The sequence below is a fragment of the Paenibacillus oceani genome (genome assembly GCF_014705615.1).
Lineage (GTDB): Bacteria > Bacillota > Bacilli > Paenibacillales > NBRC-103111 > Paenibacillus_AB > Paenibacillus_AB oceani.
Genome location: NZ_JACXJA010000017.1, coordinates 57,057 through 114,727, shown reverse-complemented (window position 1 = coordinate 114,727; position 57,671 = coordinate 57,057). Strand labels below are relative to the sequence as shown.

46 protein-coding genes and 1 riboswitch (2 of these 47 cut by a window edge) are annotated in these 57,671 nt (G+C 55.2%); of the genes, 15 read left to right on the top strand and 31 right to left on the bottom strand.

Annotated elements, in window-relative coordinates; translation table 11 throughout:
* The 5 genes from IDH45_RS14660 to IDH45_RS14640 all read left to right on the top strand — a co-directional run.
* On the top strand, positions 1–372 hold the 3' end of the coding sequence (locus tag IDH45_RS14660; protein WP_190928833.1) for a carbohydrate ABC transporter permease. Its footprint begins 498 nt before the window's first position; the window shows 372 of its 870 coding nt (coding positions 499–870); its start codon lies beyond the left edge, outside the window; its stop codon occupies positions 370–372.
* A gap of 19 nt (positions 373–391) precedes the next feature.
* Entirely contained in the window at positions 392–1,360 is a 969-nt protein-coding gene (locus tag IDH45_RS14655) for a carbohydrate ABC transporter permease (RefSeq protein ID WP_190928831.1), read from the top strand.
* 108 nt (positions 1,361–1,468) lie between these two features.
* Complete coding sequence (locus IDH45_RS14650; protein WP_190928829.1) at positions 1,469–2,179, top strand: response regulator transcription factor; 711 nt, start codon at positions 1,469–1,471, stop codon at positions 2,177–2,179.
* The gene (locus tag IDH45_RS14645; protein ID WP_190928827.1) at positions 2,176–3,558 is read left to right on the top strand and encodes a sensor histidine kinase; all 1,383 of its coding nucleotides are present in this window, start codon (positions 2,176–2,178) and stop codon (positions 3,556–3,558) included. The genes IDH45_RS14650 and IDH45_RS14645 overlap by 4 nt, the downstream gene beginning before the upstream one ends.
* Before the next feature lie 286 nt (positions 3,559–3,844).
* A complete protein-coding gene (locus IDH45_RS14640; RefSeq protein WP_190928825.1) occupies positions 3,845–4,603 on the top strand; it encodes an HAD family hydrolase in 759 nt (252 codons plus the stop codon).
* Between the two features lie 15 nt (positions 4,604–4,618).
* On the opposite strand, the gene IDH45_RS14635 is transcribed toward IDH45_RS14640, so the two are convergent.
* Complete coding sequence (locus IDH45_RS14635; protein ID WP_190928823.1) at positions 4,619–5,458, bottom strand: DUF92 domain-containing protein; 840 nt, start codon at positions 5,456–5,458, stop codon at positions 4,619–4,621.
* 249 nt (positions 5,459–5,707) lie between these two features.
* Between IDH45_RS14635 and IDH45_RS14630 the strand changes: the two genes are divergently transcribed.
* The gene (locus IDH45_RS14630) at positions 5,708–6,877 is read left to right on the top strand and encodes an HD domain-containing phosphohydrolase (protein WP_190928821.1); all 1,170 of its coding nucleotides are present in this window, start codon (positions 5,708–5,710) and stop codon (positions 6,875–6,877) included.
* A gap of 392 nt (positions 6,878–7,269) precedes the next feature.
* Here IDH45_RS14630 and IDH45_RS14625 read toward each other — a convergent pair whose 3' ends face one another.
* The 3 genes from IDH45_RS14625 to IDH45_RS14615 form a co-directional block, all read right to left on the bottom strand.
* Entirely contained in the window at positions 7,270–7,536 is a 267-nt protein-coding gene (locus IDH45_RS14625; protein ID WP_190928819.1) for an MDR/zinc-dependent alcohol dehydrogenase-like family protein, read from the bottom strand.
* Between the two features lie 131 nt (positions 7,537–7,667).
* Positions 7,668–8,975: a carbon-nitrogen hydrolase family protein gene (locus IDH45_RS34050; RefSeq protein WP_223836661.1), complete on the bottom strand. Its 1,308-nt coding sequence runs from the start codon at positions 8,973–8,975 to the stop codon at positions 7,668–7,670.
* Between the two features lie 20 nt (positions 8,976–8,995).
* Complete coding sequence (locus tag IDH45_RS14615) at positions 8,996–10,318, bottom strand: ABC transporter substrate-binding protein (RefSeq protein ID WP_190928818.1); 1,323 nt, start codon at positions 10,316–10,318, stop codon at positions 8,996–8,998.
* Between the two features lie 249 nt (positions 10,319–10,567).
* Here IDH45_RS14615 and IDH45_RS14610 point away from each other — a divergent pair, with 249 nt between their 5' ends.
* Both IDH45_RS14610 and IDH45_RS14605 read left to right on the top strand, forming a co-directional pair.
* Complete coding sequence (locus tag IDH45_RS14610; protein ID WP_190928816.1) at positions 10,568–11,962, top strand: extracellular solute-binding protein; 1,395 nt, start codon at positions 10,568–10,570, stop codon at positions 11,960–11,962.
* A gap of 137 nt (positions 11,963–12,099) precedes the next feature.
* The gene (locus IDH45_RS14605) at positions 12,100–13,842 is read left to right on the top strand and encodes a hypothetical protein (protein ID WP_190928814.1); all 1,743 of its coding nucleotides are present in this window, start codon (positions 12,100–12,102) and stop codon (positions 13,840–13,842) included.
* Positions 13,843–14,045: 203 nt separating this feature from the next.
* Here IDH45_RS14605 and IDH45_RS14600 read toward each other — a convergent pair whose 3' ends face one another.
* From IDH45_RS14600 to IDH45_RS14565, 8 genes are all read right to left on the bottom strand, one after another.
* A complete protein-coding gene (locus IDH45_RS14600) occupies positions 14,046–16,562 on the bottom strand; it encodes a hypothetical protein (protein WP_190928812.1) in 2,517 nt (838 codons plus the stop codon).
* 16 nt (positions 16,563–16,578) lie between these two features.
* Positions 16,579–17,448: a carbohydrate ABC transporter permease gene (locus IDH45_RS14595; protein ID WP_190928810.1), complete on the bottom strand. Its 870-nt coding sequence runs from the start codon at positions 17,446–17,448 to the stop codon at positions 16,579–16,581.
* A 52-nt stretch (positions 17,449–17,500) separates the two neighbouring features.
* Positions 17,501–18,400, bottom strand: coding sequence for an ABC transporter permease (locus IDH45_RS14590; protein ID WP_190928808.1), 900 nt, complete (start codon positions 18,398–18,400; stop codon positions 17,501–17,503).
* Positions 18,401–18,476: 76 nt separating this feature from the next.
* Positions 18,477–20,054, bottom strand: a complete 1,578-nt coding sequence (locus IDH45_RS14585; RefSeq protein WP_190928806.1) for a type 2 periplasmic-binding domain-containing protein — start codon at positions 20,052–20,054, stop codon at positions 18,477–18,479.
* A 324-nt stretch (positions 20,055–20,378) separates the two neighbouring features.
* Positions 20,379–22,679 (bottom strand): helix-turn-helix domain-containing protein, encoded by a 2,301-nt coding sequence (locus IDH45_RS14580; RefSeq protein WP_190928804.1) that lies wholly within the window; start codon positions 22,677–22,679, stop codon positions 20,379–20,381.
* A 323-nt stretch (positions 22,680–23,002) separates the two neighbouring features.
* Positions 23,003–23,638, bottom strand: a complete 636-nt coding sequence (locus tag IDH45_RS14575) for a fumarylacetoacetate hydrolase family protein (protein ID WP_190928802.1) — start codon at positions 23,636–23,638, stop codon at positions 23,003–23,005.
* Between the two features lie 19 nt (positions 23,639–23,657).
* Positions 23,658–24,857 (bottom strand): CapA family protein, encoded by a 1,200-nt coding sequence (locus IDH45_RS14570; protein ID WP_223836660.1) that lies wholly within the window; start codon positions 24,855–24,857, stop codon positions 23,658–23,660.
* Between the two features lie 272 nt (positions 24,858–25,129).
* A complete protein-coding gene (locus IDH45_RS14565) occupies positions 25,130–26,644 on the bottom strand; it encodes a DEAD/DEAH box helicase (RefSeq protein ID WP_190928882.1) in 1,515 nt (504 codons plus the stop codon).
* A gap of 289 nt (positions 26,645–26,933) precedes the next feature.
* On the opposite strand from IDH45_RS14565, the gene IDH45_RS14560 reads away from it, so the two are divergent.
* The 3 genes from IDH45_RS14560 to IDH45_RS14550 all read left to right on the top strand — a co-directional run bounded on the left by IDH45_RS14560 (position 26,934) and on the right by IDH45_RS14550 (position 29,182).
* Entirely contained in the window at positions 26,934–27,581 is a 648-nt protein-coding gene (locus IDH45_RS14560) for a nitroreductase family protein (RefSeq protein ID WP_190928798.1), read from the top strand.
* Between the two features lie 76 nt (positions 27,582–27,657).
* Positions 27,658–28,101, top strand: a complete 444-nt coding sequence (locus tag IDH45_RS14555) for a MarR family winged helix-turn-helix transcriptional regulator (protein ID WP_190928796.1) — start codon at positions 27,658–27,660, stop codon at positions 28,099–28,101.
* A 307-nt stretch (positions 28,102–28,408) separates the two neighbouring features.
* Entirely contained in the window at positions 28,409–29,182 is a 774-nt protein-coding gene (locus IDH45_RS14550) for a pirin family protein (protein ID WP_190928794.1), read from the top strand.
* A gap of 324 nt (positions 29,183–29,506) precedes the next feature.
* Here IDH45_RS14550 and IDH45_RS14545 read toward each other — a convergent pair whose 3' ends face one another.
* The 4 genes from IDH45_RS14545 to IDH45_RS14530 form a co-directional block, all read right to left on the bottom strand.
* Complete coding sequence (locus IDH45_RS14545; RefSeq protein ID WP_190928792.1) at positions 29,507–29,800, bottom strand: hypothetical protein; 294 nt, start codon at positions 29,798–29,800, stop codon at positions 29,507–29,509.
* Between the two features lie 201 nt (positions 29,801–30,001).
* Positions 30,002–30,100, bottom strand: a riboswitch (cyclic di-GMP riboswitch).
* Between the two features lie 319 nt (positions 30,101–30,419).
* The gene (locus IDH45_RS14540) at positions 30,420–30,542 is read right to left on the bottom strand and encodes a sporulation protein YjcZ (RefSeq protein ID WP_190928791.1); all 123 of its coding nucleotides are present in this window, start codon (positions 30,540–30,542) and stop codon (positions 30,420–30,422) included.
* A 184-nt stretch (positions 30,543–30,726) separates the two neighbouring features.
* Positions 30,727–31,173 carry a universal stress protein gene (locus tag IDH45_RS14535; protein WP_190928789.1) on the bottom strand — a complete coding sequence of 149 codons (447 nt, stop codon included), beginning with the start codon at positions 31,171–31,173 and terminating at the stop codon, positions 30,727–30,729.
* 156 nt (positions 31,174–31,329) lie between these two features.
* Positions 31,330–31,572 (bottom strand): DUF3977 family protein, encoded by a 243-nt coding sequence (locus IDH45_RS14530; protein ID WP_190928787.1) that lies wholly within the window; start codon positions 31,570–31,572, stop codon positions 31,330–31,332.
* Between the two features lie 331 nt (positions 31,573–31,903).
* On the opposite strand from IDH45_RS14530, the gene IDH45_RS14525 reads away from it, so the two are divergent.
* On the top strand, positions 31,904–32,569 hold the full coding sequence (locus IDH45_RS14525) for a DNA-binding response regulator (protein WP_190928785.1): 666 nt from the start codon (positions 31,904–31,906) through the stop codon (positions 32,567–32,569).
* Positions 32,570–33,174: 605 nt separating this feature from the next.
* Here the strand turns inward: IDH45_RS14525 and rsgA are convergent.
* From rsgA to IDH45_RS14495, 7 genes are all read right to left on the bottom strand, one after another.
* Positions 33,175–34,251: a ribosome small subunit-dependent GTPase A gene (gene rsgA, locus IDH45_RS14520; RefSeq protein ID WP_223836670.1), complete on the bottom strand. Its 1,077-nt coding sequence runs from the start codon at positions 34,249–34,251 to the stop codon at positions 33,175–33,177.
* A gap of 51 nt (positions 34,252–34,302) precedes the next feature.
* Positions 34,303–34,428, bottom strand: coding sequence for a hypothetical protein (locus tag IDH45_RS34675; protein WP_263364821.1), 126 nt, complete (start codon positions 34,426–34,428; stop codon positions 34,303–34,305).
* 234 nt (positions 34,429–34,662) lie between these two features.
* A complete protein-coding gene (locus tag IDH45_RS14515; protein ID WP_190928783.1) occupies positions 34,663–36,303 on the bottom strand; it encodes a response regulator transcription factor in 1,641 nt (546 codons plus the stop codon).
* A complete protein-coding gene (locus tag IDH45_RS14510) occupies positions 36,278–38,128 on the bottom strand; it encodes a sensor histidine kinase (RefSeq protein ID WP_190928782.1) in 1,851 nt (616 codons plus the stop codon). The genes IDH45_RS14515 and IDH45_RS14510 overlap by 26 nt, the downstream gene beginning before the upstream one ends.
* 124 nt (positions 38,129–38,252) lie before the next feature.
* Complete coding sequence (locus IDH45_RS14505) at positions 38,253–39,608, bottom strand: ABC transporter substrate-binding protein (protein WP_190928780.1); 1,356 nt, start codon at positions 39,606–39,608, stop codon at positions 38,253–38,255.
* A gap of 100 nt (positions 39,609–39,708) precedes the next feature.
* Complete coding sequence (locus tag IDH45_RS14500) at positions 39,709–40,542, bottom strand: carbohydrate ABC transporter permease (RefSeq protein ID WP_190928778.1); 834 nt, start codon at positions 40,540–40,542, stop codon at positions 39,709–39,711.
* A gap of 13 nt (positions 40,543–40,555) precedes the next feature.
* Complete coding sequence (locus IDH45_RS14495) at positions 40,556–41,491, bottom strand: carbohydrate ABC transporter permease (RefSeq protein WP_397327064.1); 936 nt, start codon at positions 41,489–41,491, stop codon at positions 40,556–40,558.
* Positions 41,492–41,675: 184 nt separating this feature from the next.
* Here IDH45_RS14495 and IDH45_RS14490 point away from each other — a divergent pair, with 184 nt between their 5' ends.
* Both IDH45_RS14490 and ilvD read left to right on the top strand, forming a co-directional pair.
* Positions 41,676–42,350: a GntR family transcriptional regulator gene (locus IDH45_RS14490; protein ID WP_190928774.1), complete on the top strand. Its 675-nt coding sequence runs from the start codon at positions 41,676–41,678 to the stop codon at positions 42,348–42,350.
* Between the two features lie 41 nt (positions 42,351–42,391).
* Positions 42,392–44,083: a dihydroxy-acid dehydratase gene (gene ilvD / locus IDH45_RS14485; protein WP_190928773.1), complete on the top strand. Its 1,692-nt coding sequence runs from the start codon at positions 42,392–42,394 to the stop codon at positions 44,081–44,083.
* A 412-nt stretch (positions 44,084–44,495) separates the two neighbouring features.
* On the opposite strand, the gene IDH45_RS14480 is transcribed toward ilvD, so the two are convergent.
* The 8 genes from IDH45_RS14480 to IDH45_RS14445 all read right to left on the bottom strand — a co-directional run bounded on the left by IDH45_RS14480 (position 44,496) and on the right by IDH45_RS14445 (position 55,260).
* Complete coding sequence (locus IDH45_RS14480) at positions 44,496–45,572, bottom strand: Gfo/Idh/MocA family protein (RefSeq protein ID WP_190928771.1); 1,077 nt, start codon at positions 45,570–45,572, stop codon at positions 44,496–44,498.
* A 151-nt stretch (positions 45,573–45,723) separates the two neighbouring features.
* On the bottom strand, positions 45,724–47,259 hold the full coding sequence (locus tag IDH45_RS14475) for an extracellular solute-binding protein (protein WP_190928769.1): 1,536 nt from the start codon (positions 47,257–47,259) through the stop codon (positions 45,724–45,726).
* Between the two features lie 108 nt (positions 47,260–47,367).
* On the bottom strand, positions 47,368–48,249 hold the full coding sequence (locus IDH45_RS14470) for a carbohydrate ABC transporter permease (protein ID WP_223836659.1): 882 nt from the start codon (positions 48,247–48,249) through the stop codon (positions 47,368–47,370).
* A 9-nt stretch (positions 48,250–48,258) separates the two neighbouring features.
* Positions 48,259–49,224 (bottom strand): ABC transporter permease, encoded by a 966-nt coding sequence (locus IDH45_RS14465; RefSeq protein ID WP_397327063.1) that lies wholly within the window; start codon positions 49,222–49,224, stop codon positions 48,259–48,261.
* 178 nt (positions 49,225–49,402) lie between these two features.
* Entirely contained in the window at positions 49,403–51,259 is a 1,857-nt protein-coding gene (locus IDH45_RS14460; RefSeq protein WP_190928767.1) for a cache domain-containing sensor histidine kinase, read from the bottom strand.
* 17 nt (positions 51,260–51,276) lie between these two features.
* Complete coding sequence (locus IDH45_RS14455; RefSeq protein WP_190928765.1) at positions 51,277–52,971, bottom strand: response regulator; 1,695 nt, start codon at positions 52,969–52,971, stop codon at positions 51,277–51,279.
* Between the two features lie 123 nt (positions 52,972–53,094).
* Entirely contained in the window at positions 53,095–54,642 is a 1,548-nt protein-coding gene (locus tag IDH45_RS14450) for an FAD-dependent oxidoreductase (RefSeq protein WP_190928764.1), read from the bottom strand.
* A gap of 423 nt (positions 54,643–55,065) precedes the next feature.
* Positions 55,066–55,260: a hypothetical protein gene (locus IDH45_RS14445; RefSeq protein WP_190928762.1), complete on the bottom strand. Its 195-nt coding sequence runs from the start codon at positions 55,258–55,260 to the stop codon at positions 55,066–55,068.
* Between the two features lie 159 nt (positions 55,261–55,419).
* On the opposite strand from IDH45_RS14445, the gene IDH45_RS14440 reads away from it, so the two are divergent.
* Positions 55,420–57,671, top strand: the 5' portion of a protein-coding gene (locus IDH45_RS14440) for a helix-turn-helix domain-containing protein (RefSeq protein ID WP_190928761.1). 94 nt of this gene lie beyond the right edge of the window; only the first 2,252 of its 2,346 coding nucleotides appear in the window; the start codon lies at positions 55,420–55,422; its stop codon lies beyond the right edge, outside the window.

Sequence of the window (57,671 nt, the reverse complement as noted above, 5' to 3'; positions counted from 1 at the left end):
GTATCCGTTATGGGCTCGTTCGTCCTGATTCTCTGGTACTCCGGCGTACAGATTCTGATCTTCCTCGCCGGACGCCAGACGATCGGCAGCTCGGTTTATGAAGCGGCGCGGATCGACGGCGCATCGCCTTGGGAAGTGTTCTGGAAAATTACACTGCCAGGCATGACACCGTTCATTTTGCTTAATCTGATCTACACAACCGTCGACTTGTTCACGTTCCCGACGAACCCGATCCTGACCCAGATCTCCACTTCCAATTACGGTCAGTCCAGCGCGCTGGCATGGATCTACTTCGTTATCATTCTGGTCTTCCTCGGTATCATACTGGGTATTTTCAATAAAGTGAACAAAGCGGCGGGCATGGCCCGTTGACGGAGAAAGGAGACCTACGATGACCAAACTGCTGGCGGCTTTCAAGGAAAGACGCTACGAGGGACTGAACTGGAGAGCCGGACTTACCAAGACCCGTTATGTGGTGCTTGGTAAAGAGGCGGACAAGGGCCTCATTTTCCGAATATTTCTGTATTTGATCCTGATCGACGTCGCTTACATTTATTTAAACCCGATTTTGTTCATGATCGCCACGATGGTCAAAAACTCGGCCGACCTGCTCGACCCTTCGGTCAGTTGGGTGCCGAGAGCGATCTACACCGGCGTCCTGCAGGACGCCTGGGTGAAGCTGAAGTATCCGACCGCCTTCTCGGTAAGTATGATCATGTCGCTTACCGTATCGATCCTCCAGACGGTATCGTGTGCGGTAGCCGGATACGCCTTCGCCCGGCTCGAGTTTCCGTTTAAAAAGTTTTGGTTTTTCTGCCTCATCTTGACGTTTATCGTACCGACTCAGGTCGTCATTCTGCCGAACCTGATCGCTGCTAGCCAATTGGGACTGATGAAGACGTACTACCCGATTCTTCTGCCCGCTTTGTTCGGGCACGGTCTCAAAGGCGCCTTGTTCGTCATCATCTATCGCCAGTTTTTCTCCACACAGCCTAAAGAGCTCGAGGAAGCAGCGAAAATCGACGGCGCCAACGTCTTTAAAATTTTCTTCAGAGTTATGCTTCCACTGGCAAAACCGGCTATTCTCGTCGTTTTCCTGTTCTCCTTCGTATGGACTTGGAACGACTACTACTTGCCGAGCATGTACTTGAACGGCGTGAAGGAGCTCCCGCTGTCGATGGGCATCTCGCAAATCGCAGCTGTGCTGGATCAGCAAGCGAAAGAGTTCGGCCCGTCGATCTTCGACGAACCGCTCAAGATGGCGACGGCGTTCCTCGTCATCCTGCCTCCGCTGATTCTGTACATGTTCACGCAGCGCTGGTTCGTTGAAGGCGTCGAGCGTACAGGTTTGGTTGAATAGTCAGACCCGGCCGGCACAATCGCTTGGCCAAATCGATTTCCGCGGCAGGATTTTCAACTCCTGCCGTGGAATTCTTTTTTTAAGAGAACATTGAGGAGGGGATGCCCGTTGCATATATTGATTGTCGAAGACGAACCCAAAATCCGCGACGTGCTTATCGCCTACTTGGAGAAAGAAGGCTGGCAAACCGACTACACCTCGAACGGAATCGAAGCGGTTCAGAAGTTCGATTACGTCCAGCACGACCTGATCATTCTCGATCTGATGCTGGAAGGAATGCCCGGCGAGCAGGTATGCTCCCGCATTCGCGAGAAATCGAACGTCCCGATCATTATGCTGACCTCCAAATCTCGTGAAATCGATACGATAAACGGACTGAATCTGGGAGCCGACGATTATATCGTCAAACCGTTCCGGGCGAAGGAGCTGATCGCCCGCATCCACGCTTTGTTCCGCCGCATCGCACCGGTCAAGCGGGCGTCCGACGAGGAGAAGGTCGTCCATTTCAACGGCGGCAAGCTGATCGTCGACACCGATACCCGTGAGGTGATTACGGACGGAAGGCTCGTTCAACTGACAGCTACCGAATTCAAGCTGCTGTCCGTGCTCATCCGCAAGCCGGGCAAAGTATTCAGCCGCTCCGATCTTTCTTATACCGTCCAAGGATATCGCTTTCAAGGAGACGGACGGGCGATCGACGCGCATGTCAAAAATTTGCGCAAAAAAATCGAACGCGACCCTTCGAACCCTCTGTATGTCGTCACCGTCGTAGGCTCGGGATACAAATTTTCGATGCAGCCGGATGATCCCGAGACATGAGAAAACTATTTCCGACCTTCCGCAAAATGAGCTTTATTTTGTTTTGCAGCTTCCTGATTTATTCGATCGGCATCGTATTTCTCATCTCGTTCGTCAACAATACGAATTGGCAAAATTTGTTCATGCGGTTTCAATCGATGCAGATCGACAAAAACAGCTATCTCGTCATGGACGACATGCGGGGATACGGCATTATCAGCGGTCCCCTGACAAACGAGCAGCGGTTATGGCTGCAGCGCCGATCCGCCTTGTACGGCATCCTGCTTCGTTTCGAAAGCGCGGACCGCAAGGAAGTCTGGTTCGATACGTATGTCAAGGCGAATATCCCGGTGTCCAGCAAATCGATCGAATCGCCCTATACCGCTAACGGTAAAGTGCAAGGCTATCTGCGCATGGAGTATATATTAAGCAGCAGCGAGCTGGAGCCCGCTTACGCGGAATTTATGAAATCGATTTCGTTCCGCTCCAAGCTGCTGCTGATCGGCGTCGTTGCGGCTTCCGTCCTGCTCAGCTTTTTTATCGCGCGCGGGTTGACCAAACGGCTGAACGACGTATACCGGATGGCCAATGAGATCGGAAAAGGCAAACGCGACGTCTCCCTGCCGCTCAAAGGCCCGGAGGAAGTCCGGAGACTGGCCGTCACGCTGCACGAGATGACCAAGGAGCTGAAGAAACAGGAAGACTGGCGCCACGCTCTGATGGAAGATTTGACGCACGAGCTGCGGACGCCGCTCACTACCCTGCTTACGCAAATCGAAGCGATCGTGGACGGCGTATACGATCCGGAGCCTCACCGGCTCCAGGACATCTATGACGAGCTGATCCGGCTGTCCCGCCTCGTTAACGATCTGGAGCGGCTCTCCGAAGCGGAAAGCGCCCGCTTCTCGCTGTACGTGCGCCGGACGAACATGGTCGAGCTGGCCCGAACGGTTTACTCCAACTTTTTGCCGCTCGCCCGCAGCAAACGAATTAAGCTGATTTTCGAACCGGCCTATGTTCCCTGCTACGCCGAGGTGGACAAGGACAAGATCGTTCAGGTGTTGTCCAACATCGTGTCCAATGCGATCAAGTATACGTCGGAGGGCGGCAAAGTGCTGATCGCCGTCTCGTGGAGCGTCGACCGTACGTTAATCGTTGTCGAAGACAACGGCATCGGTGTAAGCGAACAGGATCTGCCCTATATATTCAACCGGCTGTACCGGGCGGACAAGTCCCGCTCCCGCTTCAGCGGCGGTGTCGGTCTCGGTCTGAGCATCGCCAAGGCGCTGGCCGAAGCGCATAACGGAACGATCGAAGCGACAAGCGAGCTGGGCGTCGGCTCGCGATTCACGATCATGCTGCCAAGCACGTTTGCGCCTTATATGGGAGAGCAGACATAAGCTCACTCATCCGCCGGTTCAGGCCAGCGAACTCTTCCCTACTCTTGAACAAAGCCGCACTCTCAGGTTCCGCTAACCTGGCCGAGGCGGCTTTTTGGCAGGTTCCTGTTAGAATTGCGAAGATAAAAATCGACAAGAAACACGGTACTCTAGATAAAATGTCATTTTTCATAACATATTGTCGCATGAATTGTTAATATTATCTAATGTCATTGTAGGAATGCTAGATTTGTGTTATATTAAATGACACAATGCGTAGAGGCTTATACAAGGAGGTTGTTGCAGAATGACTTGGAAGATGATTGCACTGGATTTGGACGGCACACTGCTTGATCGGAGCGGAGCGATTTCGGAGGAAAATGCGGAATGGGTCCGGAAGGCACACTCTTCCGGCATTACCGTCGTTCTGGTCAGCGGCCGCCACCGGCTTCGGATGGTTCCGGTAGTCGAACGCTTGAATCTTCGTCTGCCTATGATTACAACGAACGGATGCGAAACGTGGTCGGCCGACGGACGTCTGATCTCCCGCTGCGTGCTTCCCTGGAAAGACGTCGAAGCCGTTCACCTGTTCGCTTTTCAACATAACGTCCAATACCGGGCTTATTGCGCGGAAGGGGTGTTCGACTCCGACCGGAGCCATCATCTCGCCCAGATGGACTACAGCTGGCTGAAAGTGCTGCTGAAATCGGAAGACCGCCGCAGCTTGTACGATGCCCATGAGCGCTTGCTGGCGACCAACCGCGTCGAGCTGATCGTCTACGGCTTGCCGGGCGAACCACAGCACATCGACGTTCAGCCGAAGGGTACCGGCAAGGCAAGCGCGCTCGACAGCTTGTGCACCAGCCTCGGCATCCGCCCGGAAGAGGTGGTCGCATTCGGAGACGACCGCAACGATATTGAGATGCTTCGCTGGGCCGGCATGGGTGTCGCCATGGGCAATGCGCCGGACGAGGTCAAGGAAGCGGCCAATATGATCGCCCCGCACTACCTCGAATCCGGCGTAGGCCGCACAATCGCCCGGATTATGCAGCAGGCTTCGGCTTAACGCCCGGACCCGGAGTCACAGCAAGCCGAGCAGCAGCGCGCCTGCAACGGTAACGAGCCCCCCGGCTGCGGAACCGACAACATTGACAGCATCGTTGTTCCAGCCGAAGAAGCCGCGAATCCGCTCCGTCTGCCGCCCGCAGTGGCGGCGCTGCTCCACTTCGCGGCCGCATACGCCGCAGCGGAACATCAGTTGCACCGTCGCGCCGAGCAGCGAGTCGCAGAGCGAGCCGGCCGTGCCGCCGATCAGCCCGAGAGCCGCCCATGAAGCCAGCCGGACCAGTCCGGATTCGGTGCCGGACGGCTCTATTTGCCCGGGAATCGCCTCCATCAGCAGCCAGGCGGTCAGCCCGATGAACAAACCGCCCGCCACCGATGCAGCGAGACCAAGTGCGGAGACGCCTCCGGACGTCCCGGCCGTGACCCGCTTGCCGGTCAAAATCGATCTTGGCGGCGTCCGGCTTAAGCCCCCAATCTCCGTCGCCCACGTATCGGCATTCACCGAAGCCATCACGCCCAGAAAAGCGAACCACCATACGGGATGCGGCCATACAACCGCTCCGACGCACAGCAGCAATGCGAGGCCTCCGTTCGCCGCCACTTGTCCGGCATCGCGCCTACCCGACTTCTCGTACCCGCTCTCGGCGGCTTCCTTGCGTTTCTTCTTCCATCTGGACAACAAGGTGGAGGAGATGAAAAAAGCGATAAGCGTGCCGAACCAAACCGCGCTGCCGAGTCCGTACATAACCGTTCCCAGCACGACGGCCGCCGCGAACCCCGAACCGGACAGCGAACGCTTCCTGCTGGCGGCTCCCGCGATGACCACACTGCCTGCCAAGCCGACTAACCATTCCATCGAAATCGGTTCTCCTTCCATCCGTTAAACGGGTGAGACCAAGCTTCATTCAGGCTTGTCACTTGGTCGTGTTACGAATCAAGTTATCACACTCCAGCTCTTCTGACAACGTGGCCAATCGGGCCGTCCTCCTTCCCGATCCTAATCCGAATTCGACTTTTCTCGATCCGTTTCGCTTGTCGTTGCAGGAAATCTTCATGCCGCATGGAATATAATGAGTAATTCGTACTATACCAAGAGGTGAGCTAGGTGCATGACAAGACCCGTTCTGATACGCCCGATACGCCTGAACTGAGAAGGGACCTGGAACCGGAGGAACTGCTCGCCGTGATCCTGGACTACACCGGTAAAATCGCCAACGAGCGTAGTCTCGACCGCGTGCTTATGCTGATGGCCGATATGGGCAAACAAATCGTCGTCTCCGACCGGTGCACCGTGTGGCTTCTCGATGAACAGAGAAACGAGCTGTGGTCCAAGGTCGCCCACGGCGTAACGGAGCTGCGCATTCCGCTAGGCGCCGGCCTCGCCGGTCATTCGATCGCAACCGGCGAACCGATCTTCATCGACGACGCTTATACGAACGAACCGTTTCGGGACGCGCTAGAGCAAGGAGCGCTGCTAACCGACAAGCAGACCGGCTACCGCACGAAAGCGCTGCTCGTCATTCCGTTTCGCAATAACGAGGGGGCCGTTATCGGCTGTTACCAGGCAATCAATAAAATGACGCCAAGCGGCACGTTCTCCGAACGGGATCTGCGCAACCTGTCCCTGGCCGCCTCTTACTCCGGAAAATCGATCGAATCCGCCCTGCTCGTCCAGGAGATTGAAGAGACGCAGCGGGAGATCATCTTCACGATGGGCGAAATCGGCGAAAGCCGCTCGAAGGAAACCGCCAACCACGTGAAGCGGGTAGCGGAATATTCGTACATCCTCGCGCTTGGGCTCGGCCTTGATCAGGAGGAAGCGGATCTGCTGAAGATGGCGTCGCCTATGCACGACATCGGCAAGGTCGCGATCCCGGACTCGATTCTGCACAAGCCCGGACCGCTGACCGACGTCGAATTCGAGCTGATGAAAACCCATACGGAAATCGGCTATAACCTGCTCAAAAACTCGAAGCGGCGTATTTTGAAAACAGCGGCCATCGTTGCCGTGCAGCATCACGAGAAATGGAACGGCAAAGGGTATCCGCATGGCCTGAAGGGCGAAGAGATCCATCTGTACGGGCGCATCACGGCCATCGCCGACGTCTTCGACGCGCTTGGCAGCGACCGGGTGTACAAGAAGGCTTGGGAGCTGGAGCGGATTTTGGAGCTGTTCCGCCAAGAACGCGGAGAACATTTTGACCCGAACGTCGTGGATGCATTCTTCGACAATCTTCCGGCAATCCGGAGTGTACGGGAGCATTATCCAGAGTAGCTATAGGTTAATTTTGATTGCGAACATTTCACCGTATCCGTCCATCCGGCGATCATGCTCTCCTTTGCGACCGACCCATCCCACAACAAAAAGAAGTCTATCTCGGTCATCGGATACATACGTATCCATTTTACCAAGAAAAGACTCCTTTGCACTCTGAGAAAGCGTGCATTTCCGCACAAACCTATTTATATTCGATTAGGACACCGAGTGGGCTTTGCGGTTCATTCAGGCATGTATCGTAGGCTTCGGCAATTTGATCGAACGGATAAATATGGCTGATTAATGGCTGCAGCCGCAGACGGCCCGAAGCGAGCAAGCGAATAAACTCCGCCACGTTTCGCCCTTGCGTCCAGTGCACATAACCGATCGGATAGTCGTTTCCAAACTGCTCATACGACGAATCGTACCGTCCGGACCTCCCGCCCGGGATACGAGAATCTCCGCAGTCCGGCGAACGCCGCCTCCCTGCCGCCTGTCTGCTCCGGAACCGGAGCGGCCAGCAGTTTGGGCACACTGTAGTATTCGGCGTGCGCGGGCACGCCATAGCAGGCAACACGCTGGCCTACCTCGAGATGGCGGACTTGCGATCCTTTCGCCGTCACAATGCCTACGCCGCTGTTTCCCAAATAAGCGGTTGCCTTTCCCCACAGCACCATCAGCTCCGTTCCCGTGCTGATCGCCGAATATTGCTTTCACGACAATAGAATGATCGTCACAGACCGGCATCTCATTCCTGATAATCTCGACAGTCCCTGCCTAGCTCTTGGCCGCTCTTATCATCACGCCGTTAATCCCGCTTTCCTGGCGTATAGTAGCGGGAATACAGGTCAGGACGCCGCTCTGCGAAATACAGCACTTTTCCTTCACCGATAGCTAAGCCGACGCTCAAGTGCGGACAAAGCGTGTTCCGTTTTTCCAAATCGATCTCGACCGTCTGATGGACCGATTCTCCGGCAACGGATGCGAGAAATTGCCCGTTCGGCGCAATAATGCTGCTCGGACTCCCCTTATATGCGGCGGAGTAAACCATATACACACCGTTGTCGAACGCGCGTGCGGGCCATACATGCTCGGCATGATGCGGCACGCCGTCCCCGTTAAGCGGAACGCATATGATGTCCGCCCCCTGCATCGCCAAAATGCGCGCCGTTTCGGTAAACCAGGCGTCCCAGCAAATGAGCAGGCCGACTTTGCCGAAATCCAGCTGGAAGACGGGCAGCTCGCGTCCAGGAACAATGCCCATATCGTATTCGCCAGTGGTAAGATGCGTCTTGCGGTATTTCCCGACCATTTCGCCGTCCCGACCGAACAGAACCGCCGTATTGTAAAGTGTTCCATTCTCATTCTCAAAAAAGGAGAAAGTCAAGTAACTGCGTAGTTCCCGCGCTTTATCCGCCAATGCCCTTATCGGGACGGAGTCCATCGCAAGCGCATTGCCCGCCCGCTCCTCATAACTCGGGTAGCAATTGGCGTCAAGCATGCACTCCGTCATGCAGATCAAGTCGGGACGATCGTCCTTCATCTGATCCAGCAGGGCCAGCTTTTTAGCCAAATTTTGTTCCACCGTGGTTGGATACGGATCGCTGCGGACCATGGTCGTCACAATTCTCGCTTTTCTGGAGATGAGCGAATCATCGGCGTGCGGATCGAGCTCAACGGCCTCGATTCCGGACCACACGACGCAGCCGCCCGCGGGCTGCCGCAAGTACAGGTACAGTTCGACGCTCTCCGCCTCGGGAGGTGCCTGGACAATGCGGTGCAATTCCCCTTTGCCGCCCTCCAGCCGCCGTCGATGATGAATGTAGTCGCGAAACGGCGTTTTCCTAACGGTATTGTTCCAGATCGCCTGCACAAGCACCGCCGTCTCTTCGCATGCTATGCCGGAGCAGACGTACTTCGCGGCAATGCGGTAATGCGCGCCCCCCTTTACCGGCATCGTGCCGATCCAGGCCCCGATGTCCTCCGCTTTACCGGAGCCTGCGATCAACAACTCCGTCCCCTTCTCGCCTTCCTTGCGTTCGAATGCCGGCTCCCCGCCGCCGTATTTCGGCTTCCAGGGACGCCACTCCATCTGCGGCGATATTGAATGATTCATGCTGCTGCCTCCTCACTGTTTTACTTCGCGTTTTTCTGCTCGTCGATCAGCTTGTTCGCCGACTCTTCCGCCATCCGTAGAGCGGTGTTCACGTCATGTGTGCCGTTCACGACCCAGCCGTCCGCCCTATTCAACTCGGTAGCGGCGATTTTGTCATACTCGGTAATATAAGGGAGAGACGCGGATTTATGCAGAAACAGCGCCTGGACGTGTTTACCCTTCAATAAAGACACCTCGCTGCCGAATTGCTGCAGCAACGGGTCGTTCGCCGAAGCAAGCTTGACAGGCGGGAGCTTTCCATGCTTCGCCAAATTCATATGATGCTCCGCCGAAGTAGTCAAGTATGAAACGGCGGCGGCCGCCTGCTCCTTGTGCTTGCTCATTTGCGAGACGAGCAAATAGGAAGGCCTTACCGCTCCGGATATGCCTGGATAGTCCTTATGCTGGGGCATTGCCACCATATCCCAGTCAAAGCTGCCGTCCACCGTTTTTAACAGATTAAGCATTACATTGGCCATCTGCGGCATCAACGCCTGGGTTTGATCCTTGTAGAACTTCAACGTACTGCCCTGCAGGTTCCCCGGAATCGTGCGGATATCCTTGACCAAAGTGAGCACTTTCTTCCACGCTTCCGTCTGAAAATCGGCCCTTCCTGTTTTCTCATTCATAACGGGAATACCCCAGAACGTGCCGGTTGTTTGCACGTTGTGACTTGCCATCCCCGTGTATTGCACACCGTCCTCCACACGCGTCACCCTCCTGATCGTATTCAGAAGGTCATCATACGACATCTGATCGGTAGGGTAGGGCACACCGAATTTGTCAAATAGATTCTTGTTGTAAAACATGACGAACTTTTCGCTGTAAAAGGGCAGCCCGTATAGTTCGCCGCTCCGGCCGATCGATTGAATGCCCTTCAATATTTCCGGATCGAACCTGGTCAAGTCGACTTTATTTGCCTTCACATGCGGACTCAGATCGAGCGGCAGCTTGTAGTTCATAACCGGTATGCTGTTTACAAAATCAGTGAATACGATGTCCGGCGCATTACCCGTCTGCACAAGCATTTCCAGCGGAACGCCTTTCACTTGGGGCATGTATTCGACTGTAATAAACGGATACTTCTTCTTGATCGGCTCCGCCACAAACTGCTGCACCTCTTCCGGGGAAATTAAAAATCCGAAATATTGCAGTCTCAATGTGACCGGCTCGGTGCTCATCTCCTCCTGTTTCGCCGGCTCGCCCTCCTGATTCTGCGGATTGTCCGCAGCCCCGCAGCCCGCAAGTAGCCCGATTGCCGCCGCCAACAAAATCAGCCATACTACCCGCCTTCTTTGCTTCATCGTCCAACCTCCCTTGTTATTCGGCAATTCATCAAGTAAAAAGATTACCATCTAATGCATTAAACTTCATAATAATAATATTCTAATGCATTATTATTCCTTTTCTACTTGATAATCCAAATAGTAATTCACGAATAAAGCGCTGTCAATCTCTTTTTTTAATTCACGTATTGTACAAAAAGATGAATTAAACTATAATAGTCCTCAATATCGTGAATTAGAATACATCAGCAACAAGGAGATTCCGGCATGAGCGAAACAACAGACCGTAAACCGTTCCGCATTCGGCTGCAAACGATGATCAATGAAGTACGCGAGAAGATTCGAGACGACACCTATCCGAAAGACAGCTATCTACCGTCGGAGAGTGCGCTTGCCAAGCAATTCCAACTCAGCAACAACTCGGTACGCAAGGGCTTGGCTCAACTGGTCGAGGAAGGCTTGATCGTAAAGGTTGACAAAGTGGGCAGCAAAGTATCCGGAGCGAAGCACTTCAGAAAAACGACGCTGAACATCGTCGGCTATCCGATGAACAACCGAGACCTCGACTTTACCGGCATCATCAAAGATTTTCAGGCGCTTTATCCTTCGATACAGGTTACGTGGAACGACCATTTGCCGCGGGGCTCTTTCGTCCTCGGCCAGTATGTCCCCAATGTCGTGGAGTACATTTGCCGGGCGACGGCAGATCTCATCCTGCTGGACCACCTGCAATTCAGACAGTTGATCGAAAGCGGCCACTCCGACTTGCTCGATGAGGTCGAACCGGCCGAGGAGACGTTTTCCTTTTTGAACGAAGCCTTTACGGTTGAAGGCCGCATGTATGTGCAGCCCGTCATCTTCTCTCCGGTCGTGCTCGGCTACAACCGGGAGCATTTCAGACAGGCTGGCTTGCAGGAACCGGATTCCAGTTGGAGATGGGACGATCTGGTCCAAGCGGCGGTCCGCTTAACCGTACCGAATGAGCGAAACGGCTTTTATTTTTACCGCATCTCGGAAAACCGTTGGCCGCTGCTTCTGCTTCAAAGCGGCATTCCTTTTACGGCAGCGAATGACGCCGAAGACAAACGCGATTATCTGGGCACCCAGCTATTGGACAGCATCCGTCTGTACGGCAAGCTTACCGGAAACAACTCCTTTTTTCCGAACTACATGTCGGAATCGCCTCACGATACCAGTCGCTTGTTTCTGGAGGGAAAAATTTCGATGACTCTGCTTACTTATTCCTCTATGAACGATCTAAAGCATTCGAATCTCGATTACGACATTTCTCCGGTTCCCTTTATGCATACGCCTATCTCTTTGCTGACCATCATGGGGATGATCGTCAACAAGAACAGTCAAAACAAGGAAGCTGCCCAACTGTTCGCCGATTTCATCCGGTCTCGGGAAACACAGGAGGCGATCCGTAAGCGCACGTTGTCGCTTCCCGCGATGAAGCCTGCGGCGATTATGCCCGTCCGGGACAATTTCAACCGTCCGATCCATGATTCGCTCTTCCGCGAAATCATTCCGAGCTATCGGACAACCTCCGACTTGAACATGCCGATGAGCAAGTTCCAACCGCTTCTGCAGGTGTTGAAATTGTACTGGTCCAATCTGATCGACGAGCCCGCTTTATGCGAACAGCTCAAGCAGCTTTAGAACGAGAACGACCGCTTGGCTTGCCCACCGGGCCGTTCATATTCACGCAAGAGAACTCATGTCGGATGAAATTGTTTTCCACCATAAATCGACAGGCTCTTCAAATCCATTCAGAACCATTAACGAGGAGGATTTCGATGGAGGAACAAGCGAAGCAAAATCAGGAATGGCGTCAAACCCGGGAACAGGAAAGCAAGCCGGCGCCGCCCCAAGCGGCTTCCGGGCTTAGCCGCCGCAAGCTGCTTGCCGCCATGGGCATGGCGGGAGCGGGAGCCGCCGGCCTGCTCTACGGCGTCGATAGACTGCCGGTCACTGCGAAATCGAAAGAAGTGGAGGAGTGCAAAACGATTTGCGTCGGCAGCATCGCCGCCCTGCTGACGTTGCCGGAAGCGAAACGGAACGAGGCCATTCTATACCAGATAACCGGTTATTACGCCGGATCAACTGTAGGAGGCGGTTTGTTTCACTGGGATGCCGTCAGCACGGCAGCCGACGACGGCGGCACGGTTTTCGCGGTTCCCGGCGTACTCTCGGGCCGCTTTCTACGCATCCACTCGGGCACACTGACGCTGTGGGATTTCGGTTGCGTGACTGCAGCTTCCTTCGACAACCGGGAGCGCATCTTGGCTGCGCTTTATTCGAACGCGGACACCATTATCGTGCCCGCAGGCCAATTCGATTCCTCCCCGATCCAGATCGGACAGGCGGCCAGCGGAAAACGTCTGGCCGGCGTCGGATTCGCCAGTTGCCTGTCCCTGATTGGCCATATGACTTCGTCAGCCGGCTTGCTGCATTTCCCAAGAGTCGGTGATCCCTATGGAGGAGCGATGACGGGAGCGGCCAACTTCTCGATCGACCGGCTTCGCCTTCGCGGCGATCAGGCGACAGGCACCGTGTCCACTACAGGCCTGGTCATTTATACCGCCACACATATCGAAGTCGGGACGTTATGGAGCCATGGCTTCTATAAGAGCGGGATGCTGATTGCCGGTTTGCCGCAGCACGTCCGGATCTCCACCTACTACGGCTACGACAACGGAAACCATCCGACCTCCAGCACCGGCGGACAGGGCTTCGCGATCGTATCGGATACGAATGATTATCCCGCCGTTCATGTCGAGTACGCGGAATGCTGGGGCAACGGACTCAGCAACTACGGACAAGGCCTGGACATGGTCCGCGGCAATGCGACCATCGGAACGCTACTTGCCTACGACAATGGCTCCAGCGGCATGAAAATCGTCAACGCGCAAAACCTGAAAATCGGAACGCTGATCGCCTCGCGAAACAACAAGCATGCCGGCAAAACCTTCGGAGCTCTGTATACAAACGGCGACTTCGGGGAGCTGTCCATCGGGACGTTCGATGTCGACCAGCCCGCGGGATCCGGACTCGTCATTGTCAACTCCGGCTCGGTGAGCATCGGATCATTCCGCGCGAAAAATTGCCCGAGTTCGGCGATCACCTGCCCGCTCCCTGCCGGAAAAACAGCGACTGTTCTTATCGGGGAACTTGAGATAGACTCTATCTCCCTTACAGGCTTGCTGCTGTCCGCTCCATCCAGCACCCTTCATTTCAGCGCAAACAAAATCACCATGCGAAACATAGGCGGGGCCGGAATTATTGCCAATTGCCATCACTTCTACGCAGGAGAAATCAACGCTTATCAGCCTCAAGCCACACCTGTTTTAGTAACCGGATCTTATGGCAACTTTTTCGTGTCATCGGTTACATCGTTGGCGGATACGTTTATAGGAACCGTGGTGTCGATCTCCGCCAGCGTCAGCAGGGCTACTATTTTGTCGATCCGCAAATTCGGCACCCACAGTTCGGCTATCGTGGACAACGGAATTGACACCTACGCGCCGAATAACGCGTAGCACTTCAAGAGGGTGTCCCAAAACCGTATACTCAGGGGAGCAAATCCCGTAAGATGATGCAAAAGAACCTTCATAACCACATGCAAGTGGAGATGAAGGTTCTTTTATACAATGAAATCCGGGAGGACTCCAAGCTTTCACTCCGGGAGATCGGCAATTCGCCTCGTCGACAATCGCTTCCATCGGCAGGTTCGGCGTTGCTGCTACGATCGTATCAACTCCATGAAGGACCCGCCTGCAAGCTCCAGCGTGCGGGCCGTCTCCAGTATCGCTCCGGACAGCCGAGCCGTAATAGGCAGGTCGCTCCGGTTTAGCAAATAGATTCGGTCCCCGCTCACGACCGCATCTAGCGAGCTTTCGCAGGCATCGCCAGCCGTTTCCCAGCTCAGATGCAATACTGCGGCGGCATAACCGGCTCTTCTCGCTTCGGCCGGGAGCGACCATTCGACGTTGCCGCCCCTTATCCGATTCGTTCCCTCGTACAGAGGGATCTCCTCCCCGGCCGCGCGCTTTTTCCGCCCGGTCAACACGACCCGCTCGAAACTGAAGTTCGCATACACGATCGTATCGCCGCCGCATTCCACAATCACGGAAGGAGCGTCCGCAGCCGACAGCATCGCCGAACTTGCAGCTTCCGCCGCGGTCTGCCCTCTATCCCGGTTGGGCAGCGTAATAACCGCAAAGACAGGCAGCGTTTCTCCCGCCTTCAGCTCCCTCGCCCCCGAGTCGTTCAGAATAAGCGTATTCTCGACGCCCTTCCAGCGCGGATACCGGTGTTTGTTCACATACTTAACGCCGTTCGACCCGTACAGCACGTAACCGATCTTCCCGTCCAAATTGACATAAGGCACGTCCACAAACGACCGCTCCTCGTCATCGGCATCCCCGCAAAAACCGGCAAACGTTACGCTTTCCGCAGGCAAGTGCAGCGTTCTTCTGCCGTCCGCGCTTTCAGGAACGGCCTTGTACGTTTCGTTGCGAACGCCGACGAGTCCCGTCAGGCTGTCGCGGATCGAGCAGTCCTGCACGGCCCGCTGCCGTTCCGCATAAACCGTCCGCCCGTCCGGAAGCGAGACGAACGCGACGTCCTGCTCCAGCTCGCCTCCGCCGCGCCGGATCAGCGCCGTGACGCCGAAACCGTCCCGTCGCGTATCGAGACATACGTGCCCGGCATCCCGGACGATCTCTTCGTTCGTAAGCCCCGGAGCGCCTGTATGGCCGTCCAGACGAATAACGCCCGTCATCGAGGCATGCGAAGGTACGGTCAGCCATATGCCGGGTTCCCCGAGCGTAACCCCCATGACGTCGTTGCGCCAGCTGAACGAGCTGAACGTGCTTTGCCCCCCGCTCCGATGCACGACAAAGCCCCCGTAGGGGTACGAAAACACGCCGGACAGCCGCTGGCCCATCTCATCCCGATCGCTCGGCGCAGCTCCCGCTCCCCCGAACGCATGAAGCAAGTACACGTACAACACGTCCTGCGCCGCCCAATTCTCGAAGTCCCGGGCGGTCTGATACCCTTCGCGAATGACGCACGCTTCGCCGTTCTCCTCGAGAAAGCAGCCGTTCGCGTTGCTCGTCTGAATTTGCTCAAGCCGGTCCAGCGCATGACGCTCCAGCCTGGCGGCATCCGGGTTGCCGTGGATCACGCTCAGCACGGCATGGGTGAGCAGCAGCTCATGCTGGCGGTTATACCACCAGTCCTGACCTTGCACGGGGATCATGAAGCCGTCTGCCTGACAGCACATTTTGATCGTACGGTCGTACAACGGCTCGTTGTTCATCAGGGCAAACGGATCGGCCTGCCGGCCGCTCATCAGAGCGAACAGCGCATGCGTCGCCCGCTGGTTAATACCGAGCACGAGATAAGTCGGATGAACGAAACCGTGATTCTCCGTCGTATAGTCCGGGTGCAGCGTCGAGGTGTTGATAAACGACAGCGGGATTCCTTTCGACCGGTCATTGTGCTGATGGTAATCGAGGTTAAACCGGTCGCGGAACGTCGTCAGCGAGTTGGCCGCCCATTTCCGGAACCGGCTTCGCCAATGCGCGTTTCTCGGATGACCCGGAAGCAGATCGGCTGCAGCCGCGATGCCCTGAGCGACCCAGGAATTTTCCTCCACCTGGGTGTCGTAATAGACCCCGTCCCGCGGCTCGATATCGCACCACCGGTCGGCGTAATGCTCCACCACCTTGTAGACGAGCATCCGCGTCTCGTCGTCCAGCCGGTCCCACAGCACCCAGGACGCCATGGCCAGCGACGATACGCTGTAGCCGGTCTGGGTCGCCATGAAGTAGCTGTCGTCCCGCCCGCCCCACTTCTTCTCGCTGCAAAACGGATTCGTCCCTTTCACCCGTACCAGCTCCGGCGGTCCCGCGTCATGCGTAAAGGCGAGATAACGGATTCCCGCAATCGCCCGCTCCATCAGCCGCTCGCGCGCGCAGCCGGCCACCTTCTCATCAAACGGTCCGATCACCGACAAGACCGCATAGACCGGTATCGTCCTCGCCGTATCCAAGCCGTACCAATACGAGCCTCCGAAAAAATAGCCGCAATTCGGCATCCGGTCCCATTCGGTGTAATGGCTGTCCGCGAACGGAATCCACCGGAGCAGCATCCGGTATGCTTGCAGCGCGAGCCCGTCTTGCCGGGCCGCTTCGTGAACAATCGGCGGAACATCTATGCCGCCGTCCGCCGTTTGCCGATAGGTGCCGTCCATCCCCGACACTTCCTCTCTATTCTTTCAACGAGCCGACCATCGCGCCCTTGACGAAATATTTTTGCAGGAACGGGTACACGATCAGGATCGGCGCCGTCGCCACCAGCGTAATGCCGGCTTTCATCATTTCCGGCGTCATCGTAAGCGCCACTTCCGCCGTCTGGGTCATCGAGTTCGCCTGTTCCTCGACAACCAGATTACGAAGCAGCACCTGGAGCGGCAGCAGATCTTTGTCGCGGATATAAATAAGCGCGCTAAAGTAGTTGTTCCACTGCCCGACCGCCACGAACAAAGCGACCGTCGCGATTACCGGCATCGACATCGGGATGGCGATCCGCGCGAACGTCCCCAGCTCGCTGCAGCCGTCGATTTTCGCCGCGTCGAACATCTCGCTGGAGATGCCCTGGAAAAACGTCTTCATAATGATCACGTAAAATGCGCTTAAAGCGCCCGGCACCATAAGCGCCCACAACGTATTCTCCATACTGAGCGCGCGGATGACCAGATAGTTCGGAATGAGCGGAGCGGAGAACACGAACGTGACGATGATTCCGCGAAGTATCCATTTTCTTCCGTTCATTTGCGGACGCGACAACGAATAAGCGAGCGTCGAAGTGAATGCCAGCGCCATCAGCGTGCCGCCGACGGTAATGTATACACTGACTCCCATCGCTCTCCATATGTTATCCATGCCGAATATCGTTTTGTACACTTCGATGTTAAACCCTTTCGGCCAGAACGTGACCAACCTGGCGTCGGCATACATCGGCGAGCTTAACGAGACCGCAAGCAGATGCACGATCGGGGCGATCATCGATATACATAACAGAACGAACAACGTTCCGTTTACGATCGGAAACCATTCCAGCCTTTTGTGTACAGGCATCGGTCGTATTCCCTCCTTAGCTGGATTCGAGACTGCGGCAGGACGCCGCCGCTTAATAGATACTTTCCCCGGTCGTCTTGCGGCTGAGCGTGTTCATGCCGACTACGAGCAGCAATCCGACAATCGATTTGAAGATGCCGATCGCCGTCGACAAGCTGAATTGCGCGCCGAGCAAGCCTACCCGGTAGACGTACGAGTCGATGACTTCCCCGACATCCCTCACGAGCGGGTTAATCATAATCAGCACCTGCTCGACGTTCGAATCAAGCACATTGCCGATCCGGAGCAAAAACAGGACGACGATCGCCGGCATCAGCGAAGGCAGCGTGATCGACCACATTTGCCGGAAACGCCCCGCGCCATCCACCATCGCCGCTTCGTACAAGCTCGGGTTAATTCCCGACAGCGCGGCCAAATATATGATCATCCCCCAGCCCATTTCTTTCCAGATGCTGATCGATACGAGAATGCCCCGGAAATATTCGGGCTGAGTCAAATAGTCGACGTTGGGAATTCCGAACCAGCCGAGCACCGTATTAATAATTCCGTTCATGCTGAGCAGATTGATAAAAATGCTGCCTACGATAACCCAGGACAAAAAGTGTGGCAAATACAGCAAAGTTTGGACCGGACGCTTAAACCACGACTTGCGGATTTCATTAAGCAGCAGCGCCAGCACCAGTGGAGCCGGAAACCCGAAAATAATCGAATACAGGCTGAGCATAATCGTGTTGCCCAATATTTGATAAAACTCCGCATACGTGAACATATTCGTAAAATGCTTGAGTCCTACCCAAGGACTGTCCAAAATGCCGGAAAAAATGCTGTAATCCTGAAACGCGATGACGTTGCCGAACATCGGAACGTAGCGGAATATGACGAAATGCAAAATGCCGGGCAGCGCAATCAGCCATAGCAGCAGCGAGTCGCGTGACGTTATTTTCTTAAGCATGCGTACCCTCCGTTAGAAGCCGGGACGGGCCGGCCAGCCGGGTCTTTGCCCGGCCGGCGTCTCCCGCGCACCGCCATTATTTTTTATTGAACGCGTTATACCAGTCGGTCGCTTCCTTGATCGCTGCTTCGCCGCCGCGGCGTTTCCATTCCGCTACGAATTTGTCGAAGGCGCTGTCCACGTCTTCCTTGCCGGTAATGACCTTCGCGAACATGTCGAGGAACAGCGTTCCGGCTCCGGTTCCTACCGTCAGCTCCGGATTTGTTTTCAGGCTTTGCAGAGTCGGCATGTGCAAAGCGTCGTTTTTAATCAGGTTTTGCTCAGCGATTTTAATGCCGCTTTTGACCGCGTCGGTGTTCGGCGACACTTCAAGCACTTTATCCAGCATCCGGCCATCGCCGCGAGGATTGATCGACAGCTGGTAAAAAACAGAAGCGTCGTTCTCTTTGTTAGCCGGATCGTTCATATCCCATTTCGGCTTGCCGTTTTCGATTTTGTAGTTGTAGTCTTTAATGCCGAGTGCGAAAAACTCTTCCGCAGCATCGGACCATACCCAGTCGAGGAACTTGATGACGTCCTCCGCTTTTTTGTTTTTCGCCGGTACGACCCAAACGTATCCGATCTGGTCGCCTTGAACGGCAATTCCTTTTCCTTTCGTTCCAACCGGGGCTTCGATCAACGACAGCTTGACATTTTTCTCGTTAACGAAATTCGCCACGTTCCAATCCGTATTGTAATTGGTTACGTCGTGAATCCATGCTCCGCCTTTGCCCTGCTTGATGCCGCCCATCCAGTCGGCGCCTTTGTTCGTGAACAGGTTCGGGTTGATGTATCCGTTGTCGTACAAGCTCTTCCAGAACTTGATCCCGTCCTTCATCTCTGGCTGGATCATGCCCGGCTGCAGTTGACCGTTTTTCAAGTACCAGGCGTTCGGATCGGCGCCGAATTCGGAGAAGAACATGTTGGAGTAGATCAAGTTCTCCCGTACATAAAAGCCGTATTCGTCGTTCGGATCGCCGTTGCCGTTCATATCGGTTTTCTTGACCGCTTCGAAATATTTCAGCCAGTCGTCTACCGTTTTCGGCTGCTGCATCCCGAGCTTATCCAGCCAGTCCTGACGGATATAAACGACACGTGTCGCGGGCAGTGCCGCGAGCGTCGGAATGCCGAATATTTTGCCGTCCTTGCTGACCTTCGGGCTTTTCCACGCCTGCTCCGGTATTTTTTTCTTCAGGTTTTGCCCGTATTTCTCGATAAGCGGCGTCAAATCCTCAAAAACGTTTTTCTCCAGAGCGCCCGGGTGCATCGTCGAGTTGATGCTGTCGGTTCGGATCATGTCCGGCAATTCGCCGGAAGCGAAACGCACCGTCATCTGCTGCGTGAAGTCGTTGCCGTGGCCGAGAAACTCATATTTCAGATTGTAGTTGGACAGCTTCGACAGTTCCTTAATGTACTTGTCGTCGTCCTTCGCCTGCATGGCGTATTTTGCGTTGGCGTGACTCGTTAGGATGCTCAGGTTTTTCGGAGTGTTGGCCGCATTGCCGTCCGCAGCTCCCGTCCCTTTCTCCTCCTTGGCTCCGCAGCCGGCCAGCACGCTTGCCGTTACGAGCGATACAGCAAACACGGAAGCTAACGTCTTTTTCGCTTTGCTCATGTATGACACGCTCCTTTTCTTTGTGTAGGGAAGCCCCCTCCACTTTTATATTGAAACCGTTTGCAGTACCGTGCAATGCTCCTTTGTTTGGATTTGCGGATCTAAAATAACGATAAAGATCAGGCGAAGAAAAGATAACGATTGCGGCTAAACCGCTTGTCCTTGGCTCTATAGAGCGCAAAAAACCGCCGCTAGCGGCCTACCGGCGAATGTGGTAACCAAGGATGAGGGACGTGCTGAAGGTTCACATTTCGCGGTGCAGCCGAAGCGGCGGATCAGGTGTGACAGATGAAGCGGGTGAAGCGGCAAGAGGATTCGTTTCGTTCAGGAGCCTGTGGCGTGACGCCGCTCCTTGCGGTATTCGCCGGGAGGTATGCCACTCCATTGTTTGAAAATGCGGTTAAAGTTTTGAACGCTGGCGTAGCCGATCTTCGCTGCGATTTCTTTGATCGGCATATCCGAATGCTCCAGCCATTCGCGGGCTTTGCCCATCCGGAGTTCGAGCACGAATTCGCTGAAGTTGACGCCGGACTCGTCCTTGAATATTTTGCTCAAATACGACACCGACAGCTGAAAATGATCCGCCGCCTTCTGCAGCGTCATCTCTTCGTCCATATACTGCCGCACATACTCCATCACTTCGCGCACCGTCTTCGTCTGCTTGGATACCGCTTCCTTGAGCATCTGCTGCTTAACCGCGGGAAACAGATCGTCGATCAGCCACCGCTCCAGTTCGGGCAGCGAACGAAGCTCATGCAGCTTGCGGTAGAAGTCGATCCCCTCGGACTGCTGAAGGTCGATCCCCGTCTGCTGCAGCATATAATCGAGCTCGCCCAGCATATACGAGAACAACCCTTTGGCCGTCTCGGGATTCATCTGCGACTTCGGCAGTTCGGCGATCAGCCGGGTGAGTAGCCGGCGCGAATCGTCGAGATTGCCGTGCAGCACGTGATGGACGATCTTCTTCTGGATCTCGCCGGTCTCCCGGCTCAGTCTCATCAGCCGCTCGTCCGCTTGTTCCGCGGATATCGTAATATCCTCGCCAAGGATAAACCGGTGGCTGAGCAGCGCTACCGCTTCGTCATAACCGCGGCCGATTTCCGTAAAGGCCGTCAAAGGGCTTGCTACGGCGACACTGATCGCGAAGCGGAAATATTCCCGCACATGGCGTCTCGTCTCGTCCGCCCGCTGCTTCAGCAGTACCATCGCTTCCGCGTCGGACGAATGCATCCCGACGAGCAGCACGACCTGACCCGTTTTCGGGGTGAAGCCGGAGCAGAACGGAACGCCCTGGAACGTCTCCTCCATCATTTTAAGCAGCGCATAATGGATGAGCGCCCGGTCCTTCTCGCGGTACGTCTGGTGAAATTCCGGAATATCGTCGGCTTCGGCTACGCAGACGAACACCGAATCTCCCTCCAGCTTCAAATTCGCGTGACCGGCGGCGATCGCCAGCTCGCGCTCCGACATTTCCCCCCGCAGCAGCTGCTGGAAGAGGCCCTGCTTCAGATAGGGGGACTGTTCACTCAGCTTGTAGCTGAGCTGCCGGTTCGTATCGGACAGCTGTTCGATGAACGCTCCGATTACGGCAAGGCCGTCCCCGCGGTCCCTGTCGTGGCGGTTTCGCGGGACGAACCGTTCCGACATCCGCTGAATCGGAGAGTACATCCGTTTCGAGCCGACTGCTGCGACAGTCGCCCACAAGAGGACGACCACTCCGACTACGATCAGCGTCGTCAGCCGGATGCGGTCGGACTGCGCCGTAAGCTGCTTCATGGGCGAGATGGCGATGTACGTCCAGTTGTTTTGCGTCGAGGTCTGAATTTTGTAACGGGTTCCTTCGATCTCCACCTGATCGGCCGGTTCTTTGCCGCCGCTGCGCCCTTCGTAACGGACCACTTCACTCAGCGGCTTACCCATCTCCCCGTGCTTCGAGCTAATGACGATCCGGTTTCGTTCGTCCGCAACGAGTACCCGGCTGCCGTATCCGTGTTCGACCGAGCCGACGAACTCCAGGATGTTCTCCGGCTTCACATGCAGCACGAGAACCCCCTCGTTGTAGTTCGACTGAATCGGTACCGGCCGGAACAGCAGCAGATCGGGCTGATCGTCGAACGTATTGGCCGGAACGAAGATGGACTCGTTTTCCAGCGGATTCATCTTGTCCAATATCGTCGGAAGGCGGAACATTGAAGTCTGCTCCGAGGAATATTGATTCGAGTATATAAAGTTGTTGAACCGCTTATAGATAAGCGACACGTTGCTGTATTCGACCGGAGACGTACTGCGAATTCGGCGGATCGTCTCGTTCATTTCAAGAGAGGCGCTCAAGTTGTCGATTCCCGGCCCGTCGCGTACCGACTTTTCGACCGCCAGATTCGTTGCGATATAGATTGATGAAGTTTGCAGGCTTTTCATAAATTGATTCAACTGCACCTGCATCTGGTTAAGCATATATTTATGGTTTTGGTCAACCTCGCTTTGGATGCTTCTTGAAGCGATATATGAGGAAAGCAACCCGACGATCAGAACGGGGATGATGCTTACAAACAGCGAATACAGAAGAAGCTTCCGCTGAAACGTGAACGTCACTTTGGCAAATTTTCCGGATTGCTTGCCGCTCATCCCCGCACCTCCTTCGCCCATGGTTTTTAAGTGGTTTTTACGCAGCGGAATTAAAACGCTTACAGCAAAGCTGGTGCAAAGATGCACGAATTGCTTGCAGCCTGCCGCTGGCCGTCGACCGGTTGCCCGCCGGAACTCATTTTTATTTCACACAATATTGGGATTTACCATTCACTAGCTTGTCACCTACTTGTATTATACCTTCGGGGAGGCGGAACGTACAGCTTGACTTCTCCACGCTCGCTTCCGGTTCGGCTATCCCAGCAAGAGCCGGTGTTGAAAAAAGGAGGACCGCCCGGGTCCACCTTCGGATTACGAATCGCTTAACGGAGCCGGATAACCCCTTCTCCCCACGTCTCGCTTCCGTAAAATAGTTCCAGCCGGTCGCCGTCGGCCAGCGCTCCGACCCCTGCCGGCGTGCCGGTGAATAGCACGTCTCCGCGTCCGATGCCGTAATGCTCGGCGCAAAAGTCGACGATCGTCTGCAAATCGAAGATCATCTCGGTGATGCTCCCTTTCTGCACGTTTTGGCCATTGATCCGAAGCCCGAACGGTTCGGAGCTGAACGCAAGCACACCGGGAAACGGACGGAAAGCCGAGATCGGGGCGGAATTGCGAAACCCTTTGGCGGCCAGCCAAGGATAGCCTTTTTTCTTCAGCTCGCCCTGCACGTCGCGCAGCGTCAGATCGACACCGAGCGCTACTCCGTCGATCAGCTCGTCTACTGGCAAGCCCGGCTTATAGTCGCGGCCGATCCGGATGACGACCTCCGCCTCATAATGCACCTCGCCGCGCGTCCCCGGCACCGCGATCTCGCTTCCGTCCATTAGCGCCAATGCATGGGTAGGCTTGGAGAACAGCATCGGCTGCTCGGGAACGGCGTTGCCCAGTTCTGCGGCATGTAATCTGTAGTTTCTTCCTACGCAATAAATGTTGCGAATCTCGCTGAATGCGCTCATCGGTTGTCTCCCGTCTATCTTATTTCGTAGTTATGATGCCCTCTTTGTTAATTTGAGCCCCGAACGAAATATCGGTCAATCGTTTGAACAGCTTGGCTGCCGCTTCCTCGCCCATCGGCTCGGGATTGGCCAGCTTCGTCAGTACCGGCACTGCCTGAAGCTCGCACCCTCCGTCCTTGGAGCAGGAAGCTTGCAAAATAACGGTCTCCCACGTTACCGGGTCCTCGTTCATTGTAAATATAAAGTTGCCGAGGCTGTAGGCGATCCATTTTCCTTTGTAATTCTCGAAGCCTTGCAGCACATGCGGGTGGCCACCGATAATCAGATCGGCTCCGGCATCGATGTACTGGCGGGCGTAATCTTTCTGATACGCCTCCGGCATATCGTGGCGTTCCAGCCCCCAATGTGCAACGACGACGACGAGGTCGGCTTCCTTCTTCGCTTTTTCGATCGTTTGCAGAGGGAGTGTCAGCGCATACGTGTCAGCCACGCCCGGCGTATCTTTGCCCGCCTTCCAATCCGTCGTCGGCACCACCTTGCTCAGTCCGATAAAGGCGATTTTCATCCCTTTTCTCTCAATAATGACCGGCTTGAACGCTTCCGCAACGTTCCTTCCGGCTCCGAACCAGCGAATGCCGTTTTTGTCGAGATGGGTGAACGTATCGAGCAGGCCGGTCGTACCGTAATCGAGAATATGGTTGTTCGCCAAATTGACGAGATCGATGCCCGCCTGCTTGAACGCGGGAAGCGCCGCAGGCGTCGAACGGTAAGCGTACTGCTTGATCTGCGCCGTCCCCCGCTCGGTTATCGGCGTCTCCAGGTTCGCGATCGTCAGATCGGCTCTTTCTAGATAGGACTGGACGTGCTTGTACGGATAGTCGTAGCCGTTTCTCTTCAGGGTCGCTTCCACGTTGTCGGCGAAGATGACATCCCCGACGAACGTAAGCTGGACGAGGTTCGGATCGTCCTGGCCGGCTCCGGCTCCGGCTCCGGCGCTTCCGCTGCCGTTTGGTTCTGGCGTGCCCGTGCCGGGTGTATTTCCCGAATCCGTTGGCGACGTACCGCCGGACGACGATGTTCCCGGGTTGGCTGTTTGCCCCGGAGGAGTCGCCTCCTGTTTTTGAGCGCTGTTATAAGTGATCCAGAAAAGGATCGCCAGCGTGAAAAAAGATACGATCAATACGGTAGTCGCCAGACGACGGCGTTTTTTATTTTTCATATGACTACGCTTGCGTTGAAATTTCTCTTTCCGGGACGTTTGTTCCATAACGGCTCCTTTTCCCCTTTTCTATGAACCTATTATATCAGAAAGAAACGCGGCGTGGTCGGCTTGCGGGAAGATTGGAAGCAGAACCGCGCGAATCGAATGGGCCCGCCGACTCCTTCCCCGGCATAAAAAAACAGGCCGGTCGTCATGACCAGCCTGCCAGCACAGGGGCTTAATCGACTCCGCTCACACTTGGGCTTCAGGCGAGGGTTGGGCCGATCCCCTCATCTTCCGCCGGAGCGCCTCGGGCCGGAATTCCGGTTCGGCTTGCCCCCGCCGCCGCGCGAATCTTTGCCCGGCGATCTGGCTTCGCCGCCGCCATAACCCGAAGAATGGCGGGATGATCCCGCGCCCTGGGACGGCGATGGCCGGGAGCCGTACTGGTGAGACCGTTCGCCGCGGCTGGCAGTTGGAGCCGGTTTGCCGGAAAAAGGGCGCTCCTGCCTCGGTGCGTCCATCCGGCCCCCACCCGAAGCGGTCCGCCGCTGGCCTTGATCGGCCGTTCTCGACGGCGCGCCTCCTCTGCCGCCCCGATTCGAATTCGGGGTACGGCTGCCGGCTTCCCGGTCCGACGCGAACTGCCACCCGCTGCCCCGGCGGCGCATCCCTTCTTCCTTGGCGCTCCCGCTCGGCTGATCTGCCTGCATCCGCTCAAGCGTTGATCCGATGCCTTGCTCGATTTCCCGGAGATGCCCGGCATCCTTGGGAGCGGCAAGCGTAATCGCCATCCCTTTCTGTCCGGCGCGCCCGGTCCGCCCGATCCGGTGAATATAACTTTCGGCGTCATGCGGGATGTCGTAGTTGAATACGTGGGTTACGCCTTCGACATCAAGACCGCGAGCCGCTACATCGGTGGCCACCAGCAGTTGGAGACCGGCCTCGCGGAACCGTTTCATCACCGCCTCCCGCTTCGCTTGGGACAAGTCGCCGTGCAGCTCGTCGACATTTTGCCCTTCGGCGAACAGCGCTTCGGTTAATTTTTTGGCGCGGATTTTGGTCCGGCAAAAAATAACGGCGAGATACGGCCGGTACAGCCGGATCAGTTGAAGCAGCGTATCGCGCTTCGCCCGGTCGGTCGTCTCGACGACCAACTGCCGGATCGAATCGAGCGTGACGGCGCGGCCCTGTACCCGGATATCGTCCGGACTTCGCATATACCGTTCGGCGAGCAGCCGGACCGATTCGGGAAACGTAGCGGAGAACAGCATCGTCTGCCGGTCGTCCGGCGTATGCCGGATCACTTCCTCCACTTCGGGCAGAAAGCCCATATGCAGCATCTGATCGGCTTCGTCCAGCACGAACGTTCCGAGCCGCGATAAATCGATCGTGCCGCGCCGTATATGATCAAGCAGCCGCCCCGGCGTAGCGATGACCAGATCCGGAGCTTGACCGAGCTTATGCGCCTGAGCGATAACGTCCTGCCCCCCGTATACCGGCAGCACGGTCGCTTGGACCGCCGAAGCCAGCTTTCCCGCTTCCTCGGTGATCTGAATGGCAAGCTCGCGCGTCGGGGTAAGAATCAAGGCCTGCACCTCACCTGTGCCAGGCCGCATCATTTGCAGCAGCGGGAGCAAAAACGCAAACGTTTTGCCGGTCCCCGTCTGGGCTTGTACAATAACATCCTTCCCGGTTAAAGCGATGGGAATCGTCTTCTCCTGTACCGGAGTGGGCACGGCCAGCCCTTCTTTGCGCAGCGCTTCATTAAGTCTTCCGGCTATGCCGAGCGACATAAAATTCATACTCAAAACCAACTACCTCTTTTCCAGCGAATACAGTTTGTCCTTTGCAGGAGCGATGATTTAAGTATAGGGGAAACGGCATCCGCCGTCCAACTCCGGTGAGTACGCCGCAGTATAGCCGGCTGGACGCGCTTACCGGCTCATTTTCGCCGACGAATAACCCGTTAGTCTTGGATGCCAGAACCCTCGTATTCCGACTTGGCTCAAAAATCGTTGACAATTTGGCTCTTGTGATATATCTTTAAATTAAGATTCTTAAACATGATATTTGTAACGAGGAGCGGTTCATATGAGCGATTTCCCTGCATTGGTCAAATCAAGAAGATCGGCGAACAAATTCATTCCGGGCATCGAGTTGCCTGACAAAGAGCTGGAAGAGCTGTTCGCTCTCGTCAAGTTCGCCCCGTCCGCGTTCAATCTGCAGCATACGAGTTACATCGTCGTTCGGGACCCGGCGAGGAAGGAACGAATATGTGAAGCGGCAAATAAGCAATATAAAGTTCATACGGCCTCCGCTGTTCTGGTCGTGCTCGGAGATACGCGCGCCCATCTGAATGCCGGTCCTATCAACGAGGGACTGCTGCACCTTGGCGTAATCGATCAGCGCGAGTACGACAGCACCGTGGAATCGACCATTTCCTTCTACGAGCAGCGGGGCGACTCCTTCATGAGAGAAGAAGCCGTCCGCAGCGCAAGCTTGTCGGCGATGCTGTTCATGCTGGCCGCGAAGGACAAAGGCTGGGACACGTGCCCGATGATCGGATTCGATCCGGATACGGTAAGCGATATTTTGAACATACCGGATACTTTGTTTCCTGCCATGATGATCACAATCGGCAAGGAGGATCCTTCGTCCCAAAGGCCGCGGGGCTACCGGAAACCGGTCGGGGAATTCGTCCGCTACGAGACGTTCGGGCCGGCAGACTCGCATTCCTAACACGATCCGCTGGTGGTATAATGAGTCTGCTAGGAACGTAAGCGACGAATATACCGCGAAAGGAGGCCGGAGGGATATGACTCCACCGAGAAACGAATCGCTGCAGATGTACGTCGTCTTGTCCAGAGCATGCCAATGGGTAAACGCGCATGCCGACCGGGACATCCGGAGGCACGGCTTGAACCGGACCGAATTCGGCGTTCTGGAGCTGTTGTATCATAAGGGGCGCCAGCCGTTGCAGCAGATTGGCGGCAAAGTATTGATGACGAGCGGCAACATTACCTACGTTGTCGACAAGCTGGAGAAGAAGGAACTCGCCGAACGGGTAGCCTGTGCGGAAGACAGACGGGTCTATTACGCGGAGATTACCGAGAAAGGAAAAGCGTTTATGGAGAACGCGTTTCCGGAGCATACGAAAGCAATTGAGGAAGCTGTTTCCGGGTTGACGCCGGAAGAACAAAAGCTGGCATCCGAGCTGCTCAAAAAGCTGGGCCTGACCGCAGAACAAAGCTTCAAGTGAGCGTCCTGCTAGGCAGACCGACAGACCCGCGGTCAGACAACCGTCCGGGGTAACAACGGCGGTCGGCTAGCCATGCGGACCGCTTCGGTCTCCTGCATGATCCGATTCCCGAAATCCGTTCCGGCGTTACTCCTCCCAGCCGCAAGCGTCATGTACGCAGCGCAGTTGCTAGATACTTGCGGCATACTATTTTTTTGCACCATTTTAACTTAAAATTAAGATTTTTATTGATAGATGATTTCCTATCCGTCTTTGTTGAAGTGTGTTGTGTATGTGCCATTATTCTAGGTATGGAGGCTGATTCGCTATGAATATTCAACGTTTTTCACCCGCTCAGCAAGGAACGGGAGCGTTTGACGGAGGTAAAATTATCGAGCAGAAGCCGATCGGATTTCCCGGTGAAGGCGGTGCCGTGAAACGTGTCGGTCCTCTCTTCTACTGGGCGTGGGCGTTTACGCCCAAGGATGGCTATATTCCCCCGCATCCGCATCAGGCCTTCGAGATTGTCACCTATGTGATCCAAGGCAAGGCTGTGCACGGAGACTCGCTGGGCACCAAGAGCACGATAGGGGCCGGCGGAGCGCAAGTGATGCAGACGGGATCGGGCGTCTCCCACGAGGAACGTTTTGTCGGACCGGATATGGAAGGATTTCAGATCTGGTTCGAGCCCGACCTTCGCCAAACACGTTACGATCAGCCGACCTATCGCCAATTCGAGCACGAGCAGTTCCCGATTCAAGAACACGAGGGTGTCACCGTCAAAGAAGTCATCGGCGGGCAATCGCCGGTAGCGCTGAAGGTGGATGCGCATATGCGGGATATTACAATACAGGCGGGCGGCGAATATGTGCTGGAGCTGGCGGCGGGACGTTCGATGGCGGTTCTGGCGATTCTCGGCACCGGATCTCTCGGTTCGGCCGATGACGAACCGTCGGAGCTGCATTCCAAAGATTTCGCCGTATTGGACGCAGGCGGGACGAGCGGCTCAGCCATTGTGAGAGCAGCGGCAGGTGAAGCTCTGCGACTCGTCGCGATCGACGTGCCCTCGGAAACCGATTATCCGCTGTATAACAAACGCTGATCGCACCGGATACCGACTCTCTGTCGAAACCGGCAATGAGAAGCCTCACATGCATAAGCTGCGAAAACCGGACTCCTAATCCAATACCCCGGTATGATTTGCACCTCATAAATGAGTCGGTATGCACGATGTGCCGCCAGTCAAGGCAGGAGACCGCTTACGGACCTACCCTGACTGCTTGTTCCGGCGGCGGAAAGCATAACCCGGGCGCTGGCGGCGGCGGAAAAAAAACGGGATAAAGAGCTCTCGCACCACGCACGGCACGAAAGCTGCTTTATCCCGTGTACGGTCCGGCCGTCACGGCCGACCGCGGAAGATCCGCTCCTATACCGTCCGTGGAGCGGCCAAATATTCTTGAAGCAGCCGGTACAATTGAATGACCCGATCCAAATTTTTGCTGAACCGGAACGAAATCTTCCTCTCGCCCTGCCAATAAAAAATAAACAGATTGTTGTGCCGCCCGACGACGAGCTCCACATCCCACTTCGAATCGTTCAGCCGGTACTTGTCCCGGTTAAAAAAAAGCTTCGGCCCTTCCTCCGAACGATACATGCCGACAAAGTCGTTCCCCATCTTCAGGTAATACCCTTGCTCCGCCGATGCGTGCCTTTCCTCCATAATGATTCAGCTCCTTCGCCCAAGTGATGAAGAGCCGATACTGGTCCTGCTCCCGTTCCCCGACCCCTGGCATACAAAAAAATCCCCCAAAAGCGCAGACCTGCTTCGTAGCCCATCGCTGTTCCTTTGGAAGCTCCCGTTATCCATAAGAAATTGCTTGGCACAACTTCCTATATTACAAAAAAACTCCGATCCAAATCGTTCGGCAGCTGGCTGGCTTGGCAAGGTCGATTCCGATCTGCTGCTTTAGCCCCTCTAGCTTTGCGTCGCCGGCTTTAGCCGGGTTTGCCGTTTGTCGGGAGGTAATCGAAGTTAGGTATGGTATGTATCGCGTCTTCCTTCTTAGAATAGGGGAGAAGCCCCTTCTTCGCATCCTCCTTTGTACCTATTTCCGGGAAAAACGCCCCGATTATTTACAATTTTCTTCTTTTTTTCGACAACTATTCCCGGTATATTCCATATGGTTACTATTTTTATCCTTTTTCGCGATGAATTCCCTTGCGCAAAATGAGTTTTTCCTGGGAGCCAGATGATTCAGTCCGCTAAAAAACGGACACGTTCCTCTCCAAAAAGAAAGGAATCGGGCGTTAACCCGATTCCCCGGCTTGCTGATCAGCCCTTAGATCCAAGCCCGGCTGACGATAACAAGCAAGATGAACAGTACCAGAATTACGCCTGTCGAAGTAAACAAGCCTCCAACTCCCGGACCGCAACCGCATCCTGCACCGCCAACGTATCCCATGGTCAGTCCTCCTCGATATTTCATGATTGTGCGGCCGACATCCGTTGCAACCGGCCAGGCTGCCCGATTGACAGTCGGGATGAATGAACCACACGATCTACAATATGAGGAGGGGCGGGTAACGGACTGTACAGATGTCCCGGCGAACGTAACTTTTTATCAATACCGGTTTGTGGCACTCCACTTACAGGTCGTCCGGATTTTTGATGACAAGAACGGGGACTTTCGCATGCTGCACCACATAATGGCTGACACTGCCGAGGAACAGCTCCTTCAGCGTGCTGAGCCCTCTGCTGCCGATTACGATCAGATCCGCTTGCAGCTCTTCGGCGTAATCGAGCAGGGCGCGCGCCGGATCTCCTTGAAGCAGCGCAGTCGCCGCATTCGGCAAATCCGTCGCCAGTTCCTTGGCTTCGTCCAGCGTTCTCTCCGAGTCGGACAACTCGTCCAGCTCCATGCGCACCGGCGCGGCGATCATCGCTTCACCTACGACCAGGTTCGGATAATGGAATACATGGGCGATCGTAAGCCGCGAGCCCGGTATGCTGCGAACGAGCTCCTTTGCGCGCAAGAGCGCCGACTGGGCTTGCTCCGATCCGTCATATGCGACCAGTACATGTTGAAATGGCATAAAAAGCACCTCTTTTGTTGGATAGATCGTTCTTACTCCAGCGTACCACTCGTCATGTCCGTACACTGTGAGAAACATCACAACCGATTGCAGTACATCCTACATCTATACCCCAATATGCCACGGTCGAAACAGTCCTGTTCCATCCGCTCCTCCTTAGGCCGTCCCCTGGATTCCGATTATAAGCTTGAATGTTTTCCGCGGTTTCCGGTCAAGCCGGACACCCTCAGACGTATCCAGAATGAATACGCTCCTGCCGACCCATATACGAACGTACAGGGAAATCACCGTGCGGGGCCAGTGGATGCCTCGCCGTTCATACTCGGTGCCGTCTTCCTGCTCAAATTCCGTGCGTACCAGCCACCGGTTTCCGATGCCGAACTCTACAAACTGCTTCATGAGACGCACCTGCCTTGGCTTGATAGATCAGCTGGACTTCGATTGGATTCGCTGGTAAAATAATACTTATGGTTTCACGAGTTTTTATTTTCGTCATTCGAAAGCTGATCGCGCCTAACAATCATCAAATGAACAAACAAACAAATAAACAGGACAGGTAACCCTCTGCTCGGATAGATGGATGTCGAAGGGGGTGGCCCTACTACGGCGTTTCCGTTTCATTTAGTTCCACCAAATGTATCCGTTATATTTCCAGTAACGACGAGTGAAGCACACCGTCTTTTCCCATCCGGGAGAAGGCGGTTATTTTTATTTAGGAGGAACGATAGGGATGGAATTTAGCAAATCTTATGATTTATGGATCGAGGAACACGTAGAGAGCCGATCCAGTGAAAGGCGGCGCAGGCTGCAGGAAGGTCATGGGCATGCGGAGAAGCTGTTTTTGGAACAGGTATGGTGGCCAGCAGTCGGGCAATTCCGCGCACTTCATCCGGAGTATGAAGTCAAAGATTTTCAGGACGGCTCGCGGTATATCGACTTCGCCTATATCCGTCCGCCCTACAGGATCGCCATCGAGATCGACGGTTACGGGCCGCATCTGCGGGACGTTGACCGTACCCGATTCGGCGATAATCTGATGCGCCAAAATCAGTTGGTGCTGGACGGCTGGAAAATCATCCGTTTCTCTTACGACGATATGATGAATAAGCAAAGGCGCTGCCAGCAAGTCATCCTGCAAATGTTGGGCAGATGGTTCGGAGAGCACGAACCGGTTGTACCGCTGCTCGGACGCGAGCTGGACATCGTCCGGCTTGCGGCGGGAAGGCTGGAGCCGATTACCCCGGCACACGTGGCCGCTCACCTTGGCATCCGCCCGGAGAATGCGCGCCGATGGCTGCATCGGCTCCAAAACAAAAACATTGTTCGCTCCGCAGGCGGCAGCGTTCGAATACGCTCCTACGTGCTGACCGAAACCGGAAAACTGCTATTTGTATGAGGCTAAGCTGCACTCTTGAGGGGTCGCAGCTGACGTTCACGGCCGATAGCCGACTGTTCATAATCGAGTGCCGGACTGCCGACTATTCACAGCCGAGTCCCGGACTGCCGACTGTACACTGCCGAGTGCCTGCAGCCGATTCCAACTGACGATAGTCGGACTGCCGACTCTAACCCTGCCGATTGGACCGCTCGATGCCGCCCCGAGGCGTAGCTCTAGTTTGTTTAAGAGCGGTTTGGGACTGCTATTTTGCCGATTGCGAGCACGTTTGTGGAAATAGAGGACGTTTCCCCCTCTTATTTCGGGCACTTACCGGAAGAACCGGCGGTTTGCTCGCAAATAGCAGTCTCCAAAAGCTCCTATTCCTCCGCCAACCCTGCAAATGCCAACAATAAGAGCTTCAGATCGCTCTTATGCCGATAGTTGAACTGCACACTGCCAACCCTGCCGATTGGACCGCTCGATGCCGCCCCGAGGCGTAGCTCTAGTTTGTTTAAGAGCGGTTTGGGACTGCTATTTTGCCGATTGCGAGCACGTTTGTGGAAATAGAGAACGTTTCCCTCCTCTTATTTCCATTACCGTTCATCGCTGTCCATCACCGCCCATCACGAATGATGCTTCCGCATGTCCGTGTGGAGCTTCTTCCAGCGCTTCTTCTCCTTCAGTTGCAGCGCCTTGTCCTCCTTGCGGGCCAAATAGGCAAGCTCCCGCTGCAGCTTCAAGTAGCTGTCGTAGCGGCCCTCTGGCAGCGCGCCGCTGCGGAGCGCTTCCTTCACCGCGCAGCCCGGCTCGTTGCCATGGCTGCAGTCGTCGAAGCGGCACGCCGCCGTGAGCTCCTCGACGTCGCGGAACCCGTGGCCGAGCCCCTCGTCCGCATGCCACAGCTGCAGCTCGCGCATGCCCGGCGTGTCGATCAGCACGCCGCCGCCCGGCAGCGGCACGAGCTCGCGGTGCGTCGTCGTATGACGCCCCTTGTCGTCATCCTCGCGGATCTCCCTCACGTTCATGACCGCTTCGCCATACAAGGCGTTGACGAGCGTCGACTTCCCTGCGCCTGACGACCCGAGAAGAGCGACCGTCTGCCCTTCGCCAAAATACGGCGCGAGTCTGTCCAGCCCTTCCCCTTCGGCTGCGCTGATCGTATAGATCGGCACGCCCATCGCGACGTGCTCCGCCTCCGCCGCCTTCCCACGCCTCTCGTCTTCACCGCACAGGTCCGCCTTCGTCAGCACGATGACCGGATTCGCTCCGCTCTCCCAAGCCAGAATCAGATACCTCTCCAGCCGCCTTACGTTAAAATCCTGGTTCAGCGCAGCAACCAGAAAAACCGTATCGACGTTAGCCGCCACGATCTGCTCATCTGTCACGAAGCCGGCCAGCTTCCGCGAAAATTTGCTCGTCCGCGGCAGGATCGAATGGATGATCGCCCTGTTGTCCGCTTCACGGTACCGGACTGTCACCCAGTCGCCTACAGCCGGGTAATCGCCGCGCCCCTGCGCCTGGTGTCTCAGCTTGCCCGCCACCTCCGCCAGCATATCTCCCCGTTCCGTGTAGATCCGGTACATATGGGTATGCTCCAGCGCGACTCGGCCAAATCCGTCTCCAGGCTGCGCGGTCTCCCGAAACTGCCGTTCTCTTTCAGCCGTCCAGCCCAAACGATTCATATTCGTATTCAACTTCATATTCAATGCGGATTCCTCCCGAAATGGACGGAAGCGGCATCCGCCACGTCATCAAGCGCGATACGCGGTCGGTGCTTCCGCCGTATTGATCGTTTCCGTTCCATTGTTACCTTCCAACTTGTTACCCGTATCCCCTACAAAGGCGCAGCCGCCTTTTCCCGCAATCAGCATGAACATATAACATCCATCCTTCCATAAGGAGCTTGAGCTCCGGATTAAATCATTTTCGAATTGGGGGAGCCCCCGGTAACAGGAAACCAACTGCCCATTCCCTGTACAAAAACAAAAGAGCCGCCGTCGAAATCAGCAGCCCTCTCTATCATATTCCAGATCCGTCCCCCTTACACGGGACATCTTCGTTATATTCGTTTTTTCACCGGAGACAGCACCTGCTCGGCGAGGCAAAATTCGTCACCCTTTGCCCCCGTACTCCTTCGGGGTCACTCCGCAAAACGCCTTGAACAGTTTGACGAAATAGCTCTTATTGTCATACCCGAGCCGATCGGCCACCTCCCGCACCGTGTAACGGGATAAATCAAGCAACTCCTTCGCCTTCTCCATCTTCGTCCGGGTAACGAAATCGACGAACGTCTCATTCGTTTCCTTTTTGAACAGCCGGCTGAAATAGCTGGCATTCAGGTGCAGATGATCCGCCACCTCTTCCAGCGAAATTTTCCGGTGAATGTTCAGCTCGACGAACCGCTGCGCTTCAGATATTTCCGCCCGCTGCGGCTGGCCGTAGATGGCCCCCATCCGGGATGCCGCCTCCCGCATCGCTTCGATCGTATAGCGGGTCAGACGGTCCAGCCGCTCGGCTTCGAGAAACGTCTGATGCAGTGCCTCCCGGGAGTAGACGGAAGGGACATGCTCCATCGTTTTGAATTTCATATGCAGATCGAGCACCATCTTCAAAAACCATTCCTTCACCGCCTCGGGCGGATACCCGCCTTCCCGAATCCGGGCCGCCCAAGCGAGGACGACCGGCTCGATACGGTCCGTCTCCTGAAGCAGCACGGCCTTGCGGCATTCATCCAGCGCCTGCGGGTACAAGGCGAATAGATCGTCCTGCGTAAAAACGGGCTCCGCCCAGTCGGCGATAACGCACTCCGGCAAATAAAAACGCGAAGTCCGCCCATCCGCCAGCCGCTGCATATCGGAGCGAAGCAGAAGCGGGTCGGAGGAAGCGATCCCCATCATGCAAGTGACGGACAGCTTCAAATACGATCCGAGCGCATCCCTAATCCGTTTCAGCACCGATTCGACCCGGTACTTGCCGATCGTCCCCCCGCTGACGCCCGGGTCAGGCCCGAACAGCAGCAGTAGCTCGCGATGGGTGACACGAAACGCGGCCACGTCTCCGCCGTAGCTGCGAAGCAGCTCTTCCGTTACGTTTTCTACGGCGAAGATGCAGTTGTCTTCCGAGACAAACCGCGCTTTCGCATCCGGATAATTGTCGACGACGAGCAGCACCGGCAGGACGGGCGCACTGCCGAGTCGGATGCCGAACCCGGACGCTAGCTCGCGCCACCCGGCGATATCCGCGATCGGATGGTACAGCAGACTGCGGATGAACTGCTCCTTGCGAATCGAACGATTGTGAACGGACTGAACCTCCGAGGCCAGCATTTTCCCCGCTCCCTCAGCAGCTTCCCGTTCCTCCAGCCGCTTCACGACAGTGCGCAGCAGCTCTTCAATCGTAGCCGGGCTCACGGTTTCTTTCAGCACGTAATCGTCAACCCCGAGCTTGATCGCCTGCTGGGCGTATTTAAACTCATCGTGGCACGACAAGATGATGACGGACACGTCCGGCTTCAGCTTTTTTACCCGTTCCGTCAACTGCAAGCCGTCCATCTGCGGCATCCCGATATCGGTAATCAACAGATCCGGAGGCTCAGCGTTCACCGCATGCTCGTACGCCTTGGCCCCGTTCTCGAACGCGCCGGCCAGCCGCAGACCCAGCTTGTCCCAAGGAATCGCATGCCTCAAAAAATCGAGTACGGGCACATCGTCGTCGACGATCACCACGTTACGCGCCGGTTTCGGATTCGTCATCGGTATCGCTCTCCCCTCTCCGCTTCGCGGGAATGTGCAGCGTAAAACGCGTCCCTGCTCCCGGCCTGCTGTCGATATGGACCGAGAAGTCCGCGCCGTACAGCAGCTTCATCCGGTCTACTACGTTTTTCACGCCGATCCCCGTCAGCTCGGCGCCGCTCCGGGACGTATCCCCGGACGGACGGTCCAGCTTCTCCCGCAGCTCCTGCAAACGTCCGGCGTCCATCCCTTTGCCGTCGTCCTCGATCCGGACCAGCAGCTGCTCGCCCGACAACCAGGCCATAATCCGGATCGTTCCCTTGTTATGCTCCAGTCCGTGCAGGAAGGCGTTCTCGATCAGCGGCTGCATGAAAAACCGCGGCACCGTCACCGGCAGCGATTCGGGCGACAGCGATACGTCCAGCTCGATCGTTTCGTTGTGACGGAAATTCATCAGCTTGACGTAATGCAGCACCGTGTCCGCCTCTTCCCGCAGCGGGATCAGCTCATTGCTCCGGTTGATCGTCATCCGCAGCAGAACCGCCAGCGAGCTGATCAGCGCGGCGTTCTCCTCGTCGCCCTTCATCATGATCCGCATCCGGATCGAATTCAGCACGTTGAACAAAAAATGCGGGTTGATCTGCGCCTGCAGCATCTCAAGCTCCGCCTTCCGCTTCAGCGTCTGCTCCTCGCGCACCTGGACGATCATCTCCCCGATCCGGTCCAGCATCTGATCGAACGACCGGCCGAGCCGGCCGATCTCGTCGCTTCCGCTAATGTTCGAACGAACCTCCAGCTTGCCGGACTCGACCTGGGCCGCTACGCGTCCGAGACGGATCATCGGCTGGGTCAGCCGGCTCATCAGCGTGATCAGGATCGCCAAAAAGGCCGTAAGCGAAACGAGCTGTACGATCAGATTCGTCCGCTGCACATTCGTCACCTTCCCGACAGCGTCGTCGTACGGCACCGTGCTGACCAGCTCCCAATCGGCGTACGCCAGCTTATGCCGGAACAGCAGCGACGTCTCCCCTTCGATGGTCGCCATCGCCGACTGCCCCTCCGCGGGCATCAGATGCAGGTACGACACCGGCTTGCCGATCCGCTCCACCTCACGATGCGACAGCACGGTCCCCTTGGAATCGATGAGCGATATATCCTGCTTCGACACGTTCGAGCTGAACACTTGGCTGACGTGCTTCTCGCCCAGACTGACGATGATCGTCGCCAGCAGCTCCCCGTTATGGTTGCGAATCTGCCTCGCGATCGTAATGACGTAAGGGTTCTCCGTCTTGTCATACTGCAAATAATTGGCATGAATGCCGATCCAGAACGCATCGTAGCCGCTTCGTCCGGAGAGCTCCGGATACCACGCCTCCCGCTCGAACGAGCGCGGATCGTACTCCGTAGTCGGATAATTCGTATAAAAGGTGCCGTTCGGCATCACGATGCTCATATGCATCCGCTCGTTCGGAAACGAAATCGCTTCCAACTTTAACGCCATTTTTTTGACATTCGCCACTTGCGAGACGACGTCCATCGGGCTGCCCGCCTTATAGGCGTTCCAGTTCTCCCTGACGATCGCCGAGATGTCCGCGTCAAACTGCAAGTAGTTCGTGATATAGATCATCTTGTTGACCAGGTTGGTCGCATACCGGTCCACAACTCCAAGCGAATCGGCGACATTGGTCGCCGCCTGCTCCCGCAGCACATCCCGGGTCAAGTACCGGGTCGCAAACAGCGTAAACAGAACGGGCACGATCAGGCATAGAATCGAAGTGACCAGCAGCTTGTGCCGAAGCGACATCTTCCATTTTCGAGTGATCCGGTTGATCCGGTTGCCGATCATGATGTGTGAACCCTCCAGGTGACTTCTATCTGACCAGTATATCAAACCTGCAAAGGAACGCCAGCACGACGACCCCCGAAACGCCGAGCAAGAGAGCGGACAACTCCGCTCCCTTGGGACAATCTTATTTCTTATTGGCGTTTACGAGCTTCTGCAGCCGTTCCTTGGCAGCCGCTATCGACTTGTCAATATCTTGCTGACCGAGCAGCAGCTTCTCGACTTCTTCCTGATACACTTTATACACTTCCGCCTGATAAGGCAGCGCCGGAGGCAGGGTAACCGGCTTCGTATTGTTGAGCACGTACAGCAGCGATTCTTTGTCGATATTTTCCGGATTTTTCGTTGATTGGATAATCGAGTCCAGCAGCTTGCCGGAATCTTCCTTTTTCCAGGAGGTCATATATTTCTGCATAATCGACAAGCCTTCCGTGGAGAAAAACCGCATGAACTTATACGCTTCTTCTTTATGCTTGGACGTCGAAGCGATGGCCAAATAGTTGGAGGACGACATCGCATGGCCCGCCGGGTCGGACTTTTCGTTCCGCGGCATCGGGGCGAATACAGTTTTGAACGTCGACGGGAACTGGTCGGTGCCGCCCACCTCTCCGATCATCCACGAGCCCATCGCCATCATGCTGACGTTCTGGTTGAAATAAAGCGGCCGGTACGCAAGCTTCTGCGAGATCGCATCGGCGTAAGGAATCGCCGACTTGTCCACCATCTCGGAGCGCTGGCGGATTTCAAGCGATTTGCGGACGCCCGGATGATCCATATTCAGCGAGCCGTCGGACCAGACGATATCGTTTTTGCCAGGCTGGTTCCACATGCCCAGCAGGAAGAAGTCGGCCCAGGAATGGTAATATGTGCCGTACCGCTTGGAAGCGCCTTCGCCTTTGGTCATCTTTTTCGCATAGTCCAAATAATCGTCCCAGGTCCAGTCGATCGTCGGCACCTTCAAGCCCGCTTCGTCCAGATGGTTTTTGTTCATAATGACGAACCATTGGTTGAACGTTCCGGGAAGGGCGTAATATTTGCCGTCCAGCAGCGTGTCCGTTTTGTATTCGTCCGTGAATTTGAAGCCTTCCTTCTCGATAAAGCTGTTCAGCGGCTCCAGCATGCCATTCGCTGCACGCTGCGAGTAGCTTCGCGCATCCGCCAGCAGGAACACGTCCAGCGGTTCGCCGGAAGCGGCCAGCAGGTCGATCTTTTTCGTCACTTCATCCGAGGTCGGCTCGGTCATGCCGACATAGTCGATTTTGATGCCCGGATTTTTCTCCTCGAACTTGGCGATGACGGGCGCCATCATCGTTTTGTCGAACGTTACGTTTTGCGCATGGAAGCGCACCGTTACCGGCGCTTTAGCTCCGTTTGCCCCTTCAGACGAAGCGGAATTCGGCTCTTTATCGCCGCTGCTGCACGCAGCTACCGCTCCGGCTGCGACGACGGTCGTCATTACGGCAGCGAATCGTTTTTTCCACATGGTGCTTTCCCCCTGTTTGCTCATATCACGGTTCTGTATGCATCATAGCATGGCTCGAATCCGGTTAAAGCCAACTCGTTTTACCCGTTTCGAAATATTTTTACCCTTTCACTCCGCCGAGCGAGATTCCTTCGATCACCTGCTTCTGCCCGACGATAAAGATGAGGAGCAGCGGCAAGATCGCCGATACGGAAGCGGCCATCATCAGCGAGTAAAATTCGCCATAGGCGTCCGCAAACTTCTTGATCCCGAGCGGCAGCGTGAACAGGTCCGGACTTTTCAGGAAAATCAGCGGATTCTGGTAATCGTTCCACGTCCAGATGAAGCGCAGAATACCGTATGTGGCGATCGCCGGCTTCACCAGCGGAATGCCGATGCGGAAAAACGTCTTCCAGTGGCCGGCGCCGTCGATTTTGGCCGCTTCCATATATTCGTTGTTGATGCCCATAAAAAACTGGCGGAGCATAAACGTGCCAAGCACGCTGAAGCTGTTCAGCAGCACAAGTCCGAGATGCGTATCGAACAAGCCGAGCTGGCGGTAAAAAATAAATTGCGGAACGAGAATCGCCTGCGCCGGAATCATATACGTGGCAAGCACGATCATAAACATCGCGCCGCTGCCCGCGAAACGGATCTTGGCGAACGCATAGGCGGCCATGCACGAGACGAGCACTGACGTAGCCGTCGTAATGACCGTCACCTTGATCGAGTTCCAATAGTACAAATAAAACGGATATTGTCCGGCCCATACGTCGGTGTAGTTTTTGACCGCTTGAAACGTCTCCGGAATCCAACGGATCGGAAATTGGAACACTTCGGTCTCCGGCTTCATCGACGAGGAGATCATCCAGGCGAAAGGCAGCAAGAACACGATGCCGAACGCCAGCATGACGATCGTAACTAGCAGCTTGCGGATACTCAGTTGTCGGACCATGATGACTTCCCTCCTAGTAATTCACCCATTTGCGCTGCCCCCACCACTGCACCAGCGTAACCGCGAAAATAGCGAGGAACAGGAACAAAGCCATCGTGGACGCGTAGCTCATTTTCAGATTAACGAACGCCGTCTCGTACAGATGATACACGACGACCGAGGTCGACCCGGCCGGACCTCCCTTGGTGAGCACCTGGATGAGATCGAATACTTTGAACGTGCCGATAATGCCTGTAATCATCAGGAAAAAGGTCGTCGGAGACAGCATCGGAAGCGTAATGAAGCGGAATTTATGCCACGCCTTCGCCCCGTCGATATCGGCCGCTTCATAGAAGTCTTTCGGAATCGACTGCAGGCCCGCCGTGTAAATGATCAGATTGTACCCGATCGAGATCCAGACCATAATCATCATCACGCTCGGCAGCGCGAATTGAAGGTCAGCAATCCATTTCGGCGGGTCCGCGATCCCGATCGAGCGCAGAAACTCGTTAACCGGCCCGAACGACGGATGAAACAGCACCTGCCATACGATCGCGACGGCTACGACGCTCGAGATGTAGGGCATGAAATAGATAACTTTGAACATGTCCTTGAAGTAGACGTACCGGTTAATAATTACTGCCAGCAGCAACGATACGGCGAGCGAGATCGGTACGACGAGAATAAAGATCAGGTTATTTTTCAACGATTTCCAAAAGATGTCGTCTGCAAACAATTTCTCGAAATTGGCGAAACCGACGAACTCGACTTTTTTGAACCCAAGCAAAAAGTTCCATTCGGTAAAGCTGAGCATGAATGAAGCCAAAATCGGCATAATCATCAAGACGGTGACCCCGATCAGCATCGGCGCTATAAATACGTAACCCGTCAACGTTTCCTTCCACTGCTGCTTGCTGCGCTGCGGTTTTGTCCCCGCTTCTGCAACTGCGGCCGTCGGCTGTTGGTGCAACTTGTTCACCCTCCCGTTCCTGCGGATGTTTCTCCTGCTGTCTGTATGTCCCATTGTATAAAAGAGGGCGGTTCGTCCGTAAGCAACGGCGATGACCGTTTTGAAAATATTTTTACTTTTATCGCCTCTTGAATATCGTATTCATATGCGATATATTGCATACATAAGGAGGTCGCGACCACGAATGCCGATTCCGCACAATTTTTCCGCTCCCGCCCGCATGTCCGCCAAGGAGCGGGCTTTATCCCAATTGCAAAGATGGATGATCGACGGTACGTTCCAGCCGGGCGAGAAGCTGATCGACGCCGAGCTGGCCGACGCGCTGGGGGTCAGCCGGACGCCGGTCCGGGAAGCGCTGCAGCTTCTGGAAATTCAGGGCCTGGTCGAGATGCATCCGGGCAAAGATACGCGTGTCACGATGATCCGCAAGGACGATATTCTGCATCTGTATTCGACGCTCGCCGCCCTGCACGGTCTGGCCGCAGAGCTGGCCGCGCCGCGAATCGTCCCCGCCCAGCTGGAGCAGCTTCGCGGAATCAACGCCCAATTCCGCGAAGCGATCGGCAGCGGCCAGCCGTACCAGGCGATGGAGGCCGACGAGTCGTTTCATAACCTGATCGTCGATATTTCCGACAATCCGTACGTCGCCTCGTTCAGCTCGTCGCTGCAGATTCATATCCGCCGGTTCAAGTACGTCTTCCTGAAGCAGCCAGTCGGGGCGACGTTAACTTCCGTCGACGAACACGAAGAGCTGATCCGGGCGCTGGAAAACCGCGATGCTGCGGCGGCGGCCGAGGCGATGAAGCAAAATCTGCTGAGACCGATGCGGGAGCTTTACGCACTGCTGGAAAACGAATAAGAGGCACCCATTCCGCTATAAGCAAAGAAAGGATGATCGACATGCCAAACAAGCCGGATCTGCGCATACGCAGTCACGTCATCAGCGAAGGCGTCAACCGCGTACCGAACCGCGCCATGCTGCGGGCCGTCGGCTTCCGGGACGAAGATTTCCGCAAGCCGATGATCGGCGTCGCCAGCACCTGGAGCGAAGTCACCCCGTGTAATATGCATATCGACGGACTCGCCGTCCATGCGAAGCAAGGAGTGCGCGATCATGGAGGCGCGCCGCTAATCTTCAACACGATCACCGTATCCGACGGAATCTCGATGGGACATGAGGGGATGTTGTTCTCGCTGCCGAGCCGGGAAATTATCGCGGACTCGATCGAGACGGTTACGAACGCGGAACGGTTTGACGGTCTGGTCGCGATCGGCGGCTGCGATAAAAATACGCCGGCCTGCCTGATGGCGATCGGCCGGCTGAACATTCCGGCCGTATACGTCTACGGCGGCTCGATCCAGCCGGGCAAGCTGGACGGCCAGAGCGTGGACATCGTAACGGCGTTCGAGGCGGTCGGCGAATATCACGAAGGCCGGATCGACGAGGAGCGGCTCCATCAGGTTGAATGCAGCGTCTGTCCGGGCGCAGGCGCCTGCGGGGGGATGTACACCGCCAATACGATGGCCGCCGCGGCCGAAGCGCTTGGCATGAGCCTGCCCGGCTCGTCGTCCACTCCGGCGATCGCGCCGGACAAGGCGGCGGAGTGCGGCAGAGCCGGGCAAGCGGTCATCGCCCTGCTGGAGAACAACATACGGCCGCGCGACATTATGACGAAAAGGGCGTTCGAGAACGCGATCACGGTCGTGATGGCGCTGGGCGGCTCGACGAACGCCTTTCTCCACCTGCTCGCGATCGCCCACTCGGCCGGGGTCGGGCTGACGCTGGACGACTTCGAGCGCATCCGCCGCAAAGTTCCGCATCTGGCCGATCTGAAGCCGAGCGGCCGCTACGCGATGCAGGACTTGAACGAAGCCGGCGGCGTTCCCGGCGTTATGAAGCTGCTGCTGGCTCAAGGCTTGCTGCACGGCGACTGCCTGACCGTGACCGGACGTTCGCTCGCCGACAACTTGGCGGAGGCGGCGCCGCTGCACGAAGGGCAGACGATCATCCGGCCGTTCGACGAGCCGCTCAAGCCGGACGGTCCGCTCGTCGTGCTTCGCGGCAATCTGGCTCCGGACGGGGCCGTCGCCAAAATGTCCGGCATCCGCAGCTTGCGCTTCTCCGGTCCCGCGAAAGTATACGACAGCGAGGAGGCGGCGACCCGCGCCATTATGGACGGCGATATCCGCGAAGGGGACGTGCTCGTCATCCGGTATTGCGGGCCGAAGGGCGGCCCGGGCATGCCGGAGATGCTCTCGGTTACGGCGATGATCGTAGGCAAAGGGTTAGGAGGCAAAGTCGCCCTGCTGACGGACGGACGGTTCTCGGGCGGCTCGCACGGCTTCGTCGTCGGACACGTCGCCCCCGAGGCGCAGGAGGGCGGTCCGATCGCGCTGCTGCGCAGCGGGGATGTCGTTACGATCGACAGCGGCACCCAGGAGCTGACGGTTGAAATAGGTGAGGAGGAGCTGACCCAGCGGCGCAGCGGTTGGGTGAAGCCGCCTCTCAAGGCGTCCTCCGGCGTCTTGTTCAAGTACGCCCGTCTCGTATCGTCCGCTTCCGTCGGAGCGGTTACGGACCGGGAGGTGTGAGAAAAGCCTGCGGGATCCGAGTTATATCGATACCGTTGCCGTGTTTGAAGAATTTGGTAAAACCGGAGTTTAAGGTCGAAGAGATTATTTTTGTCCGACGTCTCTTTCTGAGCGACAAACGCTAAAGTGTGAAAGCCTGGCATCAGGTAGACTGCAGTGTCTGTCCAGGTGCAGGCGCCTGTGGCGCCAACTGTTCGATTCAGAACCAATCCCGCCACAGGTCGACTTTATCATACGTAAAATCCGATACGAACAATAAGCCCCCTAGAAACTTTCAATCTACGGGGAGCTTATTGTTCGTGATTCCTGCGCAAGCCCGGTCCTCTACGTAAAGGCCGTTATTAACTAGGTCTTTTCGCTTTACCATCGCGGATCGGCTTCATTCTTGTAAGGAATTGGGATGACTGTTTATCTATATAGTGCTCTCTTCCTGCAAAACGATTTCCCGTCGTGCATCCGAGGAATCATATATTGCCTGTATGATTTGTGATGTCACAATGACGGAATCGATATTGTTCGTTGACCGTTCGCCTGTTTGCACACAGGTAAGGAAGTTGTCGATTTCGTTCTGGAACATATCTTCGGAGCGATATCTCGGCATCGTTTCCAGCAGTGCGCCGTCTTTCGCGCTGTACACAACAAAGTCTTTGCCGTACTGCAGGCGAACCCCTGCTTTGTCACCGATAAAATCGATGTATGATTCTTCGACGCCGATGTTTTGCGCCCATGCGCCATGGAGCGTAATGGTCGGTCCATCGGTTCTGATCAATGCCGTTACAGAGTCTTCGACATCATACGTCCCGTCCCTTATAGACGGTCCGGCCCACATATGGACGTATGCATAGTCGGCGATGTCTTTGCCCAGCCTGCTGAACGTTTGACCGGAAACGGTCAGAGGACGCGGATCGCCCGTGCAATACAGGACAAGGTCCAGATAGTGGACTCCTCTGTCGATCATCGTACCGCCGCCGGCAATCGCCTTCGTCGTAAACGCCCCGCCAAGTCCTGGAATGGAACGATGCGTCCGGAAGCTCGCATACACGTGATACAGCTCGCCAAGATCGCCGCCCTCGATCATCGTTTTGATCCGGTTCACCCCGGTATGAAACCGGTTGACGACCCCGATATGGAGTAACTTCCCGGTCTCTTGCTGGGCGCGCTGCATCTCCAGCGCTTCGGCATACGTGCGTGCAGCCGGCTTTTCACAAAGCACATGCTTACCCGCACGCAAGCAGTCGATCGTTATCAGGGCGTGTACGTTATTTGGCGTGCAGACTGAGACCGCCTCGACGTCGGGATCATCCAATATGATCCGGTAGTCCTCGACAGCGATGCCACAGCCGAAATCGCGAACCGCATTCTCGGCGCGTTCCTTTTGGGTATCACAAAAATATTTGATCTCTGCATGAGGATTGGCCAGATACGCCTTGATATGTTGACTTCTGGCAATCGTTCCGCAGCCGATTACGGCAACTTGAACCGATTTCATTGCAGGTCCTCCTTCGTTCCTTTTCGAATGTGTGCTGCTTCTCTTTCGGCAAACTTGCCGCCGGTTTCTCGAACCGCGCAAACCAAGGGGGGGCGTACATGCTGAATTCCCGCCGCACGCCGCCCCTCCTCGCATGCTTGTGCCGAAGCGATTACTTCTTCAACGTGGCGTACCAATCGTTGACTTCCTTATAGCTGGCCTCTCCCCCCGCAGCTTTATATTTCGCGATGAACGCATCCAGGTTCGAGATCGGCTCGGCGCCTGCGATGAACTTGACCGTTTGATCGTTTTGCATGGCATTTAGTGATTCGTTATTTTTGGAGTAAACGGCCAAATAAGGGCTCATGCCGATCGGGTCCGGTATGCGCGTAATAGCGGGTTCCTGAATGTTCAAGAAGGCGTAAGCATCGAACAAGCGTTGATCCTTGCGTACGCGGGCTTGCCAATAGGACGGATAGTTCTTTTCGTCCGAACCGGACATGAAGTTATTTGCGCCGTTTCGCTCGTCGTTAAAGATTGGCAAAATGGGCGTATAGGCGCCGTCCTTATACGTATAATGCTTGTTTTCCTCTCCGATCGTCATCAGGCGGAACGTGGTTGGGTCCAGCTTGGCATTGATCCACTTGATCGTATCCTCCGGGTTCTTCGACGCTTTCGGGATATAGGTAAGCCGATCGAATCCGGTCGGCACCGCCAGCCCCTTCTTGCCTTGCGGTCCTTTCAAGGCCGGTATAAACACCATTTTGGCCCCCGGCACATTTTTCGCCAGCGCATCCGCCAGCGCAGGCACGCTGGCCCAGTCGACCGGCATGACGCCTACTTTGCCGCTTGTGAACTTCTCGCTCACAGTCGCATCCTTGTTCACGACGAACTCCTTGTCCAGCAAACCTTGATTGAACAGATCGTTCATAAAGACGATATAGTCCTTGTAGCCTGGATCGTATGCGCGAGGGACCAGCTTGCCGTTCACATCATTCCAAGTGCTCGACAATCCGAATGCACCTGCAAGGCTGACTTCGACAGAGCCGCCCCCCGAGATGGAGAACGGAATGTTCTTCTCCTTGTTGCCGCCGGGGTCCTGCTCCTTGAATGCCTTCAATACGCTGACGAACTCATCGGTCGTCGTGGGCGTCTTGAGTCCCAGCTTGTCCAGCCAGTCCTGGCGAATCATGAGCGAGCTCGCCACATTGCTGAGCGTTTTGGTCGGAATGGCGTATATTTTCCCGTCAATCTTGACCGCATCCAGCGACTCTTGCGAAATCGCCGCTTTAATATTCGGGCCGTACTTGTCGATTAGCGGCCCCAAATCCACCAGCGCCCCCCGTTTGGCATAGTCGGAGTACAGCGCTTTGTACGTGCTTACGCCCGGCGTGGTAATCGCATCGTACGACTCGGAGGACGCGATTAACAGGTTCAGTTTCTCTTGCGGGTTATCTTGCGGAAGCGTGTCGTACTGCACCTTGTAGCCGGTGCGCTCCTCCAGCAGCTTAGCTACCGGATGCCTGTTGTAGTCGTCCTTCATCCATCCCTGCAAAGTCCGCAGCTCCGGCTTCGGAGCAGATACCCCCGAGCCGGTCGCGGCACTGCTCCCCGATGCGTTATCCGCGTTTCCTCCGCACGCTGCCAACGAAAATGCCAGCGCTCCCGCTACCGAAATACCCATGGTCTGTCTGAAAAGCTTCTTCAAATAGATCCCCTCCCCAATTTTCTTGAAACTATTACTTCCCTATTTCATTAATCCTCATCGGCGCTTCCGCAATAAGGAATTAATGCGCTCCCTGGCGTTCCTTTGGCGCTAGCCCTTCACGGACCCGATCAGCACGCCTTTGATAAAATATTTTTGCAAAAGCGGATACACGAGCAGGATCGGGATCGTTGACGCGATGACCGTGGCGGATCGGACATTGTCCGGCGACAGATTCATCAATTCATCCGCCGTACGTTCGATTCCCTCCGTGGCGGACGCCGCGTTCAAAACGATATCCCGCAAATAAAGCTGCAGCGGCTTGAGCGACGGGCTGTTGATGTAGATCATGGCGTTGAAAAATTCGTTCCAGTACCCGACGGCATAAAATAATGCGATTGTGGCCAGCACCGGGCCGCAAAGCGGCAGCAGGATGCGGAACAAAATGGTGAGGGTCCGGGCCCCATCGATTCGGGCGGACTCCTCGAGACTTTCCGGAAGCCCCTCAAAGTAGCTTTTGATTACGAGCAGATTGAAAACGCTTATAAGGGACGGAAGAATGAGCGCCCACAAGCTATCGATGAGTCCGAGACTGCGGATCAGCAAGTAGTTGGGGATGATCCCCCCTCCGAACATCATCGTGAACACAAACAGCAGCATAATGAATTTGATGCCAGGCAAGTGTCGCTTAGACAGCGGATACGCCGAGATCGCAGTGAGAAGCAGGGAAAGCAAAGTTCCCACTACAGTAATGAATATGGATACCGAAAAGGAGCGAAGGAATTCGTACGACGTAATGACGAACTTCATCGTCTCCAATTGAAAGCCGACAGGGAACACCCCGACCTTGCCCGATACTACCGCCCACTCCTCGCTGACCGACTTGGACAGCACATTGAGGAACGGGAGCAGCGTTGCGAATGCCATCAGCACCAGCGTGCCGTATACGACCGCATCCAGGCCGATATCTCGAATCGTACGTGTCTTCATCATGTTGACCTCCTACCAGATGCTTCGTTTCACAAATTTTCCGCTCAGGAAATTGCCCAGCATAATAAGCAAGAACGCGACAACGGAGTTGAACAAGCCGACGGTGGTAGAAAAGCTGTAATCCATTTTGCCTAATCCGACCCGGTACACATAAGTGCCGATGACGTCGCCCGTCTCGTACACGACCGGATTGTACATCGTCAATATTTGCTCCGTATCCGCTTCAAGCAAATGTCCGATACGAAGAATCAGCATCAGCACAATCGTCGGGGCAATGCCCGGCAGCGTAATATAGATCATCTTCTGAATTCGGCTGGCTCCATCGATGGAAGCCGCTTCATACTGATCCTGGTCGATGCCGGCAATCGCGGCGATAAAAATAATGGCGTTCCAGCCGGCTTCCTTCCATCCGGATGTGAATACGAGTGTCCCGCGGAAAAAGTCGTTGTCGATCAGGAAGGAGATCGGTTGACCGCCCATCCATTTGATCGCCTCATTCACGATTCCGCTCGAAGGGGACAAAATGTTGATGAACAAGCCCGAGATAATGACCCAGGACAAGAAGTGCGGCAAGTATACGATCGTTTGCACCGTTCGCTTGAACCACATTCTGCCGACCTCATTCAGCATCAGCGCGAGGATGATCGGCACCGGAAACAGCAGGACGATCTTGTAAAAACTGATGATTAACGTGTTTCTGAACACTTGCATAAATTCGTCGGAATGTACCAGCTTTCGAAAATTGTCAAGTCCTACCCAGCTGCTTCCGGCTATCCCGTCGAAAATGTTAAAATCCTGAAATGCGATCACGATCCCGTACATCGGCGTATAACGAAACAAGATCAGAAACGCGAGTCCCGGAATCAGTAAAGCATACATATCCAGATTGTTGCGAAACAACTTCCATTTGTAGGTTCGCATTTCTTTTCTTTGAGCCTGAGAACGCGAATCTCTTAACTCTGTGGACAGACTGCTCATCGCTTGACCCCCATCTCAAGTTCGACACATGCTGTTGTGCGTACACTTAGTATAATGGGCAGGCACGGGTTCATTGTAGGAGACAAAGCTTCAATTTCTGGTCGATTTCTATAAACCTTTCTCCGAAAAACGTCTGAAGCGAAAAAAAGAGAACCGCCCGGTTCTCACGTGCAGTCTGCTATTCATTTGAGCCGAAAGGCGGCGACGCAGGCCTTGCGATCAGGTCAAGCCGGATGTGCACCGTCACGGAAGTGCCTTCGCCTAAACGGGATGTAATGCGCAAACCCGAAGCTTCCCCCGCAAACAGTTTGATCCGTTCGTTCACGTTGTACAAGCCGTAGGAGCTTCCCGATCCTTCCGCACGCGCCATCGTTTGAGGCTCGACAAGCAGTCGCTGCGCATGCTCCTCCTCCATCCCAATTCCATTGTCGGATACTTCGAGAATCAATTCGTTCCCTTCCCGATAGGCTCGAATCAGGATTGTTCCGAACTTGTTCTTCATCTTGTGAATGCCGTGCAGAAGGGCGTTTTCCACAATGGGCTGGAGAGTCAGCTTGGGCACGGTGTAATCGAGCAGATCCGTCTCCGGCTCGATCCGGTATTCGAACGAATTCAGAAAGCGGCTCTTCTGAATATCGAGATACACTCGAGCCAGGTTCAACTCATCCGCCACGCTCATCACATCCCGGCCTTTATTCAGACTCAGGCGGAAATATTTCGCCAGGGCGTCGATCATCTCGCTAATATCGTGTTTGCCGTGACCGATGGCTATCCAGTTGATCGTGTCGAGCGTGTTGTACAGAAAATGAGGATTGATTTGCGCTTGCAGCGCGCGAAGCTGCGCTTCCCTCTCCAGCACTTGGGCTTTGTAGGTTTGCTCCATCAAAGAACGCATCCGGCGCATCAGCATGTCGACGCTTCGCTCCAGCATCATGAAGTTCCCCTCCGGCATAGACTGCGGTTCGTCGAGCCGTTCGATTCCCTCCGTTCGGATAACGCGAATCACTTGCTGCAAGCGGCGGTTCATGCTGCGAACGATCAAGGCCAGCAGCGCGAAAACGAGCAACAGGAACAACGCGAACACGCCTGCAAGTGTGGCAAAACCGGCCGTTTTCTTTAACTTGATCTTCTCGGAAATATCGGCTGCGGGCACTTGCACGACCACTTTCCAGCCGGTCGGCTGAATCGTCGAGTACATCGCGTATTCGTACTTGTTGTTCAGTTCTATTTTCACCTTGCCTTCCTGACCCTGTTGAATGGCCAAGCGGACTTTCTCTTCCAGCGGAGTCCCGATTCGCGATTTGTCGGCATGCGCCACAACAGCCCCGTCGCGGTCCACAATGAAGACATTGCCGGGCTTAGTCAGGTCGATATCGGATAAAATGTCCGTTACCAGCTCTTCCGATACGTCGATCACAAGCACTGCCCCCACTTCGCCGAATTGCTCGGAATCGTGCAGCATTCTCGCGCTTGACATAATATAGGCTTCGCCGCTGCCGATATAATCCTGCTTGTAAATGTCGGTCCAGACGATCGCCCCGTTCGCGCTCAATACCTCGCCGTAATACGGCCAGCTCTTCAAGGAGTCCAGCGAAAAAAAGTTATACCGCTCTTCCGAGAGCATTGTTGTGTTCTTGACAAACAATCGCAATCGGAAGACATCCGTATTCGTCTGGATCGTCTCTACGAAATATCGCAATTCCTTCAATATTTCAAGCTGCCATTCGATGCTCGGAATGCCGTCCTCCTTCAAAAACTGATGCAGCATCGGATTTATCGAGGCAGCATTGCTGATGTCCCGGATGTGCCCGAGCCGGTAAGACAAATTGTTGCCCGCCTGCTTCACGGTCTGCTGCATCGAATTGGACACCTCCTCCTCCAGAATCGAAGCCGTACGCTGGGAATACGCGTACACCAATACGATGGAGGGCAGGACGATCAGCAGCGAAAAGGTAATCAGCCAGCTCCGGGGAATACCGAAGCGACGGGCTTGCAGCCTGACGTAGCCCATCGCACGACGAGCGAAATCAATCATACGAATCACCGTCGCTTTCAGATGTGCCTCGTTTCCCGGTAGACGCTTGGCGTGAGACCGGTTACTTTTTTGAAAAGTTTGCTGAAATAGCTGGGATCGGCATAACCTACCGCATAGCAAATGTCGTATAGTTTGTAGGTTGGATTCGCCAGCAACTCTTTCGCTTTCTCCATGCGGTACTGCGTCAGCCATTCATTCACTGTCCGGCCCGTCTCCTGCTTGAACAGCAGGCTAATATACGTATCGGTCAAATACACCTCGCGGCCGATCTCCGATACGGTCAGCTTGTTATCGGCATAACGGCGCTCAATAATCGCCCTTACCCGCTCTACAATATTGCTTGCCCTGCCGCTGCGACGTTCCCCGATCCTGCCGCACACCTCTTGCAGGTACGTCTCCAGCAATTGCCGCAGCTCTGCTATCGTCTCCTGCTTGAACAGCTCTTCCCATAACCACGACTCCCGCCGCTCCAGCTCCTCGTCCGCCAGATTGAGCTCCAGCATGAGCTGTCCCGCCAATAGCACGATTTGCAATATGACGTTGCGGCTGTATTTCAGCCCGCCCCTGCGCTGCCTCGCCAGACGATCGAACAGCTCGTCCAGCGCCAATCCGAGCTGACGAGGCTCGCCTCCCTTCAATATGGAAATCAGTTTGCCGCTCTCGGCCGAGTCGAATCGATAGGAACGCTCGTCGAACGTCTCCCGCTTGTCCAGATTGAGGCTGTCCATCGTCAAAATCTGATTTTGCCCCAAATACCACTTGCCGGCCGCAGCTTCTCTCGCTTGCTCGTATGAGCCGGCCAGCTCACCCAAATTGGAGACACGGTCGCCGAGCCCGATCGTGACGCTGATCCGAAGAAAGCGCTGTAGATGGTCGCGCAGCTGAGACGCCAGCTCGAACAGCAGCTCCTCCGGATCATCGTACCCAATCGGCGTCGATCCGGCACTCGCCTGCCCGGCCCCGGTCAAACAGGCATGCCCCTGATCCGCATATACAATTCCAACAAACTCGCCGCTCCGATGTTCGAACACGCTGCCCTGCAGATATTGACGCACCACTTCCTGACATACATTCTGAATCGCATAGCAAAATATTTGCAAATCCCGTTCCGTATACTTCTCCACGATATCGGCGAACCGGTCGACCGACACGACGATGACCCAGTATGCGGCGTTGTAAGGCAAGCCCAGGCCGAGAAAATCCAGCCGTTCCTGTGTCCGTCCCCCCCGGGGAGCCCCGTTCAGGATTAGCGACAGGAGAAATTTCTCACGCAGGAGCGGCATGCTTTCTTGCAGCTTGGCCTGCATCTGTTGTGTCATCCGGCGCTCCGTCTGCACCTCCTGCAGCTCGGCGACGACTCGCGCGATGACTGTCCGCAGCTCTTGCAGATTGACCGGCTTTAAAATATAATCGACTGCGCTCACCTTCATCGCAGATTTCAAATAGTCGGAGTCGTCATGCCCGCTCACAAACACAATTTTCGTATCGGGAAAACGCTTCCGGATTTCTTTCGAAAGTGTAATTCCGTCCATATTCGGCATCCGCACATCCGTCAGCACGATATCGGGCATTAGCCGTTCCACGGCCTCCAGCCCGGTATCTCCGTCGTCCGCCTCGCCGACGAATCTAATATCGAATTGCCCCCAGTCCACATAGTTGCGCAGTCCGAGCCGGACCGCCGGTTCATCGTCCACGACCAGAAGCTTGTACATCTCGCAATTCCTCCTTCCGTCTCTTCCTTACAGTATAACGGGTGCAGGGTAGACGACAACAGTCTGCCGTTAACCCCGGCAGACTGTTGTCGCGATGCCCTGTATCCCGCCTGGCGGATTCCATCAAACTTCCAAAACTTGACCGTCCTGAAGCAAACGTTCCCTCAGCTTCGAATAGTTAACCTCCTGTGTGGCAACGCCCGCTTCCAGCGCCATCGCCGCCGCAATAGCAGCCGATTGTCCGAGAATCATGAACACAGGCTCCATCCGGATCGACCCGTAAGCGATATGGGAAGAGGACAAGCATACCGGAACGAACAAATTGGCGCATTCCTCTCTTTTCGGCACGATGGAGCGGTAGGAGATCGGATAAGGCCCGGGGATGGGAATTTCCACGTTACCTTCATTGACGCAAAACCCTTCAAGCACAAGACGTCTGCAGTTATGGGAATCCATCGTATAGGAGGCCATTCCAATACAATCCTCCGCCTTTTCCTGCCCCCGACAATGCCGTTCGTTCATGACCACTTCGGATATCATACGCCGCCCTTCCCGCACATACAACTGATGGGGCCAGTTGGCGGTCTTTACAAATTCGTCGGCGGCAAGCCCCAGTTGCTGCCGTTCCTCGCGCAAGGCACGCGGGACACTTTCATCGTTGGCGATAAAATAATACAAGCCCATATTGTAGTTCACATGGCTTTGGAAGATGCGTTCCCGCGTCGCATAATCGCCTTCCGGCCAATTGAAATTCGCACCGATATGGTCCGTGCTGAAAGCGCCGAAATTGTTCGAATCCGTCTTATCGTTCGGAATGCGGTAAAATTTCCGCGGAAAATCCCATACGCCGGCTCGAATATAGCGGGCAAGCAAGGCAAACTGCTGCGGATCGTATCCCGGCGGCATCGGGATCGGAATCCGGTTTTCCGGTACGGTGGTCAGGCAGATACGGAAATTGTACGCCTGGATCGAACGGTCACCTTGTCCCTGCGTCCCCGGAGCGACGTCCATAATCCCGGGAAGAAGACCGCTGTCGGGTTTTCCCTCAATCACATAGGGGTCAATCGCTGCATTAAACATATGGTGGTGCGATCCGAATTGAATGCCGTTGCGTGTTTCGCTATACACGGAGTTGGACTCCCGGCCTACATGGTACGACACTCCTGCACGCGCCATCAGGTCGCCCTCATACGTGCTGTCGATGAACATACTGGCACGAAATACATTTCCGTTCTCCATCGCGATCTTCACGATTTTGCCGGAATTCGTGTCGACACTGGCCAGATGCTGCTCGAAGTATACGGGGACTTCCGCCTTCTCCAGCCATTCCTGAAAAATATGCCTAGCGGCATGCGGTTCGAAGTGCCACACGGCGCCGTCTTCATTGTCCGTACGATAGTGGCTCCCCAAATCCCGGTAAAATTGCCGGGCCAAGCCTCCGATCGCCGATTTATGACCGAAATCGGTATTGCCCAGACCGCTTGCGGTCATTCCGCCGATCTCCCTGCCGAATTCGGCAATGACGGCGCGCAGTCCCATTCGGCTTGCCTGCACTGCTGCGGCGATCCCTGCAGGGGTCGCTCCATAGATGCATAGATCCGCCTCCACAATCAGCGGGTTTTCGCTCACCTTGCTCGGAGCGTAATAGATCAAATTACTGAAATCAGTCATCGGTTTTCTCTCCTCATGTTTTACTGTGCCAGAAAATACGCTGCATTCCATATCCGTCATCGACGGCCGCCTCATGAAGCTCTCGGGCAGCCCCTTCATCGATCGACCTGATCCGCATTCTCCCCCAGTATAAAAAACGGAGACGACCGAGTACATGCCGCTTCATAACGCGACTTGTATTTTTATAACGTTTTTTTCATGTCATCTCATGACATGAATGACCGCTTCACAGTGTTATGTTATGATTGGCATGACTTTGGATGGAGGGGCAAGGAAATGGACCATTGTTCGGAATCAGATATTCAGTTCGATTTGGGCAATAGAGGCACTATGCGAATACATTCGGTTGAAGATGGCAGTTTTCGGATTCGTTTGGATCAGACGGGATGTTTTGCTGAAACGTCTCTTGTTCGTCTAGGCATTTTACAATTCCCCGAAAGCCGCAATCGCAATGTTTGCCTCATTCCATCCGGTGAGCGCGTAGCGGTCAAGTCCGGACAAGTCCAACTGGAAATCGATCCGGCGGATGGCTCTTTTCGCGTAATCAAGCAGGATTGTGAAGAGATCGTTCGTTCTGCTGGAGCGCCACGGGTCAACGAACCCGGTTTTGGCGTTCATTTTTCCCTTCTGGAAGACGAGGCTTTTTACGGATTGGGTAATACTGCCCCGGAACAGGTTCAGAGACGCGGCTTAAAAGCGTCTATTCGGGTAGAAGATAATTTATGGGCCAGCGCACCGATTCCATTTCTGATGAGCAGTCGGGGTTGGGCGATTTTGATGAATACGGCACTGCCTCATACGTTCGATATCGGAAACGAACGCCGCGACAGGCTGAGCATCGAAGGAGCGGAAGGCGAGCTCGACTTTTTCCTGTTTACAGGGGATAGCTTCGCGGAATTGCTGGATACATATACGAAGGTTTCCGGGAAGCCTCAACTTCTGCCGATCTGGATGTATGGCCTCAACTTCACCTGTCGGGAACAAGCCGACGCCAGGGAAGTGCTTGATGACGCGATCAAATTTCGTCACTCGGGCTTGCCATGCGATCTGATCACTCTTGGTAAGGATTGGCTGGAAGACGATGCGTCAAGCGCCAAACAGTGGAACCGTGACCGAGTTGCCGATGTTTTAAGACAAGAAAACAAACAAATTACGATTATCGGAATATTGCGGAGGCAAGGATTCAAAATCGGGGTTACCGTTGGTCTCGACTGCGATCCGACTTTGACCGCCGGTTACGACCTTCTGCTTAAACTTGTGGAAGACGGCGTATCCGCCTTTGCTGTATCCTACAAAAGTCCGCTGAGCGTGTACCCCGACAAAATATGGCATAACGGGATGCATAGCCGGGAGCTGCATAACTTGTTCCCACTGCTTCTGGCCAAACAACTGGCGAAGGGATTCAGCGATCATACGAATGCTCGGCCTGTTATCCAAATTGAGCGCGGCTATACGGGCATGCAGCAATTTATAACAACTACGACAGGCGTTTTTGAAAATAATCATAAAGCGATCGTCGCTCTGTTAAATTACGGATTTATCGGACAGACCCATGTATCGACAAACATGCGTGTCACGTCGAAAGAAGGGATTCATTCCGGCTTTTTGCTGCCTTGGTCCCGAGTTAACAGCTTCGGACATTTTCAGCATCCGGACTTTCTTGAACCGCCTTTGCGGCGATTGTTTCAAACTTACGCGAGACTAAGATACCGTTTGCTTCCGTATCTGTACTCCGCTGCGCACACGGCAACGCGCACTGGAATGCCGATCGCGCGCGCAATGCCACTGGTTTTCCCCGCTGATCCGGTATGCCGGGATTTAAACCAACAGTATATGTTAGGCGATTTTTTGCTTGTAGCCGTTTTCACAAACAAGGTTTATTTGCCGGAAGGGGTATGGATCGATTATTGGAACGGCAATCGCTACAAGGGCTTGCAAAGTATCGAATATGACATCCCCGATGGAGCCGGAGGGCCGCTATTCATCCGTGCCGGGGCGCTCATTCCAATGTGGCCGCTGATGGATCATGCCGGGCAAGTTGAGGTGCATACGATCAGCTGGCAGGTATACCCTCATCGGCGAAGCGAATTTACCTTATACGAAGATGACGGCACAACCCTTCGCTATCAGGAGGGTGATATTGCGCTTACTCATATGGAATGCGAAGCCAGGCAGGATCGTACGTCAATTCGGATATCCCGCCGTTCCGGGTTATACGCCGATATGCCGGTCACCCGCTACCATGAATTGACCGTCCATGTGGAAACCAAACCGGAATCAGTTACCGTGAACGGCAACTGGCTGCCCGAATTGACCAAACGGGCCAAAACCGATCCCCATAGGGGCTGGCGGTACGATCGGATCGCCGGAACAGTCCTTCTACACCTTGCAGAAGCCGATACAGACGAACGGTTCACGGAAATTGAATTTACTTATTCGGCGAATCCAGCTTCCCCCTTGCGTCAAGAGTCTTCCACCAACAACGGAAAAGGCGACGACTTTGGGAAGGTATTGAAAGAAGCTTTGTCGTCAGGGGAGCCTTCGGTCGCAAAGAGCGCGCTGGAAAAATGGTGGGCAGCCGAGGATAAAAAGCATTCAAAGGACGCGTCATGGTTTTTGAATTGGATGAACGCCAGCCACATTATGACCCACCATATCGAGCGAAACGGTTGGAACGCCGGGGATGTATATGGCGTAGCGAAGAACAAGCTTTTTGTATCGCCGGAGCTGGATTCGCCGGAAAAAGGGATTCAGCTACTGCTGCAAATGGCAGACCATATCGTCCATTACGGAAAGCAGCGTCAAACGGTGAAACACCCGGCCGTTCGCGAGATCGTATCGATCATTGAACGGGAGCTGGATGGCGAGCTGTCGCTGAGCAGCATGGCCGAACGGTTCGCCATACATCCGTCTCATCTGAGCCGTCTGTTCAAGAGTGAAACTGGACAGGCATACTCCGACTACGTCCGGGCCAAGCGGATGAGCATGGCGCGTATGCACCTCGAGGAAGGCTTGAGTGTACACGAGGC

Coding starts and splice junctions, on each gene's coding strand:
- IDH45_RS14655 (WP_190928831.1), top strand. CDS start 392: ATGACCAAACTGCTGGCGGCTTTCAAGGAAAGACGCTACGAGGGACTG.
- IDH45_RS14645 (WP_190928827.1), top strand. CDS start 2,176: ATGAGAAAACTATTTCCGACCTTCCGCAAAATGAGCTTTATTTTGTTT.
- IDH45_RS14640 (WP_190928825.1), top strand. CDS start 3,845: ATGACTTGGAAGATGATTGCACTGGATTTGGACGGCACACTGCTTGAT.
- IDH45_RS14635 (WP_190928823.1), bottom strand. CDS start 5,458: ATGGAATGGTTAGTCGGCTTGGCAGGCAGTGTGGTCATCGCGGGAGCC.
- IDH45_RS14625 (WP_190928819.1), bottom strand. CDS start 7,536: ATGGTGCTGTGGGGAAAGGCAACCGCTTATTTGGGAAACAGCGGCGTA.
- IDH45_RS34050 (WP_223836661.1), bottom strand. CDS start 8,975: ATGAATCATTCAATATCGCCGCAGATGGAGTGGCGTCCCTGGAAGCCG.
- IDH45_RS14615 (WP_190928818.1), bottom strand. CDS start 10,318: ATGAAGCAAAGAAGGCGGGTAGTATGGCTGATTTTGTTGGCGGCGGCA.
- IDH45_RS14610 (WP_190928816.1), top strand. CDS start 10,568: ATGAGCGAAACAACAGACCGTAAACCGTTCCGCATTCGGCTGCAAACG.
- IDH45_RS14605 (WP_190928814.1), top strand. CDS start 12,100: ATGGAGGAACAAGCGAAGCAAAATCAGGAATGGCGTCAAACCCGGGAA.
- IDH45_RS14600 (WP_190928812.1), bottom strand. CDS start 16,562: ATGGACGGCACCTATCGGCAAACGGCGGACGGCGGCATAGATGTTCCG.
- IDH45_RS14595 (WP_190928810.1), bottom strand. CDS start 17,448: ATGCCTGTACACAAAAGGCTGGAATGGTTTCCGATCGTAAACGGAACG.
- IDH45_RS14590 (WP_190928808.1), bottom strand. CDS start 18,400: ATGCTTAAGAAAATAACGTCACGCGACTCGCTGCTGCTATGGCTGATT.
- IDH45_RS14585 (WP_190928806.1), bottom strand. CDS start 20,054: ATGAGCAAAGCGAAAAAGACGTTAGCTTCCGTGTTTGCTGTATCGCTC.
- IDH45_RS14580 (WP_190928804.1), bottom strand. CDS start 22,679: ATGAGCGGCAAGCAATCCGGAAAATTTGCCAAAGTGACGTTCACGTTT.
- IDH45_RS14575 (WP_190928802.1), bottom strand. CDS start 23,638: ATGAGCGCATTCAGCGAGATTCGCAACATTTATTGCGTAGGAAGAAAC.
- IDH45_RS14570 (WP_223836660.1), bottom strand. CDS start 24,857: ATGAAAAATAAAAAACGCCGTCGTCTGGCGACTACCGTATTGATCGTA.
- IDH45_RS14565 (WP_190928882.1), bottom strand. CDS start 26,644: ATGAATTTTATGTCGCTCGGCATAGCCGGAAGACTTAATGAAGCGCTG.
- IDH45_RS14560 (WP_190928798.1), top strand. CDS start 26,934: ATGAGCGATTTCCCTGCATTGGTCAAATCAAGAAGATCGGCGAACAAA.
- IDH45_RS14555 (WP_190928796.1), top strand. CDS start 27,658: ATGACTCCACCGAGAAACGAATCGCTGCAGATGTACGTCGTCTTGTCC.
- IDH45_RS14550 (WP_190928794.1), top strand. CDS start 28,409: ATGAATATTCAACGTTTTTCACCCGCTCAGCAAGGAACGGGAGCGTTT.
- IDH45_RS14545 (WP_190928792.1), bottom strand. CDS start 29,800: ATGGAGGAAAGGCACGCATCGGCGGAGCAAGGGTATTACCTGAAGATG.
- IDH45_RS14540 (WP_190928791.1), bottom strand. CDS start 30,542: ATGGGATACGTTGGCGGTGCAGGATGCGGTTGCGGTCCGGGAGTTGGA.
- IDH45_RS14535 (WP_190928789.1), bottom strand. CDS start 31,173: ATGCCATTTCAACATGTACTGGTCGCATATGACGGATCGGAGCAAGCC.
- IDH45_RS14530 (WP_190928787.1), bottom strand. CDS start 31,572: ATGAAGCAGTTTGTAGAGTTCGGCATCGGAAACCGGTGGCTGGTACGC.
- IDH45_RS14525 (WP_190928785.1), top strand. CDS start 31,904: ATGGAATTTAGCAAATCTTATGATTTATGGATCGAGGAACACGTAGAG.
- rsgA (WP_223836670.1), bottom strand. CDS start 34,251: ATGAAGTTGAATACGAATATGAATCGTTTGGGCTGGACGGCTGAAAGA.
- IDH45_RS34675 (WP_263364821.1), bottom strand. CDS start 34,428: ATGTTCATGCTGATTGCGGGAAAAGGCGGCTGCGCCTTTGTAGGGGAT.
- IDH45_RS14515 (WP_190928783.1), bottom strand. CDS start 36,303: ATGACGAATCCGAAACCGGCGCGTAACGTGGTGATCGTCGACGACGAT.
- IDH45_RS14510 (WP_190928782.1), bottom strand. CDS start 38,128: ATGATCGGCAACCGGATCAACCGGATCACTCGAAAATGGAAGATGTCG.
- IDH45_RS14505 (WP_190928780.1), bottom strand. CDS start 39,608: ATGTGGAAAAAACGATTCGCTGCCGTAATGACGACCGTCGTCGCAGCC.
- IDH45_RS14500 (WP_190928778.1), bottom strand. CDS start 40,542: ATGGTCCGACAACTGAGTATCCGCAAGCTGCTAGTTACGATCGTCATG.
- IDH45_RS14490 (WP_190928774.1), top strand. CDS start 41,676: ATGCCGATTCCGCACAATTTTTCCGCTCCCGCCCGCATGTCCGCCAAG.
- ilvD (WP_190928773.1), top strand. CDS start 42,392: ATGCCAAACAAGCCGGATCTGCGCATACGCAGTCACGTCATCAGCGAA.
- IDH45_RS14480 (WP_190928771.1), bottom strand. CDS start 45,572: ATGAAATCGGTTCAAGTTGCCGTAATCGGCTGCGGAACGATTGCCAGA.
- IDH45_RS14470 (WP_223836659.1), bottom strand. CDS start 48,249: ATGATGAAGACACGTACGATTCGAGATATCGGCCTGGATGCGGTCGTA.
- IDH45_RS14465 (WP_397327063.1), bottom strand. CDS start 49,224: ATGAGCAGTCTGTCCACAGAGTTAAGAGATTCGCGTTCTCAGGCTCAA.
- IDH45_RS14460 (WP_190928767.1), bottom strand. CDS start 51,259: ATGATTGATTTCGCTCGTCGTGCGATGGGCTACGTCAGGCTGCAAGCC.
- IDH45_RS14455 (WP_190928765.1), bottom strand. CDS start 52,971: ATGTACAAGCTTCTGGTCGTGGACGATGAACCGGCGGTCCGGCTCGGA.
- IDH45_RS14450 (WP_190928764.1), bottom strand. CDS start 54,642: ATGACTGATTTCAGTAATTTGATCTATTACGCTCCGAGCAAGGTGAGC.
- IDH45_RS14445 (WP_190928762.1), bottom strand. CDS start 55,260: ATGAACGCCAAAACCGGGTTCGTTGACCCGTGGCGCTCCAGCAGAACG.